We start from the raw sequence: 55909 nt of genomic DNA, 5'->3' as shown, positions 1-55909 counted from the left end.
GCCTTCACCCGCTGGCGGTAGGCGTGGCCGAACAGGCGCAGGTGCACCAGCAACGGCCATAGCCGGTAGACGGGCAGGCGTTCACGCCAGCCGGGCTCCAGCTCCAGCGCATCGAAGAAGCTGTCCGGCGGGAAGTCGAACAGGGTCAGCATGGCCACGTCCACCTCGCGGTGGCCGATGTAGCATGCGGGGTCGATCAGCGCCACCAGCTTGCCCCGGTTGAACAACACGTTCCCGCCCCACAGGTCGCCGTGCAGCAAGGCGGGCGGCGGCGTTGCGGGCAGGATGCTCGGCAGGCGTTTCGCCAGCGCCTCCAGCCGCCGCGTCAGGCTGCCGTCGACCTTTTCGCCATGGCACAGCAGGCGGTTCTGCGCCCAGAAGCGCGACCAGTTTTCGGCCTGCGTGTTGAAGATCGGCACCGGGCCGAAGGCATAGTCCGCATCCCAGCCGAAGGGCGCCTCCTGCCCTGCATGCAGCAGGTTCAGCGCATCGGCGAGGCTGTCCCAGCCGGCTTCGCCGTCTGCCTCCACATGCTCCATCAGCAGCAGTTCGCCCTCCGCATGGAGCACCTTGGGCGCCGGCGCACCGGCTGCGGCGATCGCGCGCAACATCTCGGCCTCTCGCGCCACCAGTGGGCCGTGCTTGGCGACCAGCCGCCCGCCGTCTGCCAGTTCGACCAGCAAGGCACCGCCGAGGTCGCCGCCTGCCAGCTTGTTCGCGCCGGAGACCTCGCTGCCCGTGACCGCGGCGATCGTCTCGCGCAGGGTCATGCGCGGAAGCGGGCCACCAGCGCCGCTGCCGCCGCCGTCACGTCGCGCCAGGTTTCAAGGAAGCCTTCGTCGCCGCCGTAGTAGGGGTCGGCCACGGCCTGCCCGGTCCGGCCCGGCACGGCATCGAGCAGCAGGCCCAGTTCCGCCGAAGCATCGAAGGGCGAGAGCATGCGCAGGTTGCGCAGGTTTTCGCTGTCGAGCGCGTAGATGTGGGTGAAGCGGGTGAAGTCCGCCTCCTCCACCTGCCGGGCGCGCAGGCCCGAAATGTCCACGCCGTGCCGCAGCGCCACGGCCTGCGCCCGCTCGTCCGGCGGGTTGCCGACGTGCCAGTGGCCGGTGCCCGCACTGTCCACGTGCAAATCCAGCCCGACTTCCCCCGCCGCAGCGCGCAGGGCGCCCTCGGCCAGCGGCGACCGGCAGATATTGCCGAGGCAGACGAACAGGATCGCCGGGGATTGCGTCATGCCTGCGGCCAGGGTCCGGTAATCGCCAGCGTCATGGTGGGGCTGTAGACGTTGAGGAACATGGTCCGCCCATCAGGCGAGAAGCAGGCGCCCGCCGGCTCCGTTTGCAGACGCAGCCGGGCGAAGGGATAGGCCTCGCCCTGCGGCGTGATTCCGCGCAGGTAGTTGTCGACCAGCGCGCCATACTGGTCCTCGCACACGATCAGGTCGCCGAAGGGCGCGATGCAGAGATTGTCGCCGTAACTGAATTCCGCCTCGGAGGGGCTTTCGTAGAACAGCTCCAGTTCGTCGGTACCGTGGATGTCGGGACGCAGCCGGAAGATCTGGCCTTCCTTCGCCACGCCGCCGCTGGTGGCGGTGAAGTACATTTCGCCATCCCCCATCCAGATGCCCTCGCCGCGCGAGAAGGTGGCCGCGCCCATGGCCTGGCCGCGCGTGCGCAGGTCGTCTTCGGGCGCCTCGACATTGTCGAGCGTAATCCAGTGGCCTCGCACCGGCAAGCCGACCGGCATGGTCACCCCGTTCTGGTTGCTGGTATCGGTCACCCCTTCCAGCACCAGCGCCTGCAGCGTGCCGCCGCGCGCCAGTTCGCCCGGATGGCTGGGGATGAAACGGTAGAGCAGCGAATCCCGGCGATCCTCGGTCAGATAGACGATGCCGGTTGCCGGATCGACGCCTGCCGCCTCGTGGTTGAAGCGTCCCATGGCGGTGAGCGGCACGGGATCGACCATGCCACCGGCAGCGGCGGGCACTTCGAAGACCCAGCCGTGATCGCGATTGATGGTGCCGTCCGCCCGGGAGGTATCCTCCTCGCAGGTAAGCCAGCTGTTCCACGGTGTTATGCCGCCGGCGCAGTTGCGGATCGTCCCGGCCAGGCTGCGATACTGCTGCTGCACTTCCAGCGTTTCGGCATCGAGCACGATGGTGGTGGTGCCGCCCGGCAGCGGGCGCAGCGAACGGGCAACTGTGTCGAACGCCGGACCGGTCGCGCCGCCGCTGTCCTGATCGGGCTTCAGCTCATGGTTCCGCACCAGCGCCAGCTGGCCATTGCCGATATCGAAGCAGCCCATGCCGTCCGCCCGGTCAGGGACGGTGCCACCATCGTCCATGGCATCGCCCAGCCGCGACAGCACCCGGTAGGAAAAGCCTTCGGGCAGGTCGAGCACCCCTTGCGGGTCGACTAGCAGCCCACCGAACCGCTCGGCCGCGCGAGCAGAAGAAACGGCTGTGCGCGGGGCACAGGCACTGAGATAGAGCCCGGCAAAAGCGCTGCCCGTGGCAGCCATGAACTGCCGGCGATCACTGCGAAACATTGGTTGCGAACCCTCTGACTAGCGTATCGTGGTCGTCATTGTAGTGCCAAATGTGCCGGCAATATTACAACCCGCTATTCCCGTGCGGCTGCCGAGCTGGCATCCAGATAGGCGGCGATGGCGGCAATGTCATCGTCGGACAGTTCCGAAGCGCGGAAGGGCGACATGGCCCCCACCCCGCGCCGGACGAACAGCGACAGGACGGGCGCGGGCAAGTCGCTGCGCAGTTCCAGTGCGCCGGGGCGACTGCCTTCGTATTTCTCCGTCAGCGCGGCGGTGCCGGGCAGCATTGCGGAACCGTCGTCACCCGGACCCTGTCCGTGACAAGGCGCGCACTGGCGCTCGAACACCTGCCGCCCGTGGGCCACCTGCGGGTCCTCGTCCTGCGCGGCGACTGAAAGCGACAGAGCGGCACCGAGGGCGACAGAAGCGAGCAGGACCCTCATGCGCGAAACCTTGTCGGCCACACGCCGCCACGTCCCGGCGCGATAATGCCATCGGGATCGACCGCGTCCTTCATCGCCTCGAGGAATTTGCGCAAGGACCCGCCGTTGAAGCTGTAGGTCGCCGCCACGTCGTCCTGGTAGATCGGCGCGGCGCGATAGTCGCCCCAGCCGTGCTCGGCGGCGACGGCGACCATGTGCTTCATCGCGCGGTGGACCATGGCGTTATGCTCCGGATCGTCGCGCTTGATGCTCGGCGCGAAGACCATCTGGAAGGTATGGCTGTGCCAGAACAGCGGCGCGGTAATGGCGCTGAAATAGGGCGGCAGGGGATATTCGCGGCTGGCATCTCCCAGCACGCGCTGCATTTCGAACACCGCTTCGCCATCGCGCGGCAGCACTGGGAAGAAGCCGACATGACCGTCGTCACGCACGATTTCCCAGATACCCAGCGAAGGCACGCCCAGCGCGCCCCGGCGGCGAATGGCCGAAGGATAGGGCTGCGTCACGTTGTCGAGTTGCTCTTCCGTGGCGGGCAACGGGAAGTGGTCGCCTTCCAGCGCCTCGGCACCAGGAATGTCGGACAGGATGCGGTCCTTCGCATAGTCCCACTGCGCCGCCGTCGCTGCTTCGGGGCCGAGGAATTGCAGGTCGATCGCCCAGCTATGCAGCCCTGCAGCGCTGGCAGCGGCATCCATCTCCACGTCGGCAGGGCCGCCCAGCCTGGTCGCCAGAGCGTAGAAATCGGGATTGCCCATTAGTGCCGATAGCGGGCTGGCGAAGCGCACTTCGCTCACCATGCCGCTGTCCGACAGGTAGTTCACATGCTGCACCAGCTTGATGAGGTCGCGGCGGCGCGGCACGCGCACCAGGCCGGTGCGGTAGTATTCGGGCTGCGGCATCAGGCGGAAACCCATCTTGGTGACCACGCCGAAATTCCCCTGCGCGAACAGGCCGGAAGGGTCGGGGCCGAAGCCGTAAGGGTATTCCTGCCAGCTGTCCGCCCCCGGCAAGGCGCCCATGCCGGTGCGCATCAGCTCGCCATCGGGCAGGACGACTTCCATCCCGCAATGGGCGCCGAAATGGTCGCGGAACTGCGGCATGGTGTAGCCCACGCCGCGATCGAGCGCATTGCCGACGGGCGATCCCCAACCGGGATCGGGGCAGTCGATCATCGCCTTCAGCCCGCGCTCGGAGATGTGGCGGTAGAGATCGAAATAGGAGACGCCCGGTTCGACAAGGCAGTAATTGCGTGCCTCGTTCACCTCGATCACGCGGTCCAGCCGCTTGAGGTCCAGCACGGTGCTGCCCTGCACGTTGGGCGAGGGCCCGCCGTAGCCGAAGTTCTTGCCGGTGGAGATCGGGTGCAGCGGCACGCGGTGGCGATTGGCGATCCGCACCACTTCCTGCACCTGCGCCACGTCGGCGGGAGCGACCGCGCTGCTCGCCTGGATCTCCTCCGGAGTGTTCCACACCGGCGAAAAGGAGTCGCGATAGGGGAACATGTCGCTTTCGGACGACCACACCCAGTCCTCCCCCACCGCACCGCGCAGGTCGGCCAGGAAGGCGGCGAATCCCGCTTCGTCGAGGTCGGGCGGGAGAATGCTCACGCGGTAACGCTCGGGTGATGCGGGGCGATGATCCAGCGGTAGGCCTGCACGCCGTTGACGCGCGGCAGATCAAGCGCGGTGCGCGAAACGACACGGCGGCCGCGATGCTCGGCCAGCATCTCCAGCACGAACAGCGCATCGCTGCCGGTGATCCCGCCCAGCACGTGCCCGCGTTCGCGCCAGCGCGCGGCAAGGTGCCCGGTCCACAGCGGGGTGACGTCGCCGGCGAAGCGCCAGACGGGCACCGGGGCATTGGCCAGATCCTGCGACCCCGGAAAACGCGTGTCGAGCACCAGTGCATCCAGCCCCTGCGGCACGGCGGCAAAGGCGCCGTGCCAGCCGGTGCCGAGCGCGGGCAGGACTGCCCCCCATTTCAGGATGTCGCGGCGAGTGGTCATGGGTCGGTCTCCAGCGTGGCCATTTCGTCTGCCAGCAGCGGCGTATGCGCGCCGCGATCTTCCAGCGGTGCAGTCAGGTAAGCCGACAGCGCCGCCAGTTCGGCGTCGGAAATCTCGGTGGGGCGGAAGGGCGGCATCCAGGCGACGCCGTTGCGCACGAAATAGGCGACCAGCGGCGCGGACAGATCGGTGCGATCCTCCAGCGCGGCGGGAATGTCGCTATCGGCATATTTGATGGCGAGGCTGGCAGTCCCGGCAAGGCCCGGATGGTCCGCATGGCAGGGCGCGCACCAGTGAGCATAGACCGCCTTGCCTTGCTCCAGTTCCGGCGCGGCGGGGCCCGTGCGCGTGGCCTGCTGGGCGGTGGCGGCACCCACGCACAGAGCCAGCGTGGCGGCGCTTGCGAGTACGAACCTCATGCCTCGCCTCCCTCGCGCAGGTGCTTCGGCCAGACGCCATAGCGTCCGGCGGAGATGATGCCGTTGGGGTCGAGCGCGTCCTTGATCGCCTCGTTCACGCGGCGCAGCTTGTGGTCGCCGAAGCTGTAGGCCCCCATCACGTCGTCCATGAAGGCGGGCGGACAGCGGTATTCGCCCCAGCCGTGCTGCGCGCAGGTATCGATGATCTCGCGCACGGCATCGCGCAGGTGCGCGTTGCGGCCATCCTTGTAGACCGGCACGGCGGCGAACAGCACGAAGCTGCGGGTCCAGCAGGTGACGGCGGGCGCGAACATGAACAGGTCCAGCCCCAGCCGCTCGCATTCGGCGCGCATCACGCGGTTGGCGTCGATGATGCCCTTGCCGCTGCGCGGGATGACGGCCGAGAACCAGATGTGCCCGTCGCTTGGGTTGAAGTCGCCATAGCCACGGCTGCCGACGCTGAAGATTTCCAGCGAGGGGATACCGAAGCGCGGCTTGTGAATGCGCTCCATGTCGTCGGGCGAAAGCGGCAGGTCGACGAAGCTCGTCTCGGCAAAGCGCACGCCGGGAATATGCTCGAAGCGCGACTGCACATAGGCCCACTGCTCGCGGATCACGCGTTCGGGGCCATAGAAATTGGGCGCGAAGCTCCATGCCGCAAGCCCGCTTTCCTCCACCATGCGGTTCATCACCGCGGGTTCGGGCACCATGGCCATGGCGATGGGGTTCTGCTGCGTCAGGACGGGCGAGCTGAATCCCGGCATCCCGTTGAACAGGTTGCCATATTCCAGCTCGTTGGCGATCCGCACCAGCTCGTCGAGATCCTCGAACCGCATCACGCTGACGCTGGCCGAAAGCCATGCCTCGGGCGTGGGAAACATCCAGAAGCCCATCTTGGCGACCACGCCCAGCGAGGACTGGCGGAACAGCCCGTCCAGGCACGGGCCGATGCCCATGCGATACTGCTGCCATGTCTCCGAACCGGGCAGCGCCCCCATGCCGGTGCGCAGCAGCTCGCCATCGGCCATCACCGCCTCGATGCCGCAGACGGCCTCGAAGTGGCCGCGATAGCCCGCAACGGTATAGCCGCCGCCGCTGTCCAGCGCATTGCCCACCAGCGAACCCCAGCCCGGATCGGGCACGCTCATCATCAGCTTGGAGCCGCTCTCGCGCAGGTGGCGGTACATGTCGAAGAAGCTGACGCCCGGCTCGACCAGGCAGGAACAGTTGTCCTCGTTCACCTCCAACACGCGGTCCATGCGCTTCAGGTCCAGCACCACGCTGCCGCTGAGCACCGGGGCCGCGCCGCCATAGCCGAGGTTGCGGCCGGTGGAGATCGGATAGATCGGGATGCGCCGTTCGTTGGCCGCGCGGACCACCGCCTGCACCTCCTCCACGTTGGCGGGCGCGACGGCGGCGTTGGCGACCTTCTCCTCCGGCTCGCCCCACAGGACGGAGTAGAAATCGCGATAGGTGTTGAGGTCGGCGGGCTGGTCGAACACCCATTCATCGCCGACGGCGCTGCGCATGGCGGCAAGGCCATCGGCGAAGTCTGCCGCGGTCATTCCCGGTGGTGTGGTCATCTGCCCGTTCACTCCCCGCCCCGATTCATACGACTGTATAAATCCGTGACGGGCACTTGGCAATCACGACGCGGTTCCACCGGTCAGCGCCGCATGGGCAAAGCCGAGCAGGAATTGCGGATCGTCCAGCGCCCTGCCGTCCGGCAGGTTTGGCGCGCCTTGCAGGCGCGGCGGCGGCCCAAGTACCGCGCCCGAGATGAAGCGCAGCCGAGCGCGCAGGATCTCGGCATCGAGGTGTGGGCACAGCGGCTGCACGGCTTCGCGCAGGCGGCTGCTGAACTGTTCCATCGCTTCGATCACCTGCCGACGCGGCGCGCCCTCGCCATGGGCGGCGATCTCGTCCAGCACCACCAGCGCGCGACCGCCCTCGGTAAAGCAGGCGGGCCGCTGCATCGGCAGCAGCCAGGCGCGCAAGACTTCGTCCAGCGTCATGCCGGGCACGATGCTCGCCCAGTCGGACAGGATCGGATCGAGATTGCGCGTGGCCAGTTCCCCCAGCAGGTTCTCGATGGTCTTGAAATGATAGGTGACCAGCGTCGGGTTCACCCCTGCCACGTCACCCACCTTGCGCACCGACAGGCCGGTCACCCCCCGCTCGACAAGGATCCGCTCTGCTGCGGCCAGCAAGCGGTCACTGGTGGTCATCTCGTTCAGGATCGGCCTCCCTCTCCGCCAGCGGGACATGCCCCAAACAGCAGGTCAGCGGCAAGCGAAAGGCGGGTTGCGAGCCGCCATCAGTCCGCGTCGCCGGTTCGGCGGCTAGCAGGCACGCTTGACGAACTTGCCGCCCAGCATGATCGCGGCAAGCTTCTCGCCATCCGCGGCCAGCAGGGAAATGTCTTCCAGCGGATTGCCATCGACCAACAGCAGATCGGCATGCGCCCCTTCGACGACACGACCAAGGCGACCGTTTTCGTTGAGAATCTCGGCGTTCACGCTGCACGCCGCGCGCAGGATATCGATGGGTCGCAGGACCTTCGCCCGCAAGGTGAACTCTGTGCACTGGCGTACATGGGCAGCCCCCAGCAGGTCTGTGCCGAAGCCCATCTGCACGCCTTCCGCGTGCATGATTTCCAGGCTTTCGACCATGCGGTCGACCACCCGCAGCAGCTTCTCGTACGACACCGGCGGCAGTCCCAGTTTCGGGCCATCCTCCTTGAGCGCGAAGGCTGTCGCCAGTGTCGGCACCACGAACGCACCCTTCTCCGCGACAAAGGCCGCGGTGGGCTGGTCGATCAGCGAACCGTGCTCGATCGTACGCACGCCCAGCTGCGCGCAGCGACGGATGGCTTCGGTCGGATGGCAGTGCGCCGCGACATAGCTGCCCCAGCGGGTCGCCTCGTCGACAATCGCGAGGATTTCCTCGTCGGCAAACTGGCAGCGGTCCAGAGGATCGGTGGGCGAGGCGACACCGCCGGAGCCCATGATCTTGATGTGACTGGCACCCCGTCGCAGCTCCTCACGCGTGGCGGCGCGAACGGCATCCACGCCGTCGACAACGACGGTAATCAGGTTGTCGGCACCGCCGCAGCCACAGCAGTGGAGCAGTCCGTCTTCCTCGGCATGACGAAGGTCGCCATGACCCCCGGTCTGGCTCAGGGCGCGCCCGCCGAAATAGAGGCGCGGGCCGACAAGCATCTTGTCCCGCAGGGCATTCGCAGCCCCGATATCGCCACCGCCGACATCGCGGATGGTGGTGAACCCGCATTTCAGCGCATGGTCCATGAACCGCGCCGCATAGTGCGCGGCATAGGTCGGCGGCATCGTGCGGAACGCCTGCACATTGGGCGTGGTCGCGTAGATGTGCACGTGATTGTCGATGAGACCCGGCATCAGCACGCGTCCGCCACCCTCGATGACCTCGGCACCGTCCACCGACACGCCATGCTCGGCAATGGCGGCGATCGTGCCATCCTCGATGATCACATCGCGGTTATGCGCAAGCTGCTCATCATGGCCGTTGAAGACCGACACCTGCCGAAAAATCGTTTTCATCGCCGCGCTTCCCCCATCCCCACGGTGAGGAAGCAGCTTGCTGTCGATCCGGGCAATCTGTCAACGCCGCAGCGCACGGCGAGCACGCCTGGCGCAGGCAATAAAAAAGCCGCCTTGGCATTGCCGGGCGGCTGTTGGTGACGGTGGTTGCGGGAGTTGGATTTGAACCAACGACCTTCAGGTTATGAGCCTGACGAGCTACCGGACTGCTCCATCCCGCGGCACCGTTTGTCTGGCATCGTAGAGACGCCAAAAGGGCCGCCCTTGCGGGTCAGCCCTCTGACTTGTGAATGGGTTACCTTGCTCTGCCCGCCGGCTGCAATGCCTGGCGGCGACCTACTCTTCCAGTGCTTAAGCACTAGTACCATCGGCGCTGCCTGGTTTCACGGCCGAGTTCGAGATGGGATCGGGTGGGTCACAGGCGCTATGACCACCAAGCAATGAAGCCGGCGTGCGGGCAAGGTTATAAATCGATGCACCAATCAGGTGTTTTGCTGTTGAAGGCGTCGTTATCCGGCTGGAGAATTCCTCCTCAAAGCCAGAGCATGCAGCCCTGACGTTGATGGTGGGATCCAACAAGCGCGAACAGAACTATTAGGACCGGTTAGCTCCACGCATTACTGCGCTTCCACACCCGGCCTATCAACGTGATGGTCTATCACGGTTCGATGATTGCTAATCTTGAGGGAGGCTTCCCGCTTAGATGCTTTCAGCGGTTATCCCTTCCGTGCATAGCTACCCAGCTGCACCGTTGGCACGATGACTGGTACACCAGAGGCACGTTCACCCCGGTCCTCTCGTACTAGGGGCAACTCCTCTCAACAATCGACGCCCACGGCAGATAGGGACCAAACTGTCTCGCGACGTTCTGAACCCAGCTCACGTACCACTTTAATTGGCGAACAGCCAAACCCTTGGGACCTGCTCCAGCCCCAGGATGTGATGAGCCGACATCGAGGTGCCAAACACTGCCGTCGATATGAGCTCTTGGGCAGTATCAGCCTGTTATCCCCGGCGTACCTTTTATCCGTTGAGCGATGGCCCTTCCACGAGGGACCACCGGATCACTATGACCGACTTTCGTCTCTGCTCGACTCGTCAGTCTCGCAGTCAGGCAGGCTTATGCCATTGCACTCTCGCAGCCGGTTTCCAACCGGCCTGAGCCTACCATCGCGCGCCTCCGTTACTCTTTAGGAGGCGACCGCCCCAGTCAAACTACCCGCCACAGAGGGTCCCAGCACCGGATAACGGTGCGTGGTTAGACATCAGAAAACAACAGGGTGGTATTTCACCTATGGCTCCACTCGGACTGGCGCCCAAGTTTCAAAGCCTCCCACCTATGCTACACAGTTCTTTCCTAATGCCACTCTGAAGCTGCAGTAAAGGTGCACGGGGTCTTTCCGTCTAACCGCGGGTATCCCGCATCTTCACGGGAACTTCAATTTCGCTGAGCATATCCTGGAGACAGTGGGGAAGTCGTTACGCCATTCGTGCAGGTCGGAACTTACCCGACAAGGAATTTCGCTACCTTAGGACCGTTATAGTTACGGCCGCCGTTTACTGGGGCTTCAATTCGGAGCTTGCACTCCTCCTCTTAACCTTCCAGCACCGGGCAGGCGTCAGACCCTATACGTCGTCTTGAAGCCGACTTAGCAGAGTCCTGTGTTTTTGATAAACAGTCGCTACCCCCTGGCCTGTGCCCCCTGAAAAGAGTTGCCTCGATTCAGGGCCTCCTTCTTCCGAAGGTACGGAGGCAATTTGCCGAGTTCCTTCAGGATACTTCACTCAAGCGCCTTGGTATACTCTACCTGACCACCTGTGTCGGTTTCGGGTACGGTCTATACGGAGAGGCTATTTCCCGGGACAACTTGGCAGCCCAACCAATCCGATAAGGTTGAACTACTTCCGCCATCCGTCACACATCTCCAGGCCCACGAATATTAACGTGGTTCCCATCGACTACCCCCTTCGGGCTCGTCTTAGGGGCCGGCTTACCCTGCGCCGATTAGCGTTGCGCAGGAACCCTTGGTCTTTCGGCGAGAGGGCATCTCACCCTCTTTATCGCTACTCATGTCAGCATTCGCACTTCCGATACGTCCACCGTCGGTTACCCTTCGGCTTCACTCGCTTACGGAACGCTCCGCTACCGCTGCAGTAAACTGCAACCCTAAGCTTCGGTGCATATCTTTAGCCCCGTTACATCTTCGCCGCAGGAACCCTTATTTAGACCAGTGAGCTGTTACGCTTTCTTTAAAGGATGGCTGCTTCTAAGCCAACCTCCTGGTTGTTTTGGGATTCCCACATGCTTTCCCACTTAGATATGACTTGGGGACCTTAGCTGTAGGTTAGGGCTGTTTCCCTTTTGACGACGGACCTTAGCACCCGCCGTCTGTCTGCTGGACAAGACTCGATGGTATTCGGAGTTTGGTTAGGTTTGGTACAGCTCGCGCCGCCCTAGCCCATCCAGTGCTCTACCCCCATCGGCATACATCCAACGCTCTACCTCAATAGATTTCGCGGAGAACCAGCTATTTCCCGGCTTGATTGGCCTTTCACCCCTAAACACAACTCATCCGATAATTTTTCAACATTAAACGGTTCGGCCCTCCAGTGCGTGTTACCGCACCTTCAGCCTGGTCATGCCTAGATCGCCGGGGTTCGGGTCTAATCCAACAAACTCATTCGCCCTATTCAGACTCGCTTTCGCTGCGCCTACACCTAACGGCTTAAGCTTGCTTGCTAGATTAAGTCACTGACCCATTATGCAAGAGGTACGCTGTCACCCCCTATGGGGCTCCAACTGATTGTAAGCATTCGGTTTCAGGTACTGTTTCACTCCCCTAATCGGGGTGCTTTTCACCTTTCCCTCACGGTACTGTGTTCGCTATCGGTCATGTACGAGTATTTAGGCTTGGAGGGTGGTCCCCCCATGTTCAGACAGGATTTCACGTGTCCCGCCCTACTCAAGTCCTTCATCATCACTTTCGCATACGGGGCTGTCACCCGCTATGGCCACTCTTTCCAAAGTGTTCTGCTAGTTGAAATGAAGGCACTGGCCTGGTCCCGGTTCGCTCGCCACTACTACGGGAATCTCGGTTGATGTCTTTTCCTCCGGGTACTGAGATGTTTCAGTTCCCCGGGTTAGCTTCACCAAGCCTATATATTCAGCAAGGTGATACCCTATCCACCTCTTCTGCGCTTCCCGAAGGAAGAACAGAGGAAATGGTGAGGGTGGGTTTCCCCATTCGGAAATCGCCGGATCGAAGCTTGCTCACAGCTCCCCGACGCTTATCGCAGCGTGCCACGTCCTTCATAGCCTGTACATGCCAAGGCATCCACCAAATGCTCTTACCTCACGCTTGAGAATCCACACCATCAACGACAAGCCTGCATAACGCTTGACCGCTTAAAGATGGCATGGAGGAATTATCTCAGCCAGATAATCAATTTGATTGATTTGTGATTTGCCATCGACTGGTCGAAACCAGCGCGACGACACCTCACGGCATCGATTTAAAAACCCATTCACAATGTCAAAGACGGCGACCGATGTCGCCTAGCCTGCCGAAGCAGGATCCGCTTTCTTTTCATCCTGGAGTTGTCTGGTGGAGCCTATCGGGATCGAACCGATGACCCCCTGCTTGCAAAGCAGGTGCTCTCCCAGCTGAGCTAAGGCCCCTTAGACAAGAGAAATGGTGGGCCTGAGAGGATTTGAACCTCTGACCTCACCCTTATCAGGGGTGCGCTCTAACCAACTGAGCTACAGGCCCACTCGCTACCAGCGCTGGCCGTAAGGCCGCGGGCGGCGTGAGCCAGCTCAGGCGCAAACACCAAGCTTCCGCTTCGTGTTTCTCCAGTGATGAAAGGACATGAGGACGACGGCAATGTTCTTTGGAAATGGAGGAAGCACTTCCTGGCTCGAGGCCAGGCGCTTTCCGCCAAAATCCTTAGAAAGGAGGTGATCCAGCCGCAGGTTCCCCTACGGCTACCTTGTTACGACTTCACCCCAGTCGCTGATCCCACCGTGGCTGGCTGCCTCCTAAAAGGTTAGCGCACCATCTTCGGGTGAAACCAACTCCCATGGCGTGACGGGCGGTGTGTACAAGGCCTGGGAACGTATTCACCGCGGCATGCTGATCCGCGATTACTAGCGATTCCGCCTTCATGCTCTCGAGTTGCAGAGAACAATCCGAACTGAGACATCTTTTGGAGATTAGCTAACCCTCGCGGGATCGCTGCTCACTGTAGATGCCATTGTAGCACGTGTGTAGCCCAGCCTGTAAGGGCCATGAGGACTTGACGTCATCCCCACCTTCCTCCGGCTTATCACCGGCAGTTTCCTTAGAGTTCCCAACTAAATGATGGCAACTAAGGACGAGGGTTGCGCTCGTTGCGGGACTTAACCCAACATCTCACGACACGAGCTGACGACAGCCATGCAGCACCTGTCACTCGGTCCCGAAGGAAGAAAACCATCTCTGGTAGTCGTCCGAGGATGTCAAAGGCTGGTAAGGTTCTGCGCGTTGCTTCGAATTAAACCACATGCTCCACCGCTTGTGCAGGCCCCCGTCAATTCCTTTGAGTTTTAATCTTGCGACCGTACTCCCCAGGCGGATAACTTAATGCGTTAGCTGCGCCACCCAAGCTCTATGAGCCCGGACAGCTAGTTATCATCGTTTACGGCGTGGACTACCAGGGTATCTAATCCTGTTTGCTCCCCACGCTTTCGCACCTCAGCGTCAATCACTGTCCAGCAAGTCGCCTTCGCCACTGGTGTTCTTCCGAATATCTACGAATTTCACCTCTACACTCGGAATTCCACTTGCCTCTCCAGTATTCTAGTGCTGCAGTTTCAAGGGCAGTTCCGGGGTTGAGCCCCGGGATTTCACCCCTGACTTGCGACACCGCCTACGTGCGCTTTACGCCCAGTATTTCCGAACAACGCTAGCTCCCTCCGTATTACCGCGGCTGCTGGCACGGAGTTAGCCGGAGCTTATTCTCCAGGTACTGTCATTATCATCCCTGGTAAAAGAGCTTTACAACCCTAAGGCCTTCATCACTCACGCGGCATTGCTGGATCAGGCTTTCGCCCATTGTCCAATATTCCCCACTGCTGCCTCCCGTAGGAGTCTGGGCCGTGTCTCAGTCCCAGTGTGGCTGATCATCCTCTAAGACCAGCTAAGGATCGTCGCCTTGGTGAGCCTTTACCTCACCAACTAGCTAATCCTACGCGGGCCCATCCAAAGGCGATAAATCTTTGGTCCGAAGACATTATTTGGTATTAGCGTTCCTTTCGGAACGTTATTCCAAACCTAAGGGCAGGTTCCCACGCGTTACGCACCCGTGCGCCACTCACCCCGAAGGGTTCGTTCGACTTGCATGTGTTAGGCATGCCGCCAGCGTTCGTTCTGAGCCAGGATCAAACTCTCAAGTTTGTGTCACTCACTTGACCGGCACGATCCGAGGATCGCCGACCGATCAGGCAAGAGCTTCAAGGAGCCGATACCTGCACTGTCAAACGTAATGGATACGAATGAACATGCATCATCACACGGAAAACGTGGAGCTTTCCGAGGATGTGGCGTCGGCTTGGTTACCAGCTACCGCGACCTTGAGCTTCGCGGGCTGGGCGCCGTCGCCCACATGTCCCTTCATCAAAAAACGACAATGTCAAAGAGCCGCCAGACAGTTAAAGCGGACAGCGATTGGTTCCCCGATTTGCACCGGGGGATCCGGCTGTCCGTCTAGTGTTGGCGACCGATGCTTCGTGGCGGTGGAAACCGTCAGCGCCGCGTCGGTGAGAGGGCATCTAGGCGTGCTTCGAGATTCGGTCAACGCCTTTTTGCAATTTTATTTCGCGAGGCGTGATTTTTTCCGGAAACCCGCAGAATTCCTAGGGTTTAGATGGGATACATCTGCCGGATTGCAAGGCCTGGACCCTGGTTAAGGGCCATTTGAGGGGCAATTTCGCCGGAATCAGGCCCTGATTCACCCCCTCCGGCCATGAATCACGCGTCGCGCCCGGCGGCCATTAACCGCTGTCGCCACGCGAATCCGGCCATTGAGGCAATCTTTACATCCACAGCGTTAATGCGGGCGCTCGATGACAGGCCCGACTCACCTCGACCCCACACCCCCTCTTATACGTGCGCGCGCGCACGTAGGAGTGATCGTGCCCGCCTATGGCGTGGCCCACCTGCTGGGCGAGGCGCTCGAATCGCTGCAGGCACAGACGCTGACGGATTGGGAATGCGTGGTCGTCGACGACGGAGCCCCCGACGATGTCGCTGCTGCGGTAGCGCCCTTCCTCGAAGATTCGCGCATCACCTTCCTGCAGACCGACAACGCCGGCGTATCGACCGCGCGCAATCGCGCGATCGCGGCAACCAGCGCGCCCTACATCGCTCTGCTCGACGGCGACGACATGATTCGACCCGACTACCTGGCGCGGACCACGGCCGCGCTCGATGCCGATCCGCAGGCACGACTGGTAACGGTCAATGCCCGCATCTTCGGCGCGGTGGCCCGTGAGCGACTCTGCTTCACCGACAAGCAAGGGAGCGGTGACGGCGTGCATGGCTCGCTGGCCGACGTGCTCGACCGCAGCTTCGGCGTCTACATCGGCTCCACCTTCCGCCGGGCGGACTTCGACGCCATCGGCGGTTTCGATGCCGGCATGACCCACGCCGAAGACTTCGACCTGTGGGTGCGGCTGATGCTGCTGGGCGGACATGCGCTCTACCTCGACGAGGTGCTGGGCGATTACCGGGTGCGGTCGCGCTCGGCCTCGGCCGCCTCGCAGAAGATGCTCAAGGGCAATATCCGCACCTTCGAAAAGGCCCTGGAAGAGCTGCCGGAGGATTCGCCCGACGCCGAGGTTGCCAGGCAGATGATTGCGGAGAACCGGCAGGAGCTGCGCTTCGAGCTGGCCATCGATCGCGCCATCGACGGTGACCGCGATGCCATCCGCGACCTGCGCGAAAGCTTCATCGGCGAGCCCGGCCCGGTCTGGCGCGCGTCCTTCCTGATCTGGACAATCGCCCCGCAACTGGCCGCGCCGATGCTCGCCTACCGGCGCAAGGCCAATGCCCGCGGCGCGGGTGCGCCAGATGCGGACCTCACCCCCAACGTGCACAAGGCGGCCTGAGCGATGCGGGCGGGCATGAGCGTGCGCGGTGCGGCACTGCTGGCGATGATGAGCCAGATGGGGGCCTTCTCCATCCAGTTCATTGCAAGCGTCATCCTGGCGCGCTGGTTCATCGATCCCGACGAACTGGGGCTGTTCACCATCGCCTTCTCCTTCGTCAGCCTGCTGGCGGTGCTGCAGGAGTTCGGCATCAACCGCTTCGTGGCGGGCGAGAAGGATCTCGACGACGACAAGATTCGCACGGCCTTCACCGTCTCGCTCACCATCAGCTGGGCGATTGCCGTGCTGTGCGTGGTGCTGAGCTGGCCCGCCGCCGCGTTCTACGACCTGCCCGGTTTGTTGCCGCTGCTGCTGGTGGTGGCAGCGAGCTATTTCTTCGTGCCGCTGGCTACCGTGCCCATGGCGCTGCTGCATCGGAACATGGATTTCAAATCCAACACCATGATCGAAATCGGCGTGGTGCTGACCAATGCCGCGGTCGCCATCGCGCTGGCGTGGCAAGGTTACGGCGCCATCGCGCTGGCCTGGGGCGCCTTCGCCCAGCAGGTAGCACGCGCTGCCATCGCGCAGTGGCGCGTCGGCGGCCGCCTGCCCATCCCGCCACGGCTGGAAGGCGCGATGCCGGTGATCCGCTTCGGCGGATTCTCGACCGTGCTCTCAGGCATGTCGCAGCTTGGCTCGCGCTTGCCCGAACTGCTGATCGGGCGCTTGCTCGACACCGTGGCCGTCGGCCTCTTCGCACGCGCCTATGGGCTCGCCTGGCAGTTGCGCTGGCTGGTCTCGGGCGGACTGGCCACCGTGTTCTATCCCGCCTTCGCCCGCTTTCGCGACCGGGGCGATCCGCTGGGGCCGCATTACGAGCGGGTGACCGCCAGCTTCACCGCCATCACCTGGCCGACCATGGCCGGCCTTGCCGCCTGCTCGGTGCCGGTGATCAGCATTCTCTATGGCGAGCGTTGGCTGGGTGCCGCGCGGCCGCTGGAATGGATCGCCGTTTCGCAAATCCTGTTCATCGCCCTGCCACTGCATGTCGAACTGCCGATCCTGCTGGGCAAGATGCGCCCGCTGCTGTGGCGGTTCGGGCTGGATACGGCGGTCTCGGTCGTCCTGCTGGCGATCGGGGCGATGTATTCGCTGGAGGCGGCCGCCGCCAGCCGCGTTGCCTATGGCTTCGCCTGGCTCGCCATCCATGCGCCCTTCCTCCAGTCCGTCGTGGGCTTCCGCTGGAGTGCGCTGGTCCGGGTGTGGCTGCAATCCGCCTTCGCCACCGGGGTCGCCGTGCTGCCGGTCTGGCTTTCCTACGTCTGGATTGCGCCGGCCGAGGAGGCTGGCTTCCTGCAGGTGTTCGGCGCAGCCATGGTCGGCATCGTCATGTGGCTGGTGACGCTGCGGCAGACCGCGCACCCGGCCTATGCCGAGATTCACCACTTCGCCGAAAGCGCCCTGTCGCGCTTCGGCTGGAGCTGGCTGGTCCCGGCGCCTCGCTAAAGCGGATTTGGGGCTTTGCCCGCAGCGTGATATTCTCCCTTCGTTCGTCGCAGCCGGGACGCGTCGACGGACGGGAGAGAGAGTATGGGCTGGATCGCCTTAGCCACCGCGCTCGCGCTGGCAGGAGCCGATACGGCGGCGGTCGACACCGAGGCGACCGAACCGCCCCAGGCTGCCGAGACCCAAGCGAGCGCCGCCATTGAACCGCCGGTGATCGACGTCATCACGATGGAGATCGAACGCTATCGGCGGATGACCGTGCCTGTCACCATCATGGGCGAGGGGCCGTTCAACTTCATGGTCGACACCGGGGCGCAGGCCACCGTCCTGTCGCTCGCCCTCGCCGACCAGTTGCAGCTGCACGACCGTGACAACGCCATGCTGGTGGGCATGGCCAGCAGGCGGCCGGTGCAGACAACCATGGTGCCCGACTTCATGCTGGGCGAACGCAGCATGACGATCCGCACCGCGCCGCTGGTGGAAGGACAGCATATCGGCGGCGCCGACGGTATCCTCGGCCTCGACAGCCTGCAGGGCCAGCGCGTGCTGCTGGACTTCACCAACAGCGAAATGAGCGTGTCCGACAGCCTCGGCAGCGGCGGGTCGGGCGGCTACGATATCATCGTGCGTGCGCGCGAGCGGCTGGGTCAGCTGATCATCCACCGCGCGCAGATCGACGGCGTCGATGTCGACGTGATCGTCGATACCGGCGCGCAGGGCTCGGTCGGCAACATGGCGCTGGAACGGCGGCTGCAACGGCGGCGCACGCTGGAGGATTCGGTGATGACCGACGTCAACGGCGTGCAGATTTCGGGAGAGGCGCGGGTCGCCCGCCGCCTCGCGCTGGGTCGGGCAATCGTCAACAACGTGGTCATCTCCTTTGCCGATTCCCCCACTTTCGCGGCGCTCGACCTGAACGAGCGCCCGGCGCTGATCCTGGGCATGAGCGAACTGCGCCTGTTCAAGCGCGTGGCCATCGATTTCCGCAGCCGCCGCGTGCTGTTCGACCTGCCGGGCGACGTGCCGCTGGACCGCGCCTTCCACTTCGAGGGACGCGCCACGCGACTGAACGGGCAGTAGCGCGCTCTTGCCGCGCGGCGCGCGAGGCCCCACCTTGCGGGCGACGTGAGAGATTTCGGGCAACAGACAGGCACGGGTGAGACTGCCGACTGGGCGACCATGCGGCGCTTCCTGCCCTACCTGTGGCCCAAGGGCCGCCCGGAGCTGAAACGGCGTATCGCCGGCGCGGCCTTCTTCGTGCTGGCGGCCAAGGTCGTCGTCCTCACCCTGCCCTTTGCCTATGCCCGCGCGGTCGACACGATGAGCGCCGATGGCGACCCCGCCGTGTGGGTCGCGATGGCGCTGGTGATTGCCTATGCCGCCGGCCGCTTCGGCACCGTGCTGTTCGACCAGCTGCGCAACATCACCTTCAACCGCGTGGGGCAGGATGCCGTGCTCGGCCTGACCGAGGACGTGTTCGCGCGGCTGCATCACCTCAGCCTGCGCTTTCACCTCTCCCGCCGCACCGGCGAGATCACCCGCGTGGTGGAGCGCGGCACCAAGTCGATCAGCTCGATGCTGTACTTCCTGCTGTTCAACATCGCCCCCACGGCCATCGAACTGGTGGTGGTCAGCGTGATCTTCTGGACCGTGTTCGGCTGGGAACTGGTCGCCGCCACCGCCGTGACCGTGGTCAGCTTCATCTGGATTACCCAGCGCATCACCGAATGGCGGGTGAAGCTGCGCAAGGAGATGAACGACCTCGACGGGCAGGCCATGGCGCGCGCGGTCGATTCGCTGCTCAACTACGAGACGGTGAAGTACTTCAGCGCCGAGGAGCGCGAACGCCGCCGCTACAAGACCACCGCCAAGGCCTATTCCGAAGCCGCCATCAAGACCGAGAACTCGCTCGGCCTGCTCAACATCGTGCAGGCGAGCATCCTCAACCTGATGATGGGCGCAGCGATGGCCTGGACGGTGTGGGGCTGGTCGCAGGGCAAGCTGACGCCGGGCGACCTGGTGCTGGTGAACACCTACCTGATGCAGCTGTTCCGCCCGCTAGACATGCTCGGCTGGGTCTATCGCACGATCCGGCAGGGGCTGATCGACATGGCCGACATGTTCCGCCTGATGGACACATCGGTGGAGGTGGAAGACAAGCCCGGCGCGCCCGCGCTGGTCGTCCGCCGCCCCACGGTCACCTTCGAGAATGTCAGCTTCGGCTACGACAAGGATCGCCAGATCCTCCACGGCCTCAGCTTCGAGGCCCCCGCCGGCGCGCATATCGCGCTGGTCGGCCCCTCGGGCGCGGGCAAGTCCACCATCGGGCGGCTGCTGTTCCGCTTCTACGATCCGTGGGAAGGCCGCATCTGCGTGGACGGGCAGGACATCGCCGAAGTGACGCAGGAAAGCCTGCGCCGGCAGATCGGCATCGTCCCGCAGGACAGCGTGCTGTTCAACGACACCATCGGCTACAACATCGCCTATGGCCGCGACGACGCCTCGCCCGAGGCCATCCGGCAGGCCGCCGCCGATGCCGCCATCCTGCCATTCATCGAGGGCCTGCCGCAGCAGTTCGAAACCGAAGTGGGTGAGCGCGGGCTGAAGCTGTCGGGCGGGGAGAAGCAGCGCGTCGCCATCGCCCGCACCCTGCTGAAGGACCCGCCGATCCTGCTGCTGGACGAAGCCACCAGCGCGCTCGATTCGCGCACCGAGCAGGATATCCTCGCCACGCTGAAGCGGGTGAGCGAGCACCGCACCACGATCGCCATCGCCCACCGCCTGTCGACCATCGCCGATGCGGATTTGATCCATGTCATGGATGGTGGCCGCATCGTCGAACAGGGTAACCATGCAGACCTCTTGCGCCGCAACGGGCTTTATGCGGAAATGTGGAACCGCCAGCTGAGCGAGGACGACAGCGCAAGGCAGGCGGCGGAATAGGGAGACGACAATGCAGAAACTGGCGAATGCAGCACTGGGCGCGGCGGGCCTTGCCCTGACACTGGCGGCCTGCGTTACCACGCCGGCCACTGCCCCGGCTGCCGATGCCGAGACTCCCTATTACGTGCGCGAAGGCATGGTGATCGGCCTCAATCCCTCCATCACCGCGATCTGGGACATGCAGGTCGACGTGATGGACGACTACGGCAATTTCGACCCCGCGCTGATGGACGATGCCAAGTGGACGGCGTTGCTGGCCAATGCCCGCGAACTGCAACACCAGTCGCAGCTGATGGGCGAAGCCACCCGCTATGTCGCGGCAGACCCGAACGGCACGCTGACCGATCCGCCGGTGGGCACGGACCTGGTCGCCATCCAGCAGCGGCTGGACGAACAGGAAGACCTCTACCGCGCCATGTCGATGTCGCTGGCGGGCCACGCCGGCCAACTGGTGCTGGCTGCCGAGGCGCGCGATGCCGAACGCGTAACCGCGCTGGTCAACGACATGCAGCCGGTGTGCAAGGCCTGCCACGACGTGTTCTGGTATCCCGAGGAATACCAGGGCAGCTAGCCCACGCTCCCAGCCAATCCACCCTTGCATTGTGCAGTGCAGCATATATGTGTGCGCTGAATCTTGACCGGCGCACCGCTTTTCGCGCGCGCCCCTGAAAACGGACAATGCAATGATCAACACCAGCGCGCTTCGCCGCGACTGGCTCGCCAACCCGCGTGCCGACATCCTGGCCGGTATCGTGGTGGCGCTGGCCCTCATCCCCGAAGCCATCGGCTTTTCCATCATCGCCGGCGTCGATCCGCGCGTGGGCCTCTATGCCTCGATCTCGATTGCCATGGTGATCGCCTTCACCGGCGGTCGCCCCGGCATGATTTCCGCCGCCACTGCCGCCGTTGCCGTGGTGGTGGTGCCGCTGGTGCGCGATCACGGCGTCGAATACCTGTTCGCCGCGACCATCCTGATGGGCATATTCCAGGCCATCGCCGCGATCCTGCGGCTCGACCTGATGATGCAGTTCGTCAGCCGCAGCGTGATCACCGGCTTCGTGAACGCGCTGGCGATTCTCATCTTCATGGCGCAGCTGCCGCAGCTCGATCCTACCGAGCCGGGCGTGTCCTTCCTCACCTATGCCATGGTCGCTGGCGGCCTCGCGATCATCTACCTGCTGCCCAAGCTGACCACGGCCGTCCCCTCGCCGCTGGTGGCGATCATCGTGCTGGGCGCGCTGTCGATCGGGCTGAACTGGGACGTGAACACCGTGTCCGACATGGGCGAGCTGCCCGAGGGCCTGCCCTATTTCATCATCCCCGACGTGCCCTTCACCGTCGAGACCTTCCAGATCATCGCCCCCTATTCGCTGACCATGGCGGCGGTCGGCCTGCTGGAAAGCCTGCTGACCGCGCAGATCGTCGACGACATGACGCACACCGAATCCAACAAGCAGCGCGAATGCGCCGGCCAGGGCGCGGCCAATGTGGTCGCCGCCTTCTTCGGCGGCATGGGTGGCTGCGCGATGATCGGCCAGTCGGTGATCAACGTGACGAGCGGCGGTCGCGGTCGCCTGTCGACCTTCACCGCCGGCCTGACCCTGCTGATCCTGCTGTGGCTGCTCGGCCCGATCGTCGGCCAGATTCCGATGGCCGCTCTGGTCGCCGTGATGATCATGGTCAGCATCGGCACCTTCAGCTGGAACTCGATCGCCAACCTCAAGCACCATCCGTGGCCGTCGTCGGTAGTGATGCTGACCACCGTCGTGGTGGTCGTCGCCACGCACAACCTGGCCGTGGGCGTGCTGGCGGGCGTGCTGCTGTCGGGCATCTTCTTCACCGGCAAGGTACAGCGGATGTTCAAGGTGGAGCGGGTGCGCGAAGGCGACACCGCCACCTATCACATCACCGGCCAGATCTTCTTCGCCAGCGTCGACCGTTTCTTCCACGCCATCGGCCCGGAAAGCCGCATGGACGACCCGGCGGACAACGTGGTAATCGACGTCACCAAGGCGCACTTCTGGGACATCTCCGGCGTCGGCGCGCTGGACAAGGTGGTGGAACGGATGCGCCGCAACGGTCGCAGCGTACAGGTGGTGGGCCTCAACGAGGCCAGTGCCGACCTGGTCGACAAGTTCGCGCTGACCGACAAGACCGGCGTGGAAATCGGGCTGGCCCCGCACCCCTGACCCGCATTCGGGTCAGGCGTCGATCATCGCCTCTATCGGGGTATCGACCTTTGGCTCCACCCCGCGGTCGACCAGCGCGGTGGCGGTGGCGTGGCTGGTGACGTGCAGCACCGTCATCACGATGTCGGGAATGACGTTCACCACCAGCAGCACCACGACGAATTCGATCGGGAAGCCGACCACGGCAGCGAAGGGGGCGTAATAGGCGATGAAGGTCGCCGCGCCCGGAATGCCGACGAAGCTCATCTCGATCAGGATGCCCATGAAGCCGAGGCCGACGATCATCGCGACGGTCAGCGGCTCCATGTCGTAGACCGCCACGGCATACATGCAGACGAGGATGGCCGTGGTGGGCGAGGCGATGCGCAGCAGCACGGCCGCCAGCGGCATGGTGGCGCTGATGGCCTCGTCGCTCAGCCCCATCTTGCGGCAGCTGGTGATGGTGACCGGCATGGTGCCGGTGCTGCTCTGCGTGCCGAAGGCGACCGACTGGGCGGGAAAGATCGCTGTGGCGAAACGGCCCAGCGGCACGCGCCCCAATGTCACGGTAATCACGTAGACCACCACCATCAGCACCAGCACCTGCACCACCGAGAAGCTGATGTAGTGCGCCAAGCCTGCGAAGATGTCGGTGCCGTGGCGCTGCGTCGTCGGCAGGATCAGCATGGCGACGCCCAGCGGGGCGATCTTGAGGATCCAGTTGACGATGATGAACACCGTGTCCGCCAGCGCAGTGAGCGCGGAGACGAGCGTGCGCTTGCCCTCGCCGTCTTCCAGCTTGGCCAGCGCGGCGCCGAAGATCAGCGCGAAGAACAGCACCGGCAGCAGGCTGTCGCCGCTCATCGCGGCCACGATATTGGCCGGCACCAGCGCCAGCACCGCCTCGCCCCACGGCGGGCTTTCGGCGACCATACCCTCGCCCGACATGGCCCGCAGCGCCTGCGCCATGCCATCGGTGACGGGGAACATGTTGAACATGGCGATGTTCATCACCACGCCCAGCAGCGCGCCCATGGTGTAGAGCCCGAAGATCGCCACCAGTGCCCGGCGCGTGGTGCGCCCGCCGCTCGCCACGCCCTTGGAACGGATGAACAGCGTGGAGAGCATGGCGAAGACGAGTGGCAGGATCGTCATCTGCAAGGCCTGCAGCCAGAGCTGGCCGATCAGCGACAGCGCGCCGACGGCCTCGTCGACGGACTCGTTGCTACCGGCAGCGGGCAAGGCCAGCCCGACGATCGCCCCCAGCGCCAGCCCGATCAGGATCCATGCCGCCAGCGGCAGCTGCTTCGCCCTTGCCCACATACCGATTGCACTCCCCCCGAAGTTGCGGGGAGAGACTGCGGCGGATTGCCGCGCAACGCAAGCGCGTGAGGTCAGTCCTTCGGTGAGTAAGTCGGCCAGACGACCGCCTGGGCCACCTTCACCTGGCCGCGCCACCAGTCGTAGGTGGTGCGCGGCTCGCCATAGAGCACCCAGCCCTCTTCCAGCGCCAGCGATACCTTCTCGCAGAAGGCGCGGTCCTCGGTGCCGGTCAGCAGGCGATAGGGCAGCCTGCCGTCGGGCGGGCCGGAATTGGTGTCGTCAGCCATCAGTAAGCGCTCCGTCAGAGGATGTACTTGGAAAGATCGGTATCGCCCGCCAGCTGGCTCAACCGGTCGCGGACATAGGCGGCATCGATGGTGACGGTTTCGCCGGCGCGGTCCTCGGCCTCGAAGCTGAGTTCCTCGAACAGCTTTTCCATCACCGTCTGCAGGCGGCGGGCACCGATGTTCTCGACGCTTTCGTTCACCTGCGCGGCGATCTTGGCGACCTCGGCCACGGCCTCGTCGTTCATCTCGACTTCGAGCTTCTCCGTACCGAGCAGCGCCTTGTACTGGCTGACCAGGTTGGCGCGGGTTTCTGACAGGATGCGGACGAAGTCTTCCTCTGTCAGCGAACGCAGTTCGACGCGGATCGGCAGCCGGCCCTGCAGTTCGGGCAGCATGTCACTCGGCTTGGCGACGTGGAATGCGCCCGAGGCGATGAAGAGGACATGATCGGTCTTCATCGGGCCGTACTTGGTGGCCACCGTCGTGCCCTCGATCAGCGGCAGCAGGTCACGCTGCACGCCTTCGCGGCTCACCGAGCCGCCGCGTACGTCGGAGACGGCAATCTTGTCGACCTCGTCGAGGAAGACGATGCCGTTGGTCTCGGCATTGGCCAGCGCCACGCGGGCGACGTCGTCCTGGTCCATACGCTTCTCGGCTTCTTCGTCGACCAGCTTGTCCCAGGCGTCGGGCACCTTCAGCTTGCGCTTCTTCTTCGGCGGGCCGCCGAAAGCCTTGCCCATCATTTCCGACAGGTTGATCATGGTCGCGCCGCCGCCCATGCCGGGGATGTCCATCTGCATGCCGCCCTGCTCGGCGATCTCGATTTCGACCTCGGTATCGTTCATCGAATTGTCGACAATGCGCTGGCGGAAGCTCTGCCGGGTGGCCTCGCTGGCGGAGGGGCCGACGAGGGCATCGAGCAGGCGATCCATCGCCGCTTCGCTGGCAGCTTCGCGCACGGCCTCGCGACGGCGGTCCTTCTCCAGCCGGATGGCTTCCTCCACCAGGTCGCGGGCAATCTGCTCCACGTCGCGGCCGACATAGCCGACCTCGGTGAACTTGGTCGCCTCCACCTTTACGAAGGGGGCTTCGGCCAGCTTGGCGAGGCGGCGCGAGATCTCGGTCTTGCCGCAACCGGTCGGGCCGATCATCAGGATGTTCTTTGGCGTGACCTCGTCGCGCAGTTCGGGCGAGAGGCGCTGGCGACGCCAGCGATTACGCAGGGCCACGGCCACGGCGCGCTTCGCGTCCTTCTGGCCGATGATATGCTCGTCGAGCGCGGCGACGATCGCCTTGGGAGTCAGGTTTTCCATCCGCGCCCATTTGGCGAATATTGCGGCAGCTTCAACCCTGCGTCGGTCAAACGCCCGTCTGTTGGAGCAGGCGATCGCCGCGCCGGGCTGCTCCCAACCGGCGATTGAGCCACCGAGTCGCCGGCCGCTCCACGACCTGGAAGAACAGCCAACTGGCAATCAAGGTACCGGCCATGACGGCCAACAGGTATCCCCAACTACCTCCCGGCAGGCGAAGCTGCGCCGAAGTCCACATCCAGAAATGGGCGGCAGGAAGGTGCAGCAGATAGAGGGCGTAGCTGATGTCTCCACCGCGTTCGACCAGCCTGGGCGCGGGCAATGACAGCGGCCCGCCCAGTGCGGCCAGGGCGAGCAGCAGGGCGGGCAAGCCGCACCATGCCAGGTAATCGAAGCCCATTGCTGTCGGATCGGCCGGCTCGCCAATCAGGTACAGGGCAGCCAAGGTCGCTGCCACTGCCAGCACCCTCGCGAACTTGGGCAGCTCGCCGCCAGCCCCCCGCCACCAGCCAAGCGCCAGACCGGCAACGAATAGCAACAGCACGGGCCGCGTGGCGGTGTAGAGGAAAGCGTTTTCGGCAGGGACAAACGTCCCCACTGCGACCAACAGCAGCAACACGGCCGCAGTGCCAAGCAGCGCCCGCCGCCGGGGCATGGCGACGAACAGGCCGAACAAGGCATAGAACAGCATTTCGTAGAAGAGCGTCCAGCCGACCCAAAGCACCGGCACCGCGCGCAGGCTCTCGTCGGCCGGCCAGTACGGCCACAGCAGCAGCGATTGGACCAGCTCTGCCGGGTCGACCGACTCTTCGACGAGCACCAGCAGGATACCGACCAGCAACAGCGTGGCGAGCCAGTAGGGTGGCAGGATGCGTACGGCACGACGGGTCCAGAAGACACGCCGGGCGTCAACTTCACCGAACAGGTGCCGCGACGAAACAACCATGATGTAGCCGGAGATCAAGAAGAACAGCGCCACGGCGATCTGGCCGATTCCCCGGCGGTCGAAATCGACCCCCAGTCCGCCACCGATATGATCGGCAAACCCCATCGCCTGGTGCGACAGGGCAACTGCGAATGCAGCGCAAAAGCGCAGCAGTTGGATTGCTACGATTTTTCCGTCGTGATGCTCTGCCACTTGTCCCGCCTTACGCGGGAAAGTCGCCCGCCTACACTGTCTCTAGCGTAACATTGCCATTGGTGAAGACGCAGATGTCGGCCGCAACGGCCATCGCCTTGGTGGCGATCGTTTCCGCGTCGTCTTCGTATTCCGCAATCGCGCGGGCCGCGGCCAGCGCGTAGTTGCCGCCCGAACCGATGGCGGCGATCCCGCCTTCGGGCTCCAGCACGTCGCCATTGCCGGTCAGCACCAGCAGCGTTTCCTTGTCGGCGACGATCATCAGGGCTTCGAGGTTGCGCAGGTACTTGTCGGTGCGCCAGTCCTTGGCCAGCTCCACCGCGGCGCGCAGCAGCTGGCCGCTGTGCTGTTCCAGCTTGCGTTCCAGCCGTTCGAACAGGGTGAAGGCATCGGCGGTCGCACCGGCGAAACCGGCTACTACCTTGCCCCTGCCATTCTCTCCGGCATCACCAAGGCGGCGAACCTTGCGGGCATTGGGCTTCATCACCGTGTTGCCCATCGATACCTGGCCATCGCCCGCGATCACGGTCTGGTCGCCGCGCTTCACGCCGATAATGGTGGTTCCGTGCCACTGGGTAAGGCCGTGGCTATCCGTGCTGTTGGTCATGGACCGCGATATGGGCCGCAGCCGCGCGCGGTTCAACCGTAGAGGCGATCAGCCCGGGCCGCGACCGCCACCGGCACCCGGCGCGCCGACCGTGCCGATGTTGCCGAACAGGTCTTCCAGGAAGCCGCGCTCCCGGCCCAGCGTCGGCGTTTCGTCGCCATCCGGGCTGATCCGCGCCACCTGCTCCATGCCGGTGCGATCGGTGGAGACGACGTTGCCCGCCTCGTCAAAATGCACGGCGAGCACCGAGTGCTGGCGAATCTTGGGCTGGCGGAACGGGGCCTGCTCGGTACGGCTGGAGATGTAGTACCAGACGGGCTCGCCGAACTGGCTGACCATGGTCGGCTGGCCCAGCGTGGCGCGCACCGATTCGCGATTGTCGAGGCCGGGCTGCACGGCAGCCACCAGCACCTCGTCGACGATGTAGCCGCGGTGATTGGTGATCGAGGAGCAGCCTGCCAGCACCAGACCCAGTGCCGCCACGGTCGTACCCCGGACAATCCAACCCATTTGCCGTACCCTTCTCGCAATTCTCTTTGGGGAAGCGGCAACCGCTCCCTATATGCGCACCCGCCTTAGGGCAGCCTTAGCCCGGGTGCAACGCAAGAGCGCTGGTGCTAGGGCCGCTTTGAACAATCGCTTAATGACAAGAGCCCCCATATGTCCTTCATCTCCCGCTTCCTTGGCCTGAAGCCCGACCCGCGCGAGGACCTGCGCGCGCTGTGGCACGGTGTCGTCGCCACCAGTCGCGAGCCGGAATGGTATGCGGAATGCGGGGTCGAGGACAGTGTCGAGGGGCGCTTCGACATGATCGCGCTGGTGCTCTGCCTCACGCTGCTGCGGATGGAATCCAGCCCGACGCTGGGACCGAAGACCGCCTTCCTGACCGAGCTGTTCGTCGAGGACATGGACCGGCAGTTGCGCGACACCGGCGTGGGCGACCTGATGGTGGGCAAGAAGATGGGCAAGCTGGTCGCCGCACTGGGTGGCCGCCTCGGCGCCCTGCGCGAAAGCATGGGCGAAAGCGATGCGTCCCTCGCGGTGATCCTGCAACGCAACGTGACGCTCACGGACGAGGAGAAGAAACCCTTCCCCCTCGCCGTGCGCACCCGCGCGCTGCACAATGCGCTGGCCGCGCAGGACGATGCCTCGTTGTTGGCAGGACAGCTGCGGCCATGAGCGACACCTCCGAATTCAGCCGCATGGTGGACCGCCGCTCGCTGACCGCCGAGCCGATGGTACTCGAAGCCGACGATGCCGAGCGCGCCGCGCTGGCCAAGCGCTTCGAGATCGTCGCGGTCGAGAGCCTCAAGGCCACGCTGTCGCTGGAAGCCGACGGCGAGCAAGTGCGTGCCAGCGGACAGCTGGAAGCCGATATCGTGCAGAGCTGCGCTGTCTCGGGCGAAGACCTGTCGGTGCAGGTGCGCGAGGACCTGTCGCTGCTGTTCGTGCCCGAAAGCAGCCTGGCCGAGGCCGCTCCCGACGAGGAAATCGAGCTGGCGGAAGAGGAACTGGACGAGATCCCCTATTCCGGCACCGCCTTCGACCTTGGCGAAGCCGTGGCGCAAAGCCTGGCGCTGGCCATCGATCCCTACGCGGTCGGCCCGCAAGCAGACGAGGCGCGCCAGCGCCACGGCCTCCTGGAAGAAGGGGCCGCCGGCCCGTTGGCCGAGGCGCTGAAGGGGCTGAAGAAGGACTGACCTGTCCTACAACTCTACCGGCTGGCAGACCGGGCGCGCTCTTTCAAACGTCCGCCAACCCCGCGCGAATTTCGCGGTAGCCACAAACGAAAACAGCCCCGGAGGATTTTGCCTCCAGGACTGTGTTCCATGTGTTCCACATTCGTTGGATTTGCGGGCGCCAAGGCCCGGCGCAGCTGACCTCAGAACGGGATATCGTCGTCGAGGTCGTCGTAGTTGGAGCCGCCGCCCGAAGGCTGGCCGCCACCACCGCCGCCGAAGCCGCCACCCGAACCGCCGCCGCGCTGGCCACCGCCGAAGCCGCCGCCGCCGCCGCCGCCTTCACCGCGACCATCGAGCATCACCAGCGTGCCGTTGAAACCGCGCAGTACCACCTCGGTGGAATAGCGGTCCTGGCCGTTCTGGTCCTGCCACTTGCGGGTCTGCAGCTGGCCCTCGACGTAAACCTTGCTGCCCTTGCGCAGGTAGTTCTCGCAGACGTTCACCAGACCTTCCGAGAAGATGGCGACAGTGTGCCACTCGGTGCGTTCCTGCCGCTCGCCGGTGTTGCGGTCCTTCCAGGTCTCGCTGGTGGCGATGCGCAGGTTCGCCACGCGTCCACCGTTCTGGAAGCTGCGGATCTCCGGGTCTGCACCCAGGTTTCCGATCAGCATGACCTTGTTGAGACTGCCCGCCATTTCGTGATTCCTCTTCTGCTTGGCAAAGGGCTTATCGAAGGGGCAGGTGAGTCGCCACCCCTACCCCCGGCATATGTCCACAACGGATGAGGTTTTTCGGCAGGAAGGGCGCTACAGCCCCAGCGCCACCGCGCCCCAGTAGGTCAGGCCGGCAAAGACGTAGGCCAGGCCGAACAGGTAGGCGACCATGAAGGCCGGCCACTTCCAGCCGTTGGTCTCGCGCCGGGCAACCGCGATGGTGGAGATGCACTGCGGCGCGAAGACGAACCAGGCGAGGAAGGCCAGCGCGGTGGGCAGGCTCCAGCCCGCCTGCAGGCGCGGGATCAGGCCGGCGGCCTCCGCCTCCTCGTCCTCGGCATCGACAGCATAGGTGGTCGCCAGCGCACTGACGGCCACTTCGCGGGCGGCCATGGCCGGGATGATCGCCAGGCTGATCTCGCGGTTGAAGCCGATCGGCTCCATCACGACGTGCAGCCCGTCGGCCACCTGCCCGGCGATGCTGACATCGAGCTGGCTTTCACCCGGATCGGCCTTGGGGAAGCTGAGCAGCACCCACAGGGCAATGGTCGCGGCGAAAATGATGGTACCGGCGCGGCGCAGGAACACCCAGGCGCGCTGCCACAGGCCGATCAGCAGGTCACGCACGGGCGGCAACTGGTAACGCGGCAGCTCCATGATGAAGCCCGATGCGCCGCCCTTTGCCACGGTGCGACGCAGCACCAGCGCCACGATCATCGCCCCGACGATGCCCGCCACGTAGAGCGCGAACAGGACGAGGCCCTGCAAGCCAATGCCCGGCCCGACCGAAGTCGCCGGGATGAAGGCCGCGATGATCACGGCATAGACCGGCAGGCGCGCCGAACAGGTCATCAGCGGCGCGACGAGGATAGTGGTCAGCCGGTCCTTGGGATCGGCAATCGCGCGGGTCGCCATGATGCCGGGAATGGCGCAGGCGAAGCTGGACAGCAGCGGGATGAAGCTGCGTCCCGACAGGCCGACGTAGGCCATCAGGCGGTCCATGATGAAGGCCGCGCGGGCCATGTAGCCCGACTGTTCCATCGCCAGAATGAAGGCAAACAGGATAATGATCTGCGGCAGGAAGACGACCACCGAGCCGACGCCGGTCAGCACGCCTTCGGTGATGAAATCGCGGAGAATCCCTTCGGGCATGGCGCCTTCCACCAGGCCGATCAGCGCGGTGATGCCGCCGTCGATGGCATCGGCAAAGGGTGTCGCCCAGGCGAACACGGCCTGGAAGATGACGAACAGCAGGCCGAACAGGATGACGGGACCAAGCCAGGGGTGCAGCAGCACCTTGTCGAGGCTGGCATGCAGCCTGTGCTCGCCGCTTTCGGAAAGGATCGCGCCCTTGGCCATGTTGCGCGCGGCCAGGCGGCGCTCGGGCAGGGTCAGCGCGGCGACCTCGTGCCGGGTGGAAAGGTCCTGCTTGTCGGATTCGCCGATGGCCTCCGCCAGGGCTTCCAGCCCGCGCCGGCGGACGGCAACGGTGGAAACGACCGGTACGCCGAGCGCCGCGGACAGGGCATCGGGATCGACGACCAGCCCGTCGCGTTCGGCGAGGTCGACCATGTTGAGCGCGACCACGACCGGGCGACCGAGGGCGACCAGCTCCTGTGCGAAGACGAGGTGCTGTTCGAGGTTGGCGGCATCGATGACCACCACCAGCACGTCGGGCACGGCTTCGCCGGGAAACTCGCCCTGCACCACCTTCCGGGTGACTTCCTCGTCCGGGCTGGCGGGGTCGAGCGAATAGGAGCCGGGCAGGTCGATCAGCTCCACCGGTTCGCCGCTCGGCAGGAACATGCGTCCGGCCTTCCGCTCCACGGTGACGCCGGGATAGTTGGCGATCTTCTGGCGGGCACCGGTGAGCGCGTTGAACAGCGCGCTCTTGCCCGCATTGGGGTTGCCGACGAGGGCGGCGGTCCGCAGGCGGCTCATACCAGCTCCACCGTCATGGCGCGGGCATGGACACGGCGGATGGCCACCGACATGCGGCCCACCATCAGCGCGATGGGGTCCTTGCCCAGGAAAACGCCGCGGTGGGCAATGGCCACGCGAGCGCCTTCGTCGATGCCCAGCGCGCGCAGGCGCTTGGCCTCGTCGGGCGCGAGCGCGTCCCAGTCCACGCGGGTGATTTCGGCGCGATCGAGCGGCGCCAGCTTATCGAGAGTCAGCTCTGTATCCACGGCAATGCCCGGTGCCAGAGGCTCCAGCCAATTGCAACTGATTATCAATAAGAGCTTGGCGCGAAAGCGTCCTAGTCCTGCGGGTAGCGCAGCCGACCAAGGAAACGGGCAAGGTCGAAGTGCTCGCGATTGCCGCCCAGCAGCTGCGCCTTGGCCTTCTCGAAACTCATCACGTTATCGATCCGGCGATCGAGGAAAGCCCTCGTCTCCGCCTTGTCCTCGCTATCGTCGTCAACGAACACGGCCAGCGTCGCGCCGTAGATCGAACCGAGGATCGCCCGCTTGGTGTAGTGGTTGTAGTCGGTCGCCGTGTCACCGGCGAGCCGCCACATCTTGTCCGCGCTGGACCAGCCCTGCTTCAATGCAGTCGCCACGTTCTGCGGCATGGCCTGGATCGACATCGCCCGGCGCAGCGATTCTTCCAGCCCGGCGATAGCGTTGAGGCGGAACAGCACGAGTTCGCGGATCTTGTCGCGAATTTTCATGTTCTCGAGCCGCCCGTCCGCGAAATGCGCTTCCATTTTGGCGCCGATCGAGGCCACCCAGCCATCGATCATGTCCATCGGGCCGCCCTTGTAGGCGAGCCGCGCGACAGCGGGATCGACTCCGACCGTCTCCGCAGCCGAGACGAGCGCGGCGTCGCTCCAGCCGTCGAACATCGCCGCGACCGCGATTTCCGGCGCAAGCGCGATGCGCAGCTCGTCCAGCGTCATGTCGGCAAAGGCGAGGTCGGCCATCAGAACACCGGGCCGTAGATGCGATCGCCGCCCGAGTTGGCGTCCGATTCGTTGTTCTCGATCGCGGCGAGCACGCGCGAGGACACGCCCGGCTGCGACGCATATTCACGCGCCGAGCGTCCCGTGTTGTCCGCCCGGTCCGGATCGGCGCCGTTGGTCACCAGCACCTCGATCAGGTCGAGATTGCCCGAGAGAACGGCGAAGATCAGCGGCGTTTCACCCGTGCGATTCGCCACGTCGACACGCGCGCCATGCGCGATGAGCGACCGCACCCCCTCGACGAAACCCACCTGCGCCGCCGCGATCAGCGGGGTGCGGCCGGAATTGTCGGCGATATTGGGGTTGGCCCCTTCCTGCAGCAGGAAGTTGGTCCAGGTAATGTCCCGGCGAGCCACGGTGATGTGCAGGCCGGTCTCGCCGGAAGTCAGGTCGCGGGCGTTGATGACGGTGGAACCCGGCTTGTTGAGCAGCTCGGTCGCTTCGTCGCCCTCACGGTCCTTCACCGCTTCGAGAAAGAGGTAGCCGTCAGAATAGAACTGCGCTGCGGCAGGTGCGGCAAGGGCCAGTGCGGCAGCGGTGAAGACGATATTGCGAAAGGTGACGCGAGCCACTTCTCGTACTCCTGTATCAATTAAGTGCGCAAAAGCCCCGTGCATGTGCCGGACTCTGCTTGCCTGTTGCGCGTTAGCAGAGCATGAACGCTACGTCATGCCTGCACGCATTTCGGCTGTTTTTCCCGCCTCCCTCGCCCTTGCGCTGGCTGCCTGTGGCAGCGGCGTCGATCAACCTGCGCTGGAAGATGCGCCGCTGTACGGCAGTGCGCTGACCGGCGAATTCGACCTTGTCGATGCACAGGGCAACCAGGTGACCAACCGGGATTTCGCCGGGCGCTACCAGTTGATCTATTTCGGCTACGCCTATTGTCCGGACATCTGCCCTTTCGACATGCAACGCATGGTGCAGGGGTATAATCGCTTCGCCGAAGCCAATCCGGACCTGGCCGACGACGTGCAGCCGATCTTCATCACCATCGACCCGGCGCGCGACACGCCGGAAAAGGTGGGCGAATATACCGCCGCCTTTTCGGAAGACGTGATCGGCCTCACCGGCTCGCCCGAGCAGATCGAGTCGGCGGCCGCGAGCTTCTTCGCCTATTACACCAAGCTCGAGGAGAGCGAGGCGGGTGGTTACCTGATGGACCATTCGCGGGCGGGCTATCTGGTCGATCGTGAAGGGCAGCCGATGGCGCTGATCCCGGTCGAACAGTCGCCCGATGCCGTGGCCGCGGAACTGGAAAAATGGGTGCGCTGAGGGAGCGCTTCTGGGAACTTGACCTGGCCGATCTCAGCCGGGCCGAGTGGGAAGCGCTGTGCGATGGCTGTGGGCGCTGCTGCCTGCACAAGCTGGAAGACGAGGACACCGGCGAAATCGCCGAGACCAACGTCGCCTGCAAGCTGCTCGACACCGGCACAGCGCGCTGCCGCGACTATCGCCATCGCAAGGCCTTCGTGCCCGACTGCCTGCGCCTGACGCCCAAGCTGGTGCGCGAAGTACCGTGGCTGCCGGCTAGTTGCGCCTACCGCCGCCGGGCGGAGGGCAAGCCGCTGCCCGAGTGGCACCACCTGCTCACCGGCAGTCGCGATGCCATGTTGCAGGCGGGTGCCTGCGTCGCCGGGCGCTGCATCAGCGAGACCGTCGCCGGTCCGCTGGAACACCACGTGGTCGAGTGGGAGGATGGCACCGGATGATCGACTGGCTGCACAAGGACCATCAGGATCCCGCCATCGAAATCGATGGCCGCACCCTGCCTATCGCCATTCGCCGTCACGCCCGCGCCAAGCGCCTGACCATGCGGCTGGCACCCGACGGCAGCGAAGTGCGGATCACCCTGCCGACCTGGGGGCGCACGCTCGATGCCCTCGCCTTCGCCAGGGCCCGGCATGACTGGCTCGCCGTGCAGCTGGCCAAGGTTCCCAAGCCCGCCCGCATCGCCCACGGCGAAATCGTGGCTTATCGCGGCGAGGAGCTGCAGATCGCATGGCATGCATCGGCGGGGCGCAAGCCGGTGCTCGACGGCAGCGAATTGCGGGTCGGCGGACCGGCGGATCGGCTGGCGGGACGGGTGCAGCGCTGGCTTGAGGGGGAAGCCCTGCGGCTCGCGAGTGACGACCTCGCCTTCTATTGTGATCGCGCCGAATTGCCGCAGCCGGACCTGCGCCTGTCGCGCGCGCAGCGGCGCTGGGGATCGTGTTCGGGCGACAACAAGCGGGGGCGCTGCATCCGCATCAACTGGCGGCTGGTAATGGCGCCAGATCTCGTGCGCCGCTCGGTCGTCGCGCACGAGGTCGCGCATTTGGTCCATTTCGACCATTCGCCTGCCTTCCACGCCTTGCTGGGCAACCTGTTCGATGGCCGGATCGAGGACGCCGACGGCTGGCTGAAGCGCGAAGGCCGCTCGCTCTACGCCGCATTTGGCTAGGCAGCACTGGCGAAAGCGCGCGCGCGTCCCTATTCAGGCTGCATGAAGGGCTTTTTCCGCCGAGTTTCGCCGCGCCGCGCGGTCGAGGATTTCCACCAGCAGTGGAAACAGCCGACGCCGCATCGGTGGCCGATCCTCGGCGTCGCCGTGGCCGCCACCTTCTGCGTCTTCATGCTGTTTATCCCCGATAGCGAGCGGGTGAAGCCCGAACGGCCGGAGGTAATGTACATCTCCACGCTGGACGAAAGCCGTAGCGAGGCAGAGATTATCGCGTCCAACTGCGCCAACCAGGCCTTCAAGGACGAACTGCAGGCGCGCCTCGACGCAAGCGCCGAACGACGGCGCGAGATGTACAAGGCGCTGGGACGCGCGACCTTCATCGATGTCGACGAGATGGAGGCAGAGATCGAAGCCCGCCGCGCCGCCGAAGCGCCCGAAGACACCGGCCCGACGCCGGAGGAAATCGCCCTCTCAGTCGAGGAATATTGCGCGCGTGCTGCCGGAAGCTGACGACGCCCGCTGGATGGCCGCCGCCGCCGCTCTGGCAGAGCGAGCGCGGCCACTGGCCAGCCCCAACCCGGGGGTCGGCACGATCATCGTGAAGGACGGCAAGGTCGTCGGGCGTGGCTGGACCCTGCCCGGCGGTCGCCCCCATGCCGAAGCGGTTGCGCTCGACATGGCCGGAGAGGCGGCGCGCGGAGCCACCGCCTATGTCACGCTGGAGCCTTGCGCGCACCGGTCCGAGCGCGGACCCTCCTGCGCCAGCCTGCTCTCGCAATCGGGCCTCGCGCGACTGTTCTACGGGGCCGAAGACCCGGATGCGCGGACTGCGGGCAACGGCATTGCCGAGCTCAAGCGCGCCGGGATCGAATGCGCCTATGTCGAGTGTGCGGAAGCATGGGCGAGCCTGGCGGGCCACCTCGCCTACTGCCGCGAGGGCCGCCCGCATGTGACGCTGAAGCTCGCCATGTCGCTCGACGGCTGCATCGCCACTTCGGATGGAGAGAGCCAGTGGATCACCGGCGCTCCTGCCCGCGCGCACGGGCATCGCGAACGCGCGCGCGCCGATACCATCCTGGTCGGTGGCGGCACCTTGCGCGCCGACAATCCCCGGCTCGATGTCCGCCTTGCGGGGCTGGAGGATCGCTCTCCACAGCGGGTGGTCCTGACATCGGGAGAATCGCCCGAGGGCTGGACGGCCATCCGCTCACCGCAGGACATCGCCAGCCTCGACGGAGTGCGGTACCTCTTCGTGGAAGGCGGCGCGCAGACCGCATCGGCCTTCCTGGCTGCCGGGCTGGTCGACCGGCTGCTGATCTACCGTGCCCCGGTGCTGCTCGGCGGCGGCAAACCCGCCCTCGGCGATATCGGCCACGCCACCCTGGACAGGGCTTTCGCCGAAGGTTTCACGCTGCACGACAGGCGACAGCTTGGCAGGGACACCCTCGAAGTCTATCTCCCCGCGCCAGTCGCAAAGTCCTGACGGAAAGGTCCCGCATGTTCACCGGCATCGTCACCGCCATCGGCACCATCGAAAGCGTTGAGGAACGCGGCGACCTGCGCGTGCGGATTGCCTGCCCGCTGGATCCGGCGACGATCGACATCGGCGCCTCCATCGCCTGTTCGGGCGTGTGCCTGACCGTGATCGATCGCGGCGGCAGCGCGGGCGATGCCTATTTCCTGGTCGACGTCTCGGCCGAGACCACTTCGCGCACGGCCAAGGGCATGTGGCGCGCGGAAGCCCGCCTCAACCTCGAACCCTCGCTGCGGCTGGGGGATGAACTGGGCGGCCACATCGTCACCGGCCACGTCGACGCCGTGGGCCGGATCGAGGACTGGCAGCCCGAAGGCGGCTCCACCCGCCTGACCGTCGCCGCCCCGGCCGAGCTGGCGCCCTATATCGCCGCCAAGGGATCGATCACCGTCGACGGTGTCTCGCTGACGGTGAACTCGGTCGAGGACCGTCCCGACGGCTCGGTCCGCTTCGGCCTAAACATCATTCCGCATACGGCGGATGTCACCACCCTGGGCGAGCTGCGCCAGGGCGGGGAAGTCAATCTGGAAGTCGATACGATCGCCCGCTACCTGCATCGCATGCAGGTGCTGCGCGGCTGATCAACCCAGCAGGCGGGCCAGCCAGCCCGGCCGCCGCTGCGGTTTGCTTTCCCCTGCGATTTCGAACAGGTAATTGCCGAGCTGCAGGGCCTGTTGCTTGTCCATGAAATAGAATTGCGAATGCACATCGCCGCGCCGATGCGGCCCCGGCTTGCAGACACTTTGCATGCGCAAGGTCATGCGATCACCGATCTTCTCGGTGCTCCAACCCACCAGCGCCCCGTAATCCTCTCTGGAATGGCTAGCCATATCTTTCTCCCTCGGCCTTACCAAGGGAGCGGTCATAAGAGAAACAGGTGACGGACGCAAAACGTCCGGTGCGACTGTCCCTGATTCAGCCAGTTACGTCCGCCAGGGCGGCCACGAACTTGTCGATGTTCCCCATGGTGAGGCCGGCGACGTTGATGCGGCCGGACCCAGCCATGTAGACGCCGTGCTTCTCGCGCAACTGCTGGACCTGCTCCTTGCTGACGGGCAGCATCGCGAACATGCCGTTCTGCTGGCCAAGCGGAGCCAGGTTCACGCCGCCGGCATTGCTCGATGCGGCAAGCTTCTCGCGCACCTGGCGGATGCGCTGGCGCATGTCTTCCAGCTCGGCCAGCCAGTCGGCGGTCAACTGCTCGTCTTCCAGGATCATGCGCACGGCGGCACCGCCGTGGTCAGGCGGCATCGACCAGTTGGCCCGCGCCAGCGCAGCGGCGTTGGACATGATGCGGACGGTGTCCTCGGCACTGGCGCCCATCGCGTAGAAGGCGCCGACACGGTCACGGTAAAGGCCAAAATTCTTGTCGCAGCTGTAGGCCACCAGCGCTTCTGGAACAGCGGGCAGCACGGCGCGCACGCCGTAGGCATCGGCCTCCATGCCGTCGCCGAGGCCCTGGTAGGCAAGGTCGAGGATGGGCAGCACGCCGCTGTCGCGCACCAGTCCGGCAATCTCGTCCCACTGGTCGGCGCTGTAATCGATTCCGGTGGGGTTGTGGCAGCAGCCGTGCAGCAGGATGGCATCGCCTTCCCCGGCATCGGCAAGCGCCGCGCGCAAGGCACCCATGTCGGGCGTACCGTCGGCGGCGGCATGGCTGAAGCCGACCATCTCCAGCGAAACGTCCGCCAGGATCTGGGCGTGGTTGGGCCAGCTGGGCGTGCCGATGAGCACGCGCTTCACGCCGGAAGCCTTGGCCAGCGCCGTAGCCAGGCGCACTGCGCCGGTGCCGCCCGGCGTCTGCATCCCGTCGATCCGGCCATCGTCCGCAACGGCATCGCCGAACACGTGCGGCATCAGGCCGCGGACGAAGCGCATGTCACCTTCGGGGCCGAGGTACGACTTCGAATCCTGCGTATCGATCAGCCGCTGTTCGGCCGCCTTGATCGCGCCGAACACGGGCGTGGCGCCGTCGGCGGTGCGATAGACGCCCACGCCAAGGTCGATCTTGTCGGGCCGCTCGTCCGCCTCATACAGCTTGATGAGGGCGAGCAGGGCATCGGGCGGTTGCTGGTCGAGTCTGTCGAGCATGTCGGCTCAATGCCGACAGCAGGCCGCTATCGCAAGAGCGCGAATAACAGTTTTGTGATGCGCAGCCGAAGTTCGCCTTTGCGATTCAGAAAGGCAACCAGCGCTGCTTGCGCGAAAAGCGCATGTAGCCGGCGTTCACGCCCAGTCGCAGGCCCGCGCCAACGCGGATGGGAATCAGCACGATATCGCCGCGCCGCACGTAGCTGGCGTTGAACCCGCCGACAAAATAGGCCTGTCCTTCCCCGGCCGGGAAGCGGTCGTAGAGATCCTCGGTATCGTAGAGGTTGTAGACCAGCACGAAGGTGTTGCCCGCATTGGCACCGGCATCGATGCCGATGGAGGGGCCGGTCCAGTAGACGGGCATGTTGCCTTCCACCGCGTGGTGCAGCGTGCCCGAGCCATAGCGGACACCGAAGATGAAGGCGCCGCCGCCCTCGCGCCCGACGATATAGCCGTTGGGTTCGCCCTGGTCCGCAAGGACATCCTGGATCAGGCGGGCGAGGCCTTCCGCCCCGCGTCCGAACAGGCCTTCGGCAGCGCCGATCAGGTCATCCTCGGCATAGGTCGTCTGCCCGGCGGCAGGCGGCTCGGCCTGCGCCACGTCGACCGTAGTGCCCTGCGGCGGCGGCTCTTCCGGCGGCAGTTCGAGCACTGCCCCGCTCTCGTAGCGCGGGCTTGCCTCGGAAATCTCGTAGGCACCGTCATAGGCCAGGTCGTCGCCATCCTCGTAGGCGGGGCTGCCCTGGCGCGGCAATTCCGGAGCCTGCCGGTCGGCGGAATCCTCCATCAGGTCGCCATCGATCATCAGATCGGGATCGACGGTCTCGATCTGCTGCGCGGCAGCAGGCATGGCCAGGGCCGCCGCGGCGGGCAGCATGGCCAGGACGATGGCGTTGCGGATCGTGCGCATCATTCACCTCTTCGACAGCGCCCCGGGCAGGCGGGCGCATCCTTTCAGCGCATAAGAGAATCCCTGGCGGCTGAAGCGGCAATGAATACGCGGCAAAGCGAATCCGATTTACGGCGAACCGAATCCTTCACGCGCCGGCACGAAGCTTTCGTCGCCAATGGCAAATGCAGGCCTTGAAGCACTGGATAGGCATCGTTATAGCGCGGGCCTTGCCGCTTGGGTCCGGAGACGTGGGTGAGTGGCTGAAACCAGTTCCCTGCTAAGGAACCATACCCCTATCGGGGTATCGAGGGTTCGAATCCCTCCGTCTCCGCCACCCCTTTCATGACATGCTGATTCGCTATCCGCAGCCGCGATTGCCCACCGGCAATCCGCCGGGCGCGATTACATCCGCTTGATGTCGAGGATCTGCCCGGAAATATTCTGGGAACCCGCGGTCGCGCGGGCTTCGATGCCCAGCCACGCATATTCGCAAGGCATCGGGACATCGACGCGCATTCCGGTGGGTGACCGGCTGAACGTGTCCGACCAGCGCGCATCGCTGTCGGGGCATTCCAGCGTCAGCCGCACGCGGCTGGTGGAAGCCGGATCCAGCGAATGGGTGACCTCGAAGAAGCTCGTGCTGCCATCGAGCCGCACCAGCCGGCGCGCGAGGACCCCGCCGTAACCGGCCCGAACGGAAATCGTCAGGGATTCACCGTCCGACGCCGGCCGCGCGAAGCGCCCGCCCACGTCGTAGAACTGCCAGTCGAAAGGCACATAGGTGTTCTGCCACCCAAGGCTTCCGGTCTGCGCCGGCAGCTGCTGTTCGCCGCGCAGTCGGGCATAGACCTGAGCGGCTTCCTGCAGCCGACCGGTGCGCGACAGTAGGCGCAGGATGGCGCGATCGGATTCGCGGCTGACGGCGCTTTCGGGTGCCAGTCCCAGGCGGACCGTGGCAGCGTTCTGCGCCAGCTCCTCGCGAGCGCCGACCGCGACCCAGAATTCCTCGGCCCAGTCGGGATTGGTGTCCAGCAGCGGGATGAAGGCCGGGGCCATGCGATCGTCGGCCAGCTGTTCGACGAGCAGCGGGATCATCGCTTCCTTCTGCGACGGATAGAGCAGCAACGAGCGGTTGAGCGCGGCAAGCAGGGTATCGGTATCGCCGTTGGCGGTGGCAGCCACCAGGGCCGCCGAATTGAGCACCCGTCCCCGGCGGGACACGGCAAGTGCCGCATCCACCAGGGTGTTGCGCGCCGCCGGATCGTCCTGCGCCAAGGCCATGACGGCCAGCGCCTCGGTCGCCAGCAGGTCGTTATCCAGCGCGGCCTCGGCGTGCGGCAAGGCGGCGCTGACATCCAGCGAGCCGTCTTCGGCTCCTGCTTCGATCAGCGAAGTGGCCAGCTTCTGCTGCGGCCGCGCGGCGAAGGGAGACAACTGGGCGGCGATGGCTGGCTGACTGTCGGCAACGGCATTGGAAAAGGCCTGGCTGGCGGAACCGATGGCCAGGACCGTGGCCAGTGCCAGGATCGCGATCTTGCGCATCGTTCCTCCTTGTCAGCGCCAGCCTTCGCGCGCGTCAGGCCTCGCTTGGCTCGTAGCTGTAGCCGTAACCGTATTCGCTGCCATAGCCGTATTCGTCGTTGCGATGGTCAACCTTGGTAACCAGCGCGCCGAGCAGGCGCACGCCGGGCTGGCGCAGGCGCGCCAGGGCGTTGCGGATGGCGTAGATCGAAGTCTCGTTGGCCTGCATCGCATAGATGACGCCACCCGCCAAATGGCCGATTTCCACGGCATCGGCGAGGCCGAGCACCGGCGGGCTATCGATGATGACGTAATCGTAGCGCTGCTCCAGATCGGAGATCAGCTGTTCCAGGCCGCCGCGAGCGATCAGGTCACCGGAATCGCTGGGCAGTGAGCCGCTGGGGATGAAGTCGATGCCGTGGTCCTCGAGATGGAGGATATTGGCCTCGACAGATGCCCCGGACAGCAGCTCGCTCAGGCCCTTGGTCTTCGACGTCACGCCCAGCAGGCGCGACAGGCCGGCGCGGCGCATGTCGAGGTCCAGCAGGACCACGCGCTTGCCGACACGCTGCAGGCTGCGCGCGAGGGCGAGCGAAGACACCGTCTTGCCCTCCGCCGGGCGCGTACTGGTGAACATGATCACCCGGCGCGCGTCCTTTGGCAACACGGACAGCATGGCCGTCCTGGTCGAGCCATAGGCCTCGGTCAGCTGCGACTTGGGATCGAGCAGTTCCCCGACCATGTCGTCGGCATCCGCATTCGGGATAGCACCCAGCACCGGCAGGCCGAGCTGCTGGCGCACCTGCGAGATGTGGCGCAGGCTGCGGTCGAAGAAGTCGGAGACGTAGACGATGGCCAGCGACAGCAGCGCGGCGACGATCAGCGCGATGAGCAGGTTGCGCATCAGCGAAGGGCCGCTCGGGCTGCCCGGTGCCGTTGCCCGCTCGATCAGCGTCATGTTGTTGGTGCCGGCCTCGCCCACGCCCAGCTCGGTGTAGCGCTGCAGCAGCGCGTCGTAGAGCTCGCGGTTGGTATCCACCTCGCGCCGCAGGATGCCGTATTCGGTACCGACATTCTGCTCGGCCAGGTAACGGGCGCGCGCCTCGTTGAAACGCGTCCGCAGCTCCGCTTCCTCGCTCAGCGCCCGCTCGTAGGCGGCCTGCCGTGCGGAGTTCATGATGCCGCCTTCACTGGTGATGGCGCGATCGAGCGACTCGATTTCCGCTTCCAGCGCCAGGACGCGCGGATTCTGCGGCCCCAGGGTGGTGCGGAGATTGGCCAGCTGCGCCTCTGCCTCGGCCCGGCGCGAGCGTAAGGCGGCGGCGCTGTCGATATCGGCCGCGCTGCGTTCCGCCTCAAGCGCACTGCGCGCTTCGATGCGGCGCAGGGATGCCTGGATCAGCGCCTGGTTCAGGGCCGAAAGCTGGGAAGTGGAAAGCGTTTCCTGTCCGGCCTGTTGCTGCCCGGTCTCGGTCGCGGCCGAGTTGAGGACGACGATCTCGTTCTGGTTGGCATAGGCAGCCAGCCGCGCTTCGGAATCCTCCAGCGCCACACGCAATTCGGCGAGCTGGTTTTCCAGCCGCTCGCGCGCCAGCTGCGTGTCGCCAAAGCGCTTTTCGTAATTGGCCTCGAGGAACTGCTCGGCCCAGGCGTTGGCGATGCGCGCGGAAATCTCCCCCGAAGGCGAGGTGGAGTTGATGTCCACCAGCTGCGAATTCTCGATCGGTGTAATGGTGATGGTCGAGGCGATGCGTCCGGCGATCCGGCGGGGCGTCAGGTTGCCTTCCTCCAGCCCGAACGCCTCCCGAAAGACCGGATCCTGGGCGAAATTCTCGGCCTCGGCCACGCGTTCGGCAAGGAAGCGCGAGCCAAGCAGTTCGTACTGGGTCTCGTAATAGGTGCGGTCGCGCATCTGCATGTCGAAGCGCACGTCGTCGCTGCCGGCAGAGCCGACATCGAGGCGGCTGATCTCGATCCGCGCGGTGGCATCGTACTGCGGCGTCTGCAGCAAGGTCACGGCGACGCCCAGCAGGATCGTCGCGGCAATCACGAAAAGCAGCAGGAACTTCAGTTCCTTGGCGCGCGCCCAGAGGCGTTGGAGCAACAGCTCCAACGCGTCATCGATTTGTTGCACGCCAGCGCTGGCCCCGCCCTGAGCCACGCTCATATCCATTTGCGATTGCATTGTACCTCTGGACTAGTTGCCGATGCGATCGAGCAGCACGAGGCTGGACGTAACCGCCGGCAGAATTTGCAGGATGCGGTCCAGGCGACGTTCGCCCGGATTGTCGCCCACGATCACGATGTCACCTTCGTACAGGGCGGGATCGGGCAGGTTGCCGCGCATGACGGCCGCCATGTTGAACAGCCCGATGTAACGCTCACCGGCAACTTCGCGGAAGACCAGGACGTCATCAGAGCGCGCATAATCGTCGAAACCGCCGGCAGAGTTGATCGCCCGCATCAGCGTGGTGGCATTGGCGATGGGATAGGTGCCGGGCGCATTCACCCGTCCGCCGATGGAGACGGTCGGCGGCACCGCGTTGATGGTGCTGACGGTAACGCTCGGCTCGATCACGTACTCGCCCGACAGGCGGCTGCTGATAACGGCAGCCAGCTGCGTCGGCGAAAGGCCCAGCGCGGCGACCTCGCCGATCAGCGGGAAGTCGAGCATGCCGGTTTCGTCGATGACATAGGTGCCGCTGAGCGATTCATCCTGTGCCACCGTTACTTCGACGACAGCCATTGGCGAAAACCGCGGCAGGGTCGATGCCGGAGCGGGGAGTTCGGTAAGCGAGGTGACGCTGATGCCTTCGGCCTCGCCGTAGCTGCGGTCAACCGATGCGCAGGACGCCATCGCCAGTGAAGCCAAGGCGAGGATCGCCCCCTTGATGATCTTCGTTCCGTTCACGATTTTCCCACTCCTCAAATCTTAAGGCAGGGAATCCCTAACCGCGCAAAGCCGCTGGCGAAACCCCCATTATTGCGAAAGGCATAGTCGTTTATGTCTTTTCGCTTTACCCCTGTTGCTCATTTATCTCTTCGTTTTCGACACCTTGCCGCATCGCCGCATTGGCTACGAGCGCCAGGGCGCAAATGAACCAGACCCCTACCACCTGGAATATCGGCGTGCGCAGGGGATAGTCGAAAAAGCTGGCGATGGCGAGGATCGCCAGGCCGGCAAGCGCCAGCACCACATATCCGCGACCAACGCCGCGCAACCGCCAGACGATCCGGGCGCACCAGAACAGGAAGGCCGCCAGCAGGAGGAGGCCAGCCAGCCCCGCCTCGATCAGCCATTGCAGCCAGTCGTTGTGCGCCATGTTCAGGTAGCGCGGTCCCAACAGGTCAGGCGTTTCATGGATGCGGTAAACATCCTCGAACGCACCGAAGCCGGTCCCGATCGGGAAGTAGGTGGCGATCATCTCTCCCAGGATCGGCAGGATCCTGAAGCGCAGGTCCTCCAGCGGGTTGGCTTCCACCATCCGCTCGAAGGCGACCAGCCGGTCTGCGAACAGGAACAGGAGGAACAGTCCGGCGGCGAAGGCGACAATGATCGCGACCGGGACGAACTTCACCAGCCCACGCTCGCCACCGTCCTTCGCAGGTGCGATGCGCTGCTGCACCAGCAGCGCGGTAGCCACCAGCGCGACCCCGGTGGTGAGCAGGCCCGCACGCGAACCATTGACCAGAATGGTGAGGAAGATGGCGCCGAACACCGTCCACAAGAGCACCTCGGCACCCGGCAGGCGTCGTTTCTGGTCGCGTGTCGCCAGAAAGGCGATCACCAGCATGGCCAGGGCGCCGAGTACAGCGGAGTGGTTGCGGTTGGCGAAGATGCCGACCGGGGCGCCGAAATTGGTGATGGCATAGGGATAGCTGGCGTCGGAATAGCCGGTGGCGATCTGCATCAGCGCCATCAGCGCATTGGCCGCTGCCAGCACGACGATCGCCGCGAGCACCGGCATGGCGGCCTTGCGGCCAAGGCAGGCCATGACCAGCAAGGCAGCAATAGGGATGCCCAGTGCCATCAGCGCGTTGAGCGTACGCCAGGGCACCATCGAGGCAGGACGCGCGGCATCGCTTCCCAGCGCACCGGCGACATCGCCGAGCGGCTCCCGCCCGGGCAGCGACATCCACATCTCCAGCGGCAGCGGCACCAGTTGCAAGACGGTGATCGCCACCAGCGCCAACAGCATCAGCACCGGCCAGCGCAAATCGCGCAGCATGTCCTTCGATGCGAAGACCAGTGCGGCCCCGGCCACGAGCCAGGCCAGCGGCTGCATCAGCACGTTCTGCATGACATCGTAGCGCGAGCTGCCGCCGAACAGCATGGCCGCCAGCACCAGTGTCGCCAGCAAGGCCAGCGGGACCCGGCCAATGTCGGCCAGGCTCTTGCTCCAGGACATGGTCCCCCGTCCGTGCGCCAATGCTTTCCCTCTTCGCGCAAACAATATTGCGCATGTGCTTAGAGATTGCACAAATCTCTGCAAGTCCTGCCTACCCGGCAGCATCGCAACCCGCGTGTTTTCACGGCTTGGCCAACCTATTGGTTACAGTAATATATTGCATTTGCGAAGAAGTTGGGGAGGCGGACAGGCAAGGCTTGCACCGCTTGTTAGAGGGCTCTACCGCGACGCTCCGGAGGTTAAATGGGCCGAAGCTCCATCATCATTCCCGCCTACAACAGTGAAGCCAGCGTAGGCGTCGCCATCGAGACGGCGCTGGCGCAGACGCGTCCGCCGCTGGAAGTCATCGTCATCGACGATGGCTCGGTCGATGGGACCGGCAAGGTGATTGCATCGTTCGGCGACAAGGTGGTGCACCTGGCGCAGGAAAATGCCGGACAGGGTGCCGCCCGGAACACCGGTCTGAAGGTGGCGAAAGGCGAATTCGTCGCCTTGCTCGATGCCGATGACTATTGGGAGCCCGAGTTCCTCGAACGGATGGAAGACTTCCTCGACGCACACCCCGAAGCCGTCGCGGCCAGCTGCGCCTTCAAGGTGGAGCGGGCGAAGGGCGACTATTGCGGCCCGGCAAACCACACCGACCTGAAGGCGCAGCACCCCGACGGGCTGATACTGGACAACTTCTTCGATTTCTGGGCCGATCACGATCACTTGCGGACCGGCACGGTGCTGTTCCGGCGCCAGCTGATCGACGAGATCGGGGTGCAGAACCCCGACCTCCGGATCAGCCAAGACCTGGAATTCTGGGCAATGATCGGCACCGCGGGCAACTGGGGCCTGGTGCCCGAGGTGCTGTGGGTGGGCACTTCCGACCGGATCGCCCGCAAGTATGGCTGGCGCAAACGCTACGCCGCGCGCCGCAAGCGGGCGCCGACCATCCCGGCATGGGAGCGCCGGGTGGTTCCGCGGCTCGCTCCCGAACACCAGCCGGGCTTTGCCCGCGTGCGCGGCCGCGTGGCCGCCGGGCTGATGAGCGCCCACGCGCTGGGCGGCAGCAAGGTAGAAGCCAAGGCGCTGCTCGAAAGCTACGGGCAGGACATGCCGCGCGGCGTCAGCATGCGCATCCTCGAGGCCGCCAACAGGTTTGGCGCCGCCGGTTGGGCCTTGGCCATTTTCGCCTTGCGCCTTATCGACCGAATGAAATGAACGAAGACTACCAACGATGACCGCAAATCCGGGCCAGATCCTGCTCAACCGTCTTGAAGACCGTTCCGCCCGCGTAGGCGTGATCGGCATGGGCTATGTCGGCCTGCCGCTGGCGCTGGCGGTGGTGGATGCCGGCTATTCCGTCACCGGCTTCGATGTCGATGCGAAGAAGCCCGAAGCGCTGGCCGCCGGTCGCAGCTACTTCAAGCATATCGACAGCGCGAAGATCGCCGCTGCCAATGCCACGGGCCGGTTCGACGCCACTACCGATTTCGCGCGGCTGGCCGAGGTGGACGTGATCGCCATCTGCGTGCCCACCCCACTCGATCGGCATTTCGAACCGGACCTGTCGTTCGTCGAACAGACCACCGAAACCATCGCCAGGACCCTGCGCCCCGGACAGCTGGTGATCCTCGAATCCACCACCTACCCCGGTACCACGGACGAGGTGCTGAAGCCGATCCTCGAACGCGGCGGCCTGACGTGTGGAGAGGACTTCTTCCTCGCCTTTTCGCCCGAGCGCGAAGACCCGGGCAATCCCGATTTCGGCACCACTTCGATCCCCAAGGTCGTGGGCGCGGATGACGATACTGCGCGCGCTGCCGCCGCGGCTTTCTACGGTGCCTTCATCGGCAAGGTCGTGCCTGTCTCCAACACCCGCGCCGCCGAGGCGACCAAGCTGACGGAGAACATCTTCCGCTCGGTCAACATCGCGCTCGTGAACGAGCTGAAGCTGATCTACGAGCCGATGGGCGTGGACGTGTGGGAAGTGATCGAGGCGGCCAAGACCAAGCCCTTCGGCTTCATGCCCTTCTATCCGGGCCCCGGCCTGGGCGGGCACTGCATCCCGATCGACCCGTTCTACCTGACGTGGAAGGCGCGCGAATATGCCGTGCCCACGCGCTTCATCGAACTAGCGGGCGAGATCAATTCCTCCATGCCCGGCAGGGTGATCGAGAAGCTGGCGCTGGCGGTGGACCAGCGGCTGCAGAAGGGCCTGAACGGAACCCGGGTGCTGGTGCTGGGTGCGGCCTACAAGAAGAACGTCGACGACATGCGCGAAAGCCCGGCGCTGGAGATCATGGAGCTGTTGCAGGATCGCGGCGCGCAGGTTTCCTATTTCGATCCCTTCGTCCCGGAAATCCCGAAGACCCGCGAACATCCCTCGCTCACCGGCATGGCCAGCGTTGCGTGGAAGGATGACCTCGCTGCCGACTACGACGCCCTGCTGCTGGTCACCGACCACGACGGGGTGGATTATCGCGCCTTGCTGCAGCACGCGGCGCTGGTGGTCGACACCCGCAACGCCTTCCGCAGGGCAGGCGTGGACGGCGACAACCTGGTGCTGGCCTAGGGCTGCGCGGAGATCGCGGCATGACGGATAGCCAGCCCCCGCAGAAGAAAAGCATCGGCCAGCGGCTGGCGGGCGGCTTCGCCTGGAGCACGCTGGGCGCGATCGGCTGGAAGGGCCTGACCGCCGCCAGCTCGATCCTCGTTGCCCGCATCCTTGGCCCCGCCGGTTTCGGCGAGCTGGGTATCGTGCGCGCCACCGCCAACCTCTTCACCGTCTATGCCGGCTTCCGGCTGGGCACGACGGCGACCAAGCACCTTGCCGAATTCAAGGAAAGCGATCCCGACCGTGCGGGCCGCATCCTGCGCATGAGCCTGGTAATGTCGGCGGTGTTCTGCGGCATCACCGCCGCCATCCTGGTCCTCGGCGGACCGTTCATCGCCGCCCGCTGGCTGGACAATGCGGGCCTTGCCTTGCCGCTGCAGATCGCCGGTGCCTTCCTCTTCTTCCAGGCCTACAGCTCGATGCGGGAAACCGTCTTGATCGGCACGGAGAACTTCAAGGCTTTCGCCCGCGTGCAGACGGTGAAGGGTCTCACCACCGCCCTGCTGATCGTGCCCGGCGCCTATTTCTACGGCGTTGCCGGTGCAGTCGCAGGGCTCGCGCTGGCGGCCTTCCTCTCTTTCCTCGTGCTTCGGGTCTACATCCGTCGTGCGCTGGCCGAGGTCGAGGTGAACGAGCAGGTGCCCTACGCCGTGTGGAAGGGCGAACTGCCGCTGCTGTGGACCTTCGCCCTGCCCGGCCTGTTCGTCGGCATCGTCACCGCCGCCGTGCTGTGGTGGGGCCGCACCGTGCTGGCCGGGACCGAGGACGGCTACGTCCAGCTGGGGCTGTTCGAAGCCGGCAACCAGTGGCGCACGCTGGTGCTGTTCATGCCGGAAATCCTCTCGCGCGTGGCCATGCCGATCCTGGCCGAGACCTATGGCAAGGCCGACAAGGACAACTTCCTTGAAGCCACGGCGATGCAGTATCGCGCCATCCTGATCGTGTCGCTGCCGCTGAGCGTGGTGGTGATCGCCTTTGCCGACTACTTGATGATGATCTTCGGCGATGCCTTCGCCAATTCCGGCGCCATCCTGCCGCTGCTGATGGCGAGCGTGTTCATCTACGCCCTGAACCAGGCGCTGCGAAAGGTGCAGGATGGATCGGGCAAGCGCTGGCAGAACTTCGCGCTGCAGGTGGTCTGGGCCATCGGCTTTGTCGCCGCCCTGCTGCTGCCGACAGGCCCCGTCGATGCGGAACGGCTTGCCTGGGCCTTCCTCGCTTCGGAAGCGGTGATGTACTTCGGGCAGTTGCTCTATGTCGAATTCGGCATCGCGCGCGGCACCATTCGCAGGATCGCGGCCAGCACGCTGCTCGCCGCGCTCGCTATCGGTCTTGCCATCACCGCGCAGGCCGGCGTGCTCACCGGCTGGCAGCCGTTGGCACTGGGCGCGCTGGCACTGGTCTTGTCGGGCCTGCCCGGTCTATGGCTGGGCGGCAATTTCGCTCTCAAACTGCTGCGGCGCCGCCGCGCCTGACCCCTCGCCGGAGAACACCCATGCGCATCGGCATCCTCACCTTCCATTACAGCGCCAATTTCGGCGCGAACCTGCAGACGTTGGCGACCTACAATTGCATCAAGGCGCTGGGGCACGAACCCGTAGTGCTCGACTATCGCGACCCGGCGAAGGTGGAGAATATCGGTGACCTGCTGACCGCGGCGCAGGCGCAGCAGCACGCCGATTTCATCGAGACCTATTTCCAAACCTCGCCGCGTTTCACCGAGGAAGAGCCGCTGGCGGATTACATCCGCCAGAACTGCGCTGCGGTCATCGTCGGCTCGGACGCGGTGTTCCGCCTCGGCCAGGGCCTCAACCCGAAGCGGATCATCAACCGCCTGCTGGGACGCGGGCAGACATTCGCCGGCTTCACCCACGATACCAAGGTGCCGCCCTATTTCCTCAACTGGGAACGCGACGGCCAGCTGCCAGTGAAGGCGTCGCTCTCGCCCAGCAGCCGGCTGACCGACTATCGCTTCCTGCGCCCGGTGGTGAAGCGCACCATCGGCAAGTCGCTGACCGATTTCGACATCATCTCCACCCGCGACAAGTGGACGGCAGAGCTGGTGCGCAAGGCCACCAAGGGTCGCAAGCAGGCCGAAGTCCGCGCCGATCCGCTGTTCGTGCTGGAACGCCATTTCGACTTGCCGCCACTGCCTGCCGAACGCGGCGACCTGTCGAACAAGGTGCTGATCACCGGCGGCTTCCCCAAGGCCTGGATCGCCGACTTGCAGGCGGCGCTGAAAGACCGCGGCATGGGTCTGGTCAGCCTGCCCAACCCCGGCAAGCAGTTCAATCACGAGGGGATCGACGACAACCTCACCCTGCCGATGAGCCCGGTCGAATGGTACCAGGCCATCGCCAGCGCGGCGGGCTATATCGGCCCGCGCATCCACGCCATCATCGCTGCCATCGCCGCCAAGACGCCGTTCATCTGCATGGACCCGTTGAAGGACATGGAGAAGGCCAAGTCCGATGCCTATTACGACCTGCTGCTGCGCGCCGGCGGGACCGAGCGCTTCTTCCTGGAGAAGGACCTGGTCCAGCAATCGCCCGATACGCTGCTACGGCTGATGTTCGATTCTGCCGAGACGCAGGCATCCTGCGATGCCTTCGCCACCGAGGCGGCGGACGAGGTGGAAGACCTACTGAAGCGCGTGATCGCGCTGGCCGGGGAGCGCGGCGCCGCCTGACCGATGACCCGCCGCCCGCTGATCTACATTGCCGGAGCCGGGCATAGCGGCTCCACCCTGCTGGAGATGTTCGTCAGCGGGGCGAAGGGCCATGTCGGGCTGGGCGAGATCTTCCAGCTGGTCGACCGGCGCAATCCGATCATCGACAATCTGGACGGGCACCAGTGCTCCTGCGGCAAGGGCGTGGCCGAATGCCCGTTCTGGGGCAAGGTGGTCGAACTGCTGCGCACCATCCCGCGCGAAGACGAGAACCGCCGCTATGCCGCGCTGGGCGATGGCTTTGCCGCTCGCTTCGGTGCAGGGGCGGTGATGGTCGACAGTTCCAAGGCGCCGGAAGGGCTGGAGCGCGCCGCGCAATCGGGCGCCTTCGACATCAGGGTGCTGCACCTCGTGCGCGACGTGCGCTCGTGGCTGGTCTCGATGCAGAAGAGCTATGCCCGCAACAATGTCGCGACGCTGGGCTCCAACGTTCAGCGTCACGGCCTGCTGAAGGGCACGGCGAAGTTCGCCGCCCGCAACCCGCTGTTCGATGCCCGCCAGTGGCAACGCATCAATGCCGAGGTGGAGCAGGTGGTTGTCCGCTACGACCTGCCGGTACTCCCGGTCAGATACGAACGCCTCTGCTTCGACAGCGAGGCGGTGCGCACCGAGATAGAGCGTTTCATCGGGGCCGAGATCGCCCCCTATGGCGATGCCTCGGCGCGCGGCGACAACCATTCGATTTTCGGGAACCGCATGCGTTTCGAACCGGAGAAACTGGCCGCCATCCGCTATGACGATGGCTGGCTGCGCGACAATCGCTGGATGCTGGCCTGGGCGCTGTTGCCCGGCGTGCGGCGGATGAATGCGCGACTGGGCGGAACGCAGGAGGCGGCGCGATGAAGATCGGTGTCCTCACCTTCCATTCCAGCCGCAACTTCGGCGCCAACCTGCAGACGCTGGCAACGCAGGAAATGCTGCGCAAGCTGGGTTACGAGCCGGTGATCGTGAACTACCTCGACGAGGCCAAGCTGGCCGCCTTCGAGAAGATGGTGCCGGCCAACCAGATTGCCGAACACGACAAGTTTGCCGAGCGCTATTACACGCTCTCTCCCGCGCTTACATCGGTCGAGGCGGTAGCGGACTATTGCCGCGAGGAGCTGGACGGGGTCGTCACCGGGTCGGACGCGGTGTTCCGCCTCGCCACCCCTTACGAGCCGGTGCGCGTGGCCAAGAAGCTGCTCGGCCGTTCCAACCCGTTCGAGGCCTTCAGCTGGGCCGACCGCGTGCCGCCCTTCTACCTGCCCTTCGATGCGCCGGGGCTGATCAAGGGCTCGATCGCCGCTTCCAGCCGCGGGACGTCGTTCTATTTCCTCAAACCGCATATGATGAAGAAGGTCGGCGACGCGCTGCGCGACTTCGATTTCGTCACCGTGCGCGACGACTGGACCGGGACGCTGGTGCGCTGGCTGTCGCGCGGCGGCGCGAACCCGCTCTACAGCCCTGACCCGGTGTTCGGCCTGAATTCGGCCTTCACCGTGCCCGAAGACGAACAGCCGCAGGACGACCTGTCCGACGTCGTCCTGCTCAACGGCGAGTTCGACGAAGCCTGGCTGCGGGGCATGGTCGCGGCGATCAAGGATCGCGGCTACCGCGCCCTGACGCTGGCCAACCCGGCGGAGAAGGACAGCTACGACTTCGTCGATGGCAAGCTGGACCTGCCAATGTCACCGCTGACCTGGTATTCCTGCCTGGCCAATTGCGCGGGTTTCATCGGCATGCGCTTCCACGCCTTCGTGTCCTGCGTCACCAACAAGACGCCGGTGGTGACGATGGACGTGACCCGCAAGCGCTGGGGCAAGCCCGACCCGCGCAATCCCAATCACGACCTGGCGAAGCGAGCAGGCATCCTCGATCGCTACTTCCACAGCCACGACCTGATGCAGTCCGATCCCGGCATGGTGATGGACAAGCTGTTCGATCCCGCCACCCAAGCCAAGGCCGATGCCTTTGCTGACGCCGCGCCTGCCATCCTGTTCGCTCACCTGCGCCGCTTCGAAGAGCTGAAAGGGTCGGCATGAGGATCGCCTGGGTCACGCGCAGCTTTCTCGACTATCGCATCCCGGTGTTCCGGGAGGTGGACCAGCTGACCAACGGCGGCCTGCACCTGTCATTCTCCGGTGAGTACGTGCCCGAGACGGTCACCGCCAAGGCGGTCGAGACGCTGGGCGAACGGGCCTATCCGCTCACCGGCGAATTCAAGCTGGGCGGCGAGGACCAGCACCACCTGGCCAACCGCAATGTCTCGCTGCGCTGGCAACCGGGCCTGGGCAAGCATATCTCCCGGCTGCAGCCAGACGTACTTGTCGCCGACGGCTTCTTCAAATGGACCCTGCCCGCCGCGCTGCACCGGCTGCGCCATGGCACCCCGCTGGTGATCAATTACGAGCGCACCCGCCATACCGAGCGACATGCCCAAGGCATCCGCACGCGCTATCGCCGGCAGATCGTGAAGCTGGCCGATGCGATGGATTGCAGCGGGCGGCTGTGCAAGGAGTACACGGTCGAGGACCTCGGTATGGACCCGAAGCGCATCACGCTGGGCCACATGAGCGCCGATACCGACGGGCTGGAAGCCGCCGTCAATGCCGTTAGCGAAGCCGAGCGCGCGGCCCTGCGCGAGAAGCATGGCCTTGGTGGCGTCACCTTCCTGTACGTCGGCCGCCTCGACGAGCGGAAGGGCATTCGCGAAATGCTCGACGGGTGGGAGGCGGCGGGTTTCGCGCCCGGTGCCGCGACGCTGCTGCTGGTGGGTGACGGCCCCCTGCGCGAAGAATTGCAGGCCCGCGCCGCACCCATGGGTAATGTCGTCTTTGCCGGGCGCGTACCCTATGACGAGCTGGCGCCCTATTACGCTGCCGCCGATGCCTTCCTGATCACCACGCTGGAAGACAACTGGTCGCTGGTCGTGCCCGAAGCCATGGCAGCTGCCCTGCCGGTCCTCAGCTCGGTCCACAACGGCTGCTGGCCGGAACTTGTCCGACCGGAAAATGGCTGGACATTCACGCCCGAAAACACGAACCAACTCGCCGAGAGCTTGCGCCAGGCGCAATCGCAGGGGCGCGACGGGCTGGCCGCCATGGGCCGGGTGTCGCGCGAGATCGTGCATGATTACGGGCCGGATAATGCCGCCCGCTCGATCGTCGAAGCCTGCGAAATCGCCATCGCGCACCGGGGGAGAGGCTGATGCGCCTGACACGACTTGTCGACTATGCCCTGTGGCTGCTGCTGTTGCTCAGCCTGATGCGCACGACCGTGCTGATCCGGCGGCGCGACACCAGCGAATTCAACGCTATCGACAGCTCGGCCACATTCGCCGTGCTGATCGTTGCGACCATCCTCGGTCTTCTCGTCGTCCATCCACGGGCACGCGGCACGCTGATGAAACTGCAGTCCTCTTCGGCAATCCTGCTGCTGGTCTACCTGGCCGTGGCGGCGTTCAGCGCGTTCTGGTCGCAGGAACCGCTCTACACGCTGTTCCGCGCCGGCGAAGTGCTCGCGGTGTTCGGCGCCCTCTATGTGCTGATGGACGGCTACAGCAACTGGCGCGATGCGGAGCGGGCGATGCTGTGGACGCTGATGATCGTAACCGTGCTGAGCCTGATGCAGCGTGTGATGACCGGCGGCATAAGCGTGCAGGGCCTGCACACCAACGTCTACACCGTCACCGCCGGCATGGGCTTCCTCTATGCGCTGGGCGAAAGCCTGCGGGCGGACCCGCTACGCAAGGCCGCATTGCGTCGATGGGCCGGGGTATTCGTCATATTCGCCATCCTCGGCACCAGTGCAGGTTCCAACATCGCCATCGCGCTTGGCATGCTGGTGCTGCTGCCCTTCCTGTCGCGCAGCAAGGTCATCGTAATCCCGGCTGCGGTCGCCTGCCTCGCCCTGGTGGTAGTGATGGGCACCAGCGAGCAACTGCTTTCAACTACGGTCCTGACCGGCAGATCGGTGGACGAAGTCTCCCATCTCACCGGGCGGTTCTTCCTCTGGCAAGGCTATTGGAATGCCTTCATCGAGCAGCCCCTGATCGGCCAGGGCTTCGCCATCGTCGCGCGCATCGGCGACCAGTTCGGAACGTTGGCCACCACCAATGCCCACAATGGCTATATCGAGGCGCTGGCGGGCCTGGGCATCATCGGGTTTGCCTTGCTGGTGTACCATTCGATCCGCCTGACGATTGAGACGGTGGCGGCAAGCCGGGCCAGGATCGCCGGTGGCCTCGGCAGCCTGGCGGCGGTGGTGATGCTGCTGGTGAACAACAATTCGAAGTCAATCCTGGGCGGAGCATTCGACCCCACCGTCGTCGGTGCGCTGGCCGTGCTCGCCTTCCTTCACACTTTCACCCTGCGGGCCACGCGAGAACAGGCGGACATCCAGCGGCGGGGCACCCCCATGGCGCCCCAGGCCACCGGGGAACCGACGCCCGCGCGTCAATGAAGCTGCTGTTCGTCCACAACAGGTACGGCAAGCGAAGCGGCGAGGAGATCATGCTCGACCGCATCGTGGCGCTGCTGCGCGATCGCGGGCACGAGGTGGACACCTGGTTCGCCGACAGCGCCGACATTCACGGTGTGGGCGGCAAGCTGGGCGCAGCGGCATCGGGCATCTATTCCGCGAAATCGCGCAAGGCTGTGGCCGAGCGCATTGCCGCCAGCCGTCCTGACATCGTGCAGGTGCAGAACCTCTTCCCGCTGATTTCCCCTGCCGTGCTGCCGGTGATTGCCGAGGCAGGCGTGCCCATCGTGATGCGGTTGTCGAACTATCGTCTCGTCTGCCCCAACGGACTGTTCCTGAGCCACGGCAAGGTCTGCGAAGCCTGTTCCGGCGGCCGCGAATGGAACTGCGTGGCGAAGAACTGCGAAAACGACCCGTTCAAGTCTGCCGCCTATGCCGCGCGCAATGCCTGGGCGCGCAAGGCTGGCT

The 55909-nt window shown here is 64.9% G+C and carries 51 protein-coding genes, 4 tRNA genes and 3 rRNA genes (2 of these 58 running past the window's edge); 24 read left to right on the top strand and 34 right to left on the bottom strand.

What is annotated here, in order from left to right:
* The 16 genes from OZN62_RS11940 to OZN62_RS11865 all read right to left on the bottom strand — a co-directional run.
* Positions 1–770: the 5' portion of a fructosamine kinase family protein gene (locus OZN62_RS11940; protein WP_269100017.1), read on the bottom strand. The gene continues 25 nt to the left of window position 1, outside the view; only the first 770 of its 795 coding nucleotides appear in the window; its start codon is at positions 768–770; its stop codon lies beyond the left edge, outside the window.
* Entirely contained in the window at positions 767–1234 is a 468-nt protein-coding gene (locus OZN62_RS11935) for a low molecular weight protein-tyrosine-phosphatase (RefSeq protein WP_269100014.1), read from the bottom strand. Before OZN62_RS11935 ends, OZN62_RS11940 begins: the two co-directional genes overlap by 4 nt.
* Complete coding sequence (locus OZN62_RS11930) at positions 1231–2520, bottom strand: alkaline phosphatase PhoX (protein WP_269100012.1); 1290 nt, start codon at positions 2518–2520, stop codon at positions 1231–1233. The genes OZN62_RS11935 and OZN62_RS11930 overlap by 4 nt, the downstream gene beginning before the upstream one ends.
* 101 nt (positions 2521–2621) lie before the next feature.
* Positions 2622–2993 (bottom strand): c-type cytochrome, encoded by a 372-nt coding sequence (locus tag OZN62_RS11925; RefSeq protein WP_269100010.1) that lies wholly within the window; start codon positions 2991–2993, stop codon positions 2622–2624.
* Entirely contained in the window at positions 2990–4600 is a 1611-nt protein-coding gene (locus OZN62_RS11920; protein ID WP_269100009.1) for an FAD-binding oxidoreductase, read from the bottom strand. Before OZN62_RS11920 ends, OZN62_RS11925 begins: the two co-directional genes overlap by 4 nt.
* A complete protein-coding gene (locus OZN62_RS11915; protein ID WP_269100007.1) occupies positions 4597–4998 on the bottom strand; it encodes a hypothetical protein in 402 nt (133 codons plus the stop codon). The genes OZN62_RS11920 and OZN62_RS11915 overlap by 4 nt, the downstream gene beginning before the upstream one ends.
* A complete protein-coding gene (locus OZN62_RS11910) occupies positions 4995–5417 on the bottom strand; it encodes a c-type cytochrome (protein ID WP_269100005.1) in 423 nt (140 codons plus the stop codon). The genes OZN62_RS11915 and OZN62_RS11910 overlap by 4 nt, the downstream gene beginning before the upstream one ends.
* Positions 5414–7000, bottom strand: a complete 1587-nt coding sequence (locus tag OZN62_RS11905; RefSeq protein ID WP_269100003.1) for an FAD-binding oxidoreductase — start codon at positions 6998–7000, stop codon at positions 5414–5416. Before OZN62_RS11905 ends, OZN62_RS11910 begins: the two co-directional genes overlap by 4 nt.
* A 63-nt stretch (positions 7001–7063) precedes the next feature.
* A complete protein-coding gene (locus tag OZN62_RS11900) occupies positions 7064–7645 on the bottom strand; it encodes a TetR/AcrR family transcriptional regulator (protein WP_269100002.1) in 582 nt (193 codons plus the stop codon).
* A gap of 114 nt (positions 7646–7759) precedes the next feature.
* Positions 7760–8995: a metal-dependent hydrolase family protein gene (locus OZN62_RS11895; RefSeq protein ID WP_269100001.1), complete on the bottom strand. Its 1236-nt coding sequence runs from the start codon at positions 8993–8995 to the stop codon at positions 7760–7762.
* A gap of 144 nt (positions 8996–9139) precedes the next feature.
* Positions 9140–9216, bottom strand: a tRNA-Met gene (locus OZN62_RS11890).
* A 102-nt stretch (positions 9217–9318) separates the two neighbouring features.
* A 5S ribosomal RNA gene (gene rrf, locus OZN62_RS11885) occupies positions 9319–9433 on the bottom strand.
* Between the two features lie 136 nt (positions 9434–9569).
* A 23S ribosomal RNA gene (locus OZN62_RS11880) occupies positions 9570–12357 on the bottom strand.
* 241 nt (positions 12358–12598) lie between these two features.
* A tRNA-Ala gene (locus OZN62_RS11875) sits at positions 12599–12674 on the bottom strand.
* A 14-nt stretch (positions 12675–12688) separates the two neighbouring features.
* Positions 12689–12765 (bottom strand) — tRNA-Ile (locus OZN62_RS11870).
* A 181-nt stretch (positions 12766–12946) separates the two neighbouring features.
* Positions 12947–14430: ribosomal RNA gene (locus OZN62_RS11865) — 16S ribosomal RNA — on the bottom strand.
* Together the 16S, 23S and 5S rRNA genes with 3 tRNA genes alongside form the textbook arrangement of a ribosomal RNA operon.
* Positions 14431–15167: 737 nt before the next feature.
* On the opposite strand from OZN62_RS11865, the gene OZN62_RS11860 reads away from it, so the two are divergent.
* The 6 genes from OZN62_RS11860 to OZN62_RS11835 all read left to right on the top strand — a co-directional run bounded on the left by OZN62_RS11860 (position 15168) and on the right by OZN62_RS11835 (position 22762).
* A complete protein-coding gene (locus tag OZN62_RS11860; protein WP_442864376.1) occupies positions 15168–16142 on the top strand; it encodes a glycosyltransferase family A protein in 975 nt (324 codons plus the stop codon).
* Positions 16143–16145: 3 nt separating this feature from the next.
* On the top strand, positions 16146–17630 hold the full coding sequence (locus OZN62_RS11855; RefSeq protein WP_269099999.1) for an oligosaccharide flippase family protein: 1485 nt from the start codon (positions 16146–16148) through the stop codon (positions 17628–17630).
* A gap of 84 nt (positions 17631–17714) precedes the next feature.
* Positions 17715–18710, top strand: coding sequence for a retropepsin-like aspartic protease (locus tag OZN62_RS11850; RefSeq protein WP_269099997.1), 996 nt, complete (start codon positions 17715–17717; stop codon positions 18708–18710).
* A gap of 99 nt (positions 18711–18809) precedes the next feature.
* Positions 18810–20573, top strand: a complete 1764-nt coding sequence (locus tag OZN62_RS11845; protein WP_269102173.1) for an ABCB family ABC transporter ATP-binding protein/permease — start codon at positions 18810–18812, stop codon at positions 20571–20573.
* A 10-nt stretch (positions 20574–20583) separates the two neighbouring features.
* Complete coding sequence (locus OZN62_RS11840; protein ID WP_269099996.1) at positions 20584–21144, top strand: hypothetical protein; 561 nt, start codon at positions 20584–20586, stop codon at positions 21142–21144.
* 112 nt (positions 21145–21256) lie between these two features.
* Positions 21257–22762, top strand: coding sequence for a SulP family inorganic anion transporter (locus OZN62_RS11835; RefSeq protein ID WP_269099994.1), 1506 nt, complete (start codon positions 21257–21259; stop codon positions 22760–22762).
* Positions 22763–22774: 12 nt separating this feature from the next.
* Here the strand turns inward: OZN62_RS11835 and OZN62_RS11830 are convergent, their stop codons facing one another.
* The 6 genes from OZN62_RS11830 to OZN62_RS11805 all read right to left on the bottom strand — a co-directional run bounded on the left by OZN62_RS11830 (position 22775) and on the right by OZN62_RS11805 (position 27916).
* A complete protein-coding gene (locus tag OZN62_RS11830) occupies positions 22775–24064 on the bottom strand; it encodes a dicarboxylate/amino acid:cation symporter (protein ID WP_269099993.1) in 1290 nt (429 codons plus the stop codon).
* 71 nt (positions 24065–24135) lie between these two features.
* Positions 24136–24351, bottom strand: coding sequence for a DUF1737 domain-containing protein (locus tag OZN62_RS11825; RefSeq protein WP_269099992.1), 216 nt, complete (start codon positions 24349–24351; stop codon positions 24136–24138).
* 14 nt (positions 24352–24365) lie between these two features.
* Positions 24366–25664 carry an ATP-dependent protease ATPase subunit HslU gene (hslU, locus tag OZN62_RS11820; protein WP_269099988.1) on the bottom strand — a complete coding sequence of 433 codons (1299 nt, stop codon included), beginning with the start codon at positions 25662–25664 and terminating at the stop codon, positions 24366–24368.
* A 46-nt stretch (positions 25665–25710) separates the two neighbouring features.
* Positions 25711–26799, bottom strand: coding sequence for an acyltransferase family protein (locus tag OZN62_RS11815; RefSeq protein WP_269099986.1), 1089 nt, complete (start codon positions 26797–26799; stop codon positions 25711–25713).
* Between the two features lie 31 nt (positions 26800–26830).
* The gene (gene hslV, locus OZN62_RS11810; protein ID WP_269099985.1) at positions 26831–27406 is read right to left on the bottom strand and encodes an ATP-dependent protease subunit HslV; all 576 of its coding nucleotides are present in this window, start codon (positions 27404–27406) and stop codon (positions 26831–26833) included.
* A gap of 48 nt (positions 27407–27454) precedes the next feature.
* Positions 27455–27916 carry an outer membrane protein assembly factor BamE gene (locus tag OZN62_RS11805; RefSeq protein ID WP_269099984.1) on the bottom strand — a complete coding sequence of 154 codons (462 nt, stop codon included), beginning with the start codon at positions 27914–27916 and terminating at the stop codon, positions 27455–27457.
* 150 nt (positions 27917–28066) lie between these two features.
* On the opposite strand from OZN62_RS11805, the gene OZN62_RS11800 reads away from it, so the two are divergent.
* Together OZN62_RS11800 and OZN62_RS11795 are read left to right on the top strand one after the other, a co-directional pair.
* Complete coding sequence (locus OZN62_RS11800; RefSeq protein WP_269099982.1) at positions 28067–28585, top strand: ubiquinol-cytochrome C chaperone family protein; 519 nt, start codon at positions 28067–28069, stop codon at positions 28583–28585.
* Positions 28582–29106 (top strand): YceD family protein, encoded by a 525-nt coding sequence (locus OZN62_RS11795; protein ID WP_269099981.1) that lies wholly within the window; start codon positions 28582–28584, stop codon positions 29104–29106. Before OZN62_RS11800 ends, OZN62_RS11795 begins: the two co-directional genes overlap by 4 nt.
* Before the next feature lie 182 nt (positions 29107–29288).
* Here OZN62_RS11795 and ssb read toward each other — a convergent pair whose 3' ends face one another.
* The 5 genes from ssb to OZN62_RS11770 form a co-directional block, all read right to left on the bottom strand.
* Complete coding sequence (ssb, locus tag OZN62_RS11790) at positions 29289–29783, bottom strand: single-stranded DNA-binding protein (protein WP_269099980.1); 495 nt, start codon at positions 29781–29783, stop codon at positions 29289–29291.
* A 111-nt stretch (positions 29784–29894) separates the two neighbouring features.
* Positions 29895–31742, bottom strand: coding sequence for a ferrous iron transporter B (gene feoB / locus OZN62_RS11785; RefSeq protein WP_269099978.1), 1848 nt, complete (start codon positions 31740–31742; stop codon positions 29895–29897).
* Positions 31739–31978 (bottom strand): FeoA family protein, encoded by a 240-nt coding sequence (locus OZN62_RS11780; RefSeq protein WP_269102172.1) that lies wholly within the window; start codon positions 31976–31978, stop codon positions 31739–31741. Before OZN62_RS11780 ends, feoB begins: the two co-directional genes overlap by 4 nt.
* Before the next feature lie 83 nt (positions 31979–32061).
* Positions 32062–32727 (bottom strand): COQ9 family protein, encoded by a 666-nt coding sequence (locus OZN62_RS11775; RefSeq protein WP_269099976.1) that lies wholly within the window; start codon positions 32725–32727, stop codon positions 32062–32064.
* Positions 32727–33338, bottom strand: coding sequence for an ankyrin repeat domain-containing protein (locus OZN62_RS11770; protein WP_269099975.1), 612 nt, complete (start codon positions 33336–33338; stop codon positions 32727–32729). The genes OZN62_RS11775 and OZN62_RS11770 overlap by 1 nt, the downstream gene beginning before the upstream one ends.
* Positions 33339–33435: 97 nt before the next feature.
* Between OZN62_RS11770 and OZN62_RS11765 the strand changes: the two genes are divergently transcribed.
* The 6 genes from OZN62_RS11765 to OZN62_RS11740 are packed head-to-tail and all read left to right on the top strand — an operon-like array spanning position 33436 to position 37321.
* Positions 33436–34038, top strand: a complete 603-nt coding sequence (locus OZN62_RS11765) for an SCO family protein (protein ID WP_269099974.1) — start codon at positions 33436–33438, stop codon at positions 34036–34038.
* Positions 34026–34475 carry a YcgN family cysteine cluster protein gene (locus OZN62_RS11760; protein ID WP_269099973.1) on the top strand — a complete coding sequence of 150 codons (450 nt, stop codon included), beginning with the start codon at positions 34026–34028 and terminating at the stop codon, positions 34473–34475. Before OZN62_RS11765 ends, OZN62_RS11760 begins: the two co-directional genes overlap by 13 nt.
* Positions 34472–35206 carry a M48 family metallopeptidase gene (locus tag OZN62_RS11755; protein ID WP_269099971.1) on the top strand — a complete coding sequence of 245 codons (735 nt, stop codon included), beginning with the start codon at positions 34472–34474 and terminating at the stop codon, positions 35204–35206. The genes OZN62_RS11760 and OZN62_RS11755 overlap by 4 nt, the downstream gene beginning before the upstream one ends.
* Before the next feature lie 42 nt (positions 35207–35248).
* The gene (locus tag OZN62_RS11750) at positions 35249–35716 is read left to right on the top strand and encodes a hypothetical protein (protein ID WP_269099970.1); all 468 of its coding nucleotides are present in this window, start codon (positions 35249–35251) and stop codon (positions 35714–35716) included.
* On the top strand, positions 35700–36689 hold the full coding sequence (gene ribD, locus OZN62_RS11745) for a bifunctional diaminohydroxyphosphoribosylaminopyrimidine deaminase/5-amino-6-(5-phosphoribosylamino)uracil reductase RibD (protein WP_269099968.1): 990 nt from the start codon (positions 35700–35702) through the stop codon (positions 36687–36689). The genes OZN62_RS11750 and ribD overlap by 17 nt, the downstream gene beginning before the upstream one ends.
* Positions 36690–36703: 14 nt before the next feature.
* The gene (locus OZN62_RS11740; protein ID WP_269099967.1) at positions 36704–37321 is read left to right on the top strand and encodes a riboflavin synthase; all 618 of its coding nucleotides are present in this window, start codon (positions 36704–36706) and stop codon (positions 37319–37321) included.
* On the opposite strand, the gene OZN62_RS11735 is transcribed toward OZN62_RS11740, so the two are convergent.
* The 3 genes from OZN62_RS11735 to OZN62_RS11725 all read right to left on the bottom strand — a co-directional run bounded on the left by OZN62_RS11735 (position 37322) and on the right by OZN62_RS11725 (position 39744).
* Positions 37322–37606, bottom strand: a complete 285-nt coding sequence (locus OZN62_RS11735; RefSeq protein ID WP_269099965.1) for a hypothetical protein — start codon at positions 37604–37606, stop codon at positions 37322–37324.
* 49 nt (positions 37607–37655) lie between these two features.
* The gene (locus tag OZN62_RS11730) at positions 37656–38831 is read right to left on the bottom strand and encodes an amino acid aminotransferase (RefSeq protein WP_269099963.1); all 1176 of its coding nucleotides are present in this window, start codon (positions 38829–38831) and stop codon (positions 37656–37658) included.
* An 85-nt stretch (positions 38832–38916) separates the two neighbouring features.
* Positions 38917–39744, bottom strand: coding sequence for a DUF1134 domain-containing protein (locus tag OZN62_RS11725; protein ID WP_269099962.1), 828 nt, complete (start codon positions 39742–39744; stop codon positions 38917–38919).
* A 221-nt stretch (positions 39745–39965) separates the two neighbouring features.
* Here OZN62_RS11725 and OZN62_RS11720 point away from each other — a divergent pair.
* A tRNA-Ser gene (locus OZN62_RS11720) sits at positions 39966–40057 on the top strand.
* A 68-nt stretch (positions 40058–40125) separates the two neighbouring features.
* Here the strand turns inward: OZN62_RS11720 and OZN62_RS11715 are convergent.
* The 4 genes from OZN62_RS11715 to OZN62_RS11700 all read right to left on the bottom strand — a co-directional run bounded on the left by OZN62_RS11715 (position 40126) and on the right by OZN62_RS11700 (position 45653).
* Positions 40126–41265, bottom strand: coding sequence for a hypothetical protein (locus tag OZN62_RS11715; protein ID WP_269099960.1), 1140 nt, complete (start codon positions 41263–41265; stop codon positions 40126–40128).
* A gap of 34 nt (positions 41266–41299) precedes the next feature.
* On the bottom strand, positions 41300–43378 hold the full coding sequence (locus OZN62_RS11710; protein WP_269099958.1) for a GumC family protein: 2079 nt from the start codon (positions 43376–43378) through the stop codon (positions 41300–41302).
* Between the two features lie 63 nt (positions 43379–43441).
* Entirely contained in the window at positions 43442–44155 is a 714-nt protein-coding gene (locus tag OZN62_RS11705) for a polysaccharide biosynthesis/export family protein (RefSeq protein ID WP_269099957.1), read from the bottom strand.
* A gap of 106 nt (positions 44156–44261) precedes the next feature.
* Positions 44262–45653, bottom strand: a complete 1392-nt coding sequence (locus OZN62_RS11700; RefSeq protein ID WP_269099956.1) for an O-antigen ligase family protein — start codon at positions 45651–45653, stop codon at positions 44262–44264.
* Positions 45654–45896: 243 nt separating this feature from the next.
* Between OZN62_RS11700 and OZN62_RS11695 the strand changes: the two genes are divergently transcribed.
* The 9 genes in view from OZN62_RS11695 to OZN62_RS11655 are tightly spaced (at most 20 nt apart) and all read left to right on the top strand, a layout consistent with a single transcriptional unit that may run on beyond the window.
* Positions 45897–46859 (top strand): glycosyltransferase family 2 protein, encoded by a 963-nt coding sequence (locus OZN62_RS11695; RefSeq protein WP_269099955.1) that lies wholly within the window; start codon positions 45897–45899, stop codon positions 46857–46859.
* 16 nt (positions 46860–46875) lie between these two features.
* Positions 46876–48213 carry a nucleotide sugar dehydrogenase gene (locus OZN62_RS11690; RefSeq protein ID WP_269099954.1) on the top strand — a complete coding sequence of 446 codons (1338 nt, stop codon included), beginning with the start codon at positions 46876–46878 and terminating at the stop codon, positions 48211–48213.
* Between the two features lie 20 nt (positions 48214–48233).
* Entirely contained in the window at positions 48234–49730 is a 1497-nt protein-coding gene (locus OZN62_RS11685; RefSeq protein ID WP_269099953.1) for an oligosaccharide flippase family protein, read from the top strand.
* Between the two features lie 20 nt (positions 49731–49750).
* Entirely contained in the window at positions 49751–50944 is a 1194-nt protein-coding gene (locus tag OZN62_RS11680) for a polysaccharide pyruvyl transferase family protein (RefSeq protein WP_269099952.1), read from the top strand.
* A 3-nt stretch (positions 50945–50947) separates the two neighbouring features.
* Positions 50948–51826 carry a hypothetical protein gene (locus OZN62_RS11675; RefSeq protein WP_269099950.1) on the top strand — a complete coding sequence of 293 codons (879 nt, stop codon included), beginning with the start codon at positions 50948–50950 and terminating at the stop codon, positions 51824–51826.
* Positions 51823–53004 (top strand): polysaccharide pyruvyl transferase family protein, encoded by a 1182-nt coding sequence (locus OZN62_RS11670; RefSeq protein WP_269099948.1) that lies wholly within the window; start codon positions 51823–51825, stop codon positions 53002–53004. The genes OZN62_RS11675 and OZN62_RS11670 overlap by 4 nt, the downstream gene beginning before the upstream one ends.
* Positions 53001–54170 carry a glycosyltransferase family 4 protein gene (locus OZN62_RS11665; RefSeq protein WP_269099947.1) on the top strand — a complete coding sequence of 390 codons (1170 nt, stop codon included), beginning with the start codon at positions 53001–53003 and terminating at the stop codon, positions 54168–54170. The genes OZN62_RS11670 and OZN62_RS11665 overlap by 4 nt, the downstream gene beginning before the upstream one ends.
* Complete coding sequence (locus OZN62_RS11660; protein ID WP_269099946.1) at positions 54170–55423, top strand: O-antigen ligase family protein; 1254 nt, start codon at positions 54170–54172, stop codon at positions 55421–55423. Before OZN62_RS11665 ends, OZN62_RS11660 begins: the two co-directional genes overlap by 1 nt.
* Positions 55420–55909: the beginning of a glycosyltransferase family 4 protein gene (locus tag OZN62_RS11655; RefSeq protein WP_269099945.1), read on the top strand. The gene runs 674 nt beyond the window's last position; the window shows 490 of its 1164 coding nt (coding positions 1–490); its start codon is at positions 55420–55422; its stop codon lies beyond the right edge, outside the window. Before OZN62_RS11660 ends, OZN62_RS11655 begins: the two co-directional genes overlap by 4 nt.

The sequence above is a fragment of the Aurantiacibacter sp. MUD11 genome (assembly GCF_026967575.1).
Classification (GTDB): Bacteria; Pseudomonadota; Alphaproteobacteria; order Sphingomonadales; family Sphingomonadaceae; genus Alteraurantiacibacter.
The sequence above is the reverse complement of the archived record's forward strand: the minus strand, read 5'-3'. Positions and strand labels throughout refer to the sequence as shown.

Excerpts from the sequence above, each read along its gene's own strand:
- OZN62_RS11935 (WP_269100014.1), bottom strand. The coding sequence starts at position 1,234 with ATGACGCAATCCCCGGCGATCCTGTTCGTCTGCCTCGGCAATATCTGC.
- OZN62_RS11930 (WP_269100012.1), bottom strand. The coding sequence starts at position 2,520 with ATGGCTGCCACGGGCAGCGCTTTTGCCGGGCTCTATCTCAGTGCCTGT.
- OZN62_RS11925 (WP_269100010.1), bottom strand. The coding sequence starts at position 2,993 with ATGAGGGTCCTGCTCGCTTCTGTCGCCCTCGGTGCCGCTCTGTCGCTT.
- OZN62_RS11915 (WP_269100007.1), bottom strand. The coding sequence starts at position 4,998 with ATGACCACTCGCCGCGACATCCTGAAATGGGGGGCAGTCCTGCCCGCG.
- OZN62_RS11910 (WP_269100005.1), bottom strand. The coding sequence starts at position 5,417 with ATGAGGTTCGTACTCGCAAGCGCCGCCACGCTGGCTCTGTGCGTGGGT.
- OZN62_RS11905 (WP_269100003.1), bottom strand. The coding sequence starts at position 7,000 with ATGACCACACCACCGGGAATGACCGCGGCAGACTTCGCCGATGGCCTT.
- OZN62_RS11900 (WP_269100002.1), bottom strand. The coding sequence starts at position 7,645 with ATGACCACCAGTGACCGCTTGCTGGCCGCAGCAGAGCGGATCCTTGTC.
- OZN62_RS11895 (WP_269100001.1), bottom strand. The coding sequence starts at position 8,995 with ATGAAAACGATTTTTCGGCAGGTGTCGGTCTTCAACGGCCATGATGAG.
- OZN62_RS11855 (WP_269099999.1), top strand. The coding sequence starts at position 16,146 with ATGCGGGCGGGCATGAGCGTGCGCGGTGCGGCACTGCTGGCGATGATG.
- OZN62_RS11850 (WP_269099997.1), top strand. The coding sequence starts at position 17,715 with ATGGGCTGGATCGCCTTAGCCACCGCGCTCGCGCTGGCAGGAGCCGAT.
- OZN62_RS11845 (WP_269102173.1), top strand. The coding sequence starts at position 18,810 with ATGCGGCGCTTCCTGCCCTACCTGTGGCCCAAGGGCCGCCCGGAGCTG.
- OZN62_RS11840 (WP_269099996.1), top strand. The coding sequence starts at position 20,584 with ATGCAGAAACTGGCGAATGCAGCACTGGGCGCGGCGGGCCTTGCCCTG.
- OZN62_RS11835 (WP_269099994.1), top strand. The coding sequence starts at position 21,257 with ATGATCAACACCAGCGCGCTTCGCCGCGACTGGCTCGCCAACCCGCGT.
- OZN62_RS11830 (WP_269099993.1), bottom strand. The coding sequence starts at position 24,064 with ATGTGGGCAAGGGCGAAGCAGCTGCCGCTGGCGGCATGGATCCTGATC.
- OZN62_RS11825 (WP_269099992.1), bottom strand. The coding sequence starts at position 24,351 with ATGGCTGACGACACCAATTCCGGCCCGCCCGACGGCAGGCTGCCCTAT.
- hslU (WP_269099988.1), bottom strand. The coding sequence starts at position 25,664 with ATGGAAAACCTGACTCCCAAGGCGATCGTCGCCGCGCTCGACGAGCAT.
- hslV (WP_269099985.1), bottom strand. The coding sequence starts at position 27,406 with ATGACCAACAGCACGGATAGCCACGGCCTTACCCAGTGGCACGGAACC.
- OZN62_RS11805 (WP_269099984.1), bottom strand. The coding sequence starts at position 27,916 with ATGGGTTGGATTGTCCGGGGTACGACCGTGGCGGCACTGGGTCTGGTG.
- OZN62_RS11800 (WP_269099982.1), top strand. The coding sequence starts at position 28,067 with ATGTCCTTCATCTCCCGCTTCCTTGGCCTGAAGCCCGACCCGCGCGAG.
- OZN62_RS11795 (WP_269099981.1), top strand. The coding sequence starts at position 28,582 with ATGAGCGACACCTCCGAATTCAGCCGCATGGTGGACCGCCGCTCGCTG.
- ssb (WP_269099980.1), bottom strand. The coding sequence starts at position 29,783 with ATGGCGGGCAGTCTCAACAAGGTCATGCTGATCGGAAACCTGGGTGCA.
- feoB (WP_269099978.1), bottom strand. The coding sequence starts at position 31,742 with ATGAGCCGCCTGCGGACCGCCGCCCTCGTCGGCAACCCCAATGCGGGC.
- OZN62_RS11775 (WP_269099976.1), bottom strand. The coding sequence starts at position 32,727 with ATGGCCGACCTCGCCTTTGCCGACATGACGCTGGACGAGCTGCGCATC.
- OZN62_RS11765 (WP_269099974.1), top strand. The coding sequence starts at position 33,436 with ATGCCTGCACGCATTTCGGCTGTTTTTCCCGCCTCCCTCGCCCTTGCG.
- OZN62_RS11760 (WP_269099973.1), top strand. The coding sequence starts at position 34,026 with ATGGGTGCGCTGAGGGAGCGCTTCTGGGAACTTGACCTGGCCGATCTC.
- OZN62_RS11755 (WP_269099971.1), top strand. The coding sequence starts at position 34,472 with ATGATCGACTGGCTGCACAAGGACCATCAGGATCCCGCCATCGAAATC.
- OZN62_RS11750 (WP_269099970.1), top strand. The coding sequence starts at position 35,249 with ATGAAGGGCTTTTTCCGCCGAGTTTCGCCGCGCCGCGCGGTCGAGGAT.
- OZN62_RS11740 (WP_269099967.1), top strand. The coding sequence starts at position 36,704 with ATGTTCACCGGCATCGTCACCGCCATCGGCACCATCGAAAGCGTTGAG.
- OZN62_RS11735 (WP_269099965.1), bottom strand. The coding sequence starts at position 37,606 with ATGACCGCTCCCTTGGTAAGGCCGAGGGAGAAAGATATGGCTAGCCAT.
- OZN62_RS11730 (WP_269099963.1), bottom strand. The coding sequence starts at position 38,831 with ATGCTCGACAGACTCGACCAGCAACCGCCCGATGCCCTGCTCGCCCTC.
- OZN62_RS11725 (WP_269099962.1), bottom strand. The coding sequence starts at position 39,744 with ATGATGCGCACGATCCGCAACGCCATCGTCCTGGCCATGCTGCCCGCC.
- OZN62_RS11715 (WP_269099960.1), bottom strand. The coding sequence starts at position 41,265 with ATGCGCAAGATCGCGATCCTGGCACTGGCCACGGTCCTGGCCATCGGT.
- OZN62_RS11700 (WP_269099956.1), bottom strand. The coding sequence starts at position 45,653 with ATGTCCTGGAGCAAGAGCCTGGCCGACATTGGCCGGGTCCCGCTGGCC.
- OZN62_RS11695 (WP_269099955.1), top strand. The coding sequence starts at position 45,897 with ATGGGCCGAAGCTCCATCATCATTCCCGCCTACAACAGTGAAGCCAGC.
- OZN62_RS11690 (WP_269099954.1), top strand. The coding sequence starts at position 46,876 with ATGACCGCAAATCCGGGCCAGATCCTGCTCAACCGTCTTGAAGACCGT.
- OZN62_RS11685 (WP_269099953.1), top strand. The coding sequence starts at position 48,234 with ATGACGGATAGCCAGCCCCCGCAGAAGAAAAGCATCGGCCAGCGGCTG.
- OZN62_RS11680 (WP_269099952.1), top strand. The coding sequence starts at position 49,751 with ATGCGCATCGGCATCCTCACCTTCCATTACAGCGCCAATTTCGGCGCG.
- OZN62_RS11675 (WP_269099950.1), top strand. The coding sequence starts at position 50,948 with ATGACCCGCCGCCCGCTGATCTACATTGCCGGAGCCGGGCATAGCGGC.
- OZN62_RS11670 (WP_269099948.1), top strand. The coding sequence starts at position 51,823 with ATGAAGATCGGTGTCCTCACCTTCCATTCCAGCCGCAACTTCGGCGCC.
- OZN62_RS11665 (WP_269099947.1), top strand. The coding sequence starts at position 53,001 with ATGAGGATCGCCTGGGTCACGCGCAGCTTTCTCGACTATCGCATCCCG.
- OZN62_RS11660 (WP_269099946.1), top strand. The coding sequence starts at position 54,170 with ATGCGCCTGACACGACTTGTCGACTATGCCCTGTGGCTGCTGCTGTTG.